The 54,874-nt window shown below is 60.3% G+C and carries 59 protein-coding genes (1 of these 59 cut by a window edge); 37 read left to right on the forward strand and 22 right to left on the reverse strand.

Features of this window, described 5'->3' with window-relative positions; genetic code table 11:
- A protein-coding gene (locus HBR94_RS01635) for an NADP(H)-dependent aldo-keto reductase (protein ID WP_169959768.1) crosses the window boundary here: on the reverse strand, positions 1-404 show its beginning. Its footprint begins 637 nt before the window's first position; the window shows 404 of its 1,041 coding nt (coding positions 1-404); it begins with the start codon at positions 402-404; the stop codon falls past the left edge of the window.
- Positions 405-652: 248 nt separating this feature from the next.
- On the opposite strand from HBR94_RS01635, the gene rplM reads away from it, so the two are divergent.
- From rplM to HBR94_RS01675, 8 genes are all read left to right on the forward strand, one after another.
- Entirely contained in the window at positions 653-1,081 is a 429-nt protein-coding gene (gene rplM, locus HBR94_RS01640) for a 50S ribosomal protein L13 (RefSeq protein WP_029291908.1), read from the forward strand.
- A gap of 14 nt (positions 1,082-1,095) precedes the next feature.
- Complete coding sequence (gene rpsI / locus HBR94_RS01645) at positions 1,096-1,488, forward strand: 30S ribosomal protein S9 (RefSeq protein WP_003171743.1); 393 nt, start codon at positions 1,096-1,098, stop codon at positions 1,486-1,488.
- Between the two features lie 267 nt (positions 1,489-1,755).
- A complete protein-coding gene (gene petA / locus HBR94_RS01650; RefSeq protein ID WP_032860120.1) occupies positions 1,756-2,349 on the forward strand; it encodes a ubiquinol-cytochrome c reductase iron-sulfur subunit in 594 nt (197 codons plus the stop codon).
- Positions 2,349-3,560: a cytochrome bc complex cytochrome b subunit gene (locus tag HBR94_RS01655; RefSeq protein ID WP_003188526.1), complete on the forward strand. Its 1,212-nt coding sequence runs from the start codon at positions 2,349-2,351 to the stop codon at positions 3,558-3,560. The genes petA and HBR94_RS01655 overlap by 1 nt, the downstream gene beginning before the upstream one ends.
- Positions 3,560-4,339 (forward strand): cytochrome c1, encoded by a 780-nt coding sequence (locus HBR94_RS01660; RefSeq protein ID WP_057438069.1) that lies wholly within the window; start codon positions 3,560-3,562, stop codon positions 4,337-4,339. Before HBR94_RS01655 ends, HBR94_RS01660 begins: the two co-directional genes overlap by 1 nt.
- Positions 4,340-4,489: 150 nt before the next feature.
- The gene (locus HBR94_RS01665; RefSeq protein ID WP_027604841.1) at positions 4,490-5,107 is read left to right on the forward strand and encodes a glutathione S-transferase N-terminal domain-containing protein; all 618 of its coding nucleotides are present in this window, start codon (positions 4,490-4,492) and stop codon (positions 5,105-5,107) included.
- A 17-nt stretch (positions 5,108-5,124) separates the two neighbouring features.
- Positions 5,125-5,538 (forward strand): ClpXP protease specificity-enhancing factor, encoded by a 414-nt coding sequence (locus tag HBR94_RS01670; RefSeq protein WP_057438071.1) that lies wholly within the window; start codon positions 5,125-5,127, stop codon positions 5,536-5,538.
- Positions 5,539-5,696: 158 nt separating this feature from the next.
- The gene (locus HBR94_RS01675) at positions 5,697-6,446 is read left to right on the forward strand and encodes a FadR/GntR family transcriptional regulator (RefSeq protein WP_057958438.1); all 750 of its coding nucleotides are present in this window, start codon (positions 5,697-5,699) and stop codon (positions 6,444-6,446) included.
- Positions 6,447-6,469: 23 nt separating this feature from the next.
- On the opposite strand, the gene HBR94_RS01680 is transcribed toward HBR94_RS01675, so the two are convergent.
- Both HBR94_RS01680 and HBR94_RS01685 read right to left on the reverse strand, forming a co-directional pair.
- Positions 6,470-6,664 carry a hypothetical protein gene (locus HBR94_RS01680; protein WP_170044049.1) on the reverse strand — a complete coding sequence of 65 codons (195 nt, stop codon included), beginning with the start codon at positions 6,662-6,664 and terminating at the stop codon, positions 6,470-6,472.
- 189 nt (positions 6,665-6,853) lie between these two features.
- On the reverse strand, positions 6,854-8,011 hold the full coding sequence (locus HBR94_RS01685) for a phospholipase (protein WP_170044050.1): 1,158 nt from the start codon (positions 8,009-8,011) through the stop codon (positions 6,854-6,856).
- Between the two features lie 227 nt (positions 8,012-8,238).
- Between HBR94_RS01685 and kdgD the strand changes: the two genes are divergently transcribed.
- The 5 genes from kdgD to HBR94_RS01710 all read left to right on the forward strand — a co-directional run bounded on the left by kdgD (position 8,239) and on the right by HBR94_RS01710 (position 14,737).
- Positions 8,239-9,150, forward strand: a complete 912-nt coding sequence (gene kdgD, locus HBR94_RS01690; protein WP_057438078.1) for a 5-dehydro-4-deoxyglucarate dehydratase — start codon at positions 8,239-8,241, stop codon at positions 9,148-9,150.
- A 54-nt stretch (positions 9,151-9,204) separates the two neighbouring features.
- Positions 9,205-10,650, forward strand: a complete 1,446-nt coding sequence (locus HBR94_RS01695; protein ID WP_057958440.1) for an aldehyde dehydrogenase family protein — start codon at positions 9,205-9,207, stop codon at positions 10,648-10,650.
- Between the two features lie 103 nt (positions 10,651-10,753).
- On the forward strand, positions 10,754-12,118 hold the full coding sequence (locus HBR94_RS01700) for an MFS transporter (RefSeq protein ID WP_029291889.1): 1,365 nt from the start codon (positions 10,754-10,756) through the stop codon (positions 12,116-12,118).
- A 12-nt stretch (positions 12,119-12,130) separates the two neighbouring features.
- The gene (gene garD, locus HBR94_RS01705) at positions 12,131-13,684 is read left to right on the forward strand and encodes a galactarate dehydratase (protein ID WP_169989520.1); all 1,554 of its coding nucleotides are present in this window, start codon (positions 12,131-12,133) and stop codon (positions 13,682-13,684) included.
- A gap of 111 nt (positions 13,685-13,795) precedes the next feature.
- The gene (locus HBR94_RS01710; RefSeq protein WP_057438376.1) at positions 13,796-14,737 is read left to right on the forward strand and encodes an AEC family transporter; all 942 of its coding nucleotides are present in this window, start codon (positions 13,796-13,798) and stop codon (positions 14,735-14,737) included.
- A gap of 69 nt (positions 14,738-14,806) precedes the next feature.
- Here the strand turns inward: HBR94_RS01710 and HBR94_RS01715 are convergent, their stop codons facing one another.
- The 6 genes from HBR94_RS01715 to gatC form a co-directional block, all read right to left on the reverse strand.
- Positions 14,807-15,190: a carboxymuconolactone decarboxylase family protein gene (locus HBR94_RS01715; protein ID WP_057958446.1), complete on the reverse strand. Its 384-nt coding sequence runs from the start codon at positions 15,188-15,190 to the stop codon at positions 14,807-14,809.
- Positions 15,187-16,245 carry a calcium/sodium antiporter gene (locus tag HBR94_RS01720; protein WP_178112772.1) on the reverse strand — a complete coding sequence of 353 codons (1,059 nt, stop codon included), beginning with the start codon at positions 16,243-16,245 and terminating at the stop codon, positions 15,187-15,189. Before HBR94_RS01720 ends, HBR94_RS01715 begins: the two co-directional genes overlap by 4 nt.
- 50 nt (positions 16,246-16,295) lie before the next feature.
- Positions 16,296-16,667: a septal ring lytic transglycosylase RlpA family protein gene (locus tag HBR94_RS01725; RefSeq protein WP_057958448.1), complete on the reverse strand. Its 372-nt coding sequence runs from the start codon at positions 16,665-16,667 to the stop codon at positions 16,296-16,298.
- Between the two features lie 120 nt (positions 16,668-16,787).
- Positions 16,788-18,233, reverse strand: coding sequence for an Asp-tRNA(Asn)/Glu-tRNA(Gln) amidotransferase subunit GatB (gene gatB, locus HBR94_RS01730; protein WP_057438093.1), 1,446 nt, complete (start codon positions 18,231-18,233; stop codon positions 16,788-16,790).
- A 10-nt stretch (positions 18,234-18,243) separates the two neighbouring features.
- The gene (gene gatA / locus HBR94_RS01735; RefSeq protein WP_057438095.1) at positions 18,244-19,695 is read right to left on the reverse strand and encodes an Asp-tRNA(Asn)/Glu-tRNA(Gln) amidotransferase subunit GatA; all 1,452 of its coding nucleotides are present in this window, start codon (positions 19,693-19,695) and stop codon (positions 18,244-18,246) included.
- A 16-nt stretch (positions 19,696-19,711) separates the two neighbouring features.
- A complete protein-coding gene (gene gatC / locus HBR94_RS01740) occupies positions 19,712-19,999 on the reverse strand; it encodes an Asp-tRNA(Asn)/Glu-tRNA(Gln) amidotransferase subunit GatC (protein ID WP_003216077.1) in 288 nt (95 codons plus the stop codon).
- A gap of 210 nt (positions 20,000-20,209) precedes the next feature.
- Between gatC and mreB the strand changes: the two genes are divergently transcribed.
- The 8 genes from mreB (at position 20,210) to tldD (ending at position 31,359) form a co-directional block, all read left to right on the forward strand.
- Positions 20,210-21,247 (forward strand): rod shape-determining protein MreB, encoded by a 1,038-nt coding sequence (gene mreB / locus HBR94_RS01745; RefSeq protein WP_002555108.1) that lies wholly within the window; start codon positions 20,210-20,212, stop codon positions 21,245-21,247.
- A gap of 138 nt (positions 21,248-21,385) precedes the next feature.
- Positions 21,386-22,450 carry a rod shape-determining protein MreC gene (gene mreC, locus HBR94_RS01750; protein WP_115128997.1) on the forward strand — a complete coding sequence of 355 codons (1,065 nt, stop codon included), beginning with the start codon at positions 21,386-21,388 and terminating at the stop codon, positions 22,448-22,450.
- Entirely contained in the window at positions 22,450-22,938 is a 489-nt protein-coding gene (gene mreD, locus HBR94_RS01755) for a rod shape-determining protein MreD (protein ID WP_057438103.1), read from the forward strand. The genes mreC and mreD overlap by 1 nt, the downstream gene beginning before the upstream one ends.
- A 50-nt stretch (positions 22,939-22,988) precedes the next feature.
- Positions 22,989-23,585 carry a nucleoside triphosphate pyrophosphatase gene (locus HBR94_RS01760; RefSeq protein WP_170044051.1) on the forward strand — a complete coding sequence of 199 codons (597 nt, stop codon included), beginning with the start codon at positions 22,989-22,991 and terminating at the stop codon, positions 23,583-23,585.
- Between the two features lie 69 nt (positions 23,586-23,654).
- Entirely contained in the window at positions 23,655-25,112 is a 1,458-nt protein-coding gene (gene rng / locus HBR94_RS01765) for a ribonuclease G (protein WP_115128995.1), read from the forward strand.
- 75 nt (positions 25,113-25,187) lie between these two features.
- Positions 25,188-29,003 carry a YhdP family protein gene (locus HBR94_RS01770; RefSeq protein WP_170044052.1) on the forward strand — a complete coding sequence of 1,272 codons (3,816 nt, stop codon included), beginning with the start codon at positions 25,188-25,190 and terminating at the stop codon, positions 29,001-29,003.
- Positions 29,004-29,051: 48 nt separating this feature from the next.
- Positions 29,052-29,900 carry a carbon-nitrogen hydrolase family protein gene (locus HBR94_RS01775; protein WP_115128993.1) on the forward strand — a complete coding sequence of 283 codons (849 nt, stop codon included), beginning with the start codon at positions 29,052-29,054 and terminating at the stop codon, positions 29,898-29,900.
- Positions 29,901-29,916: 16 nt separating this feature from the next.
- On the forward strand, positions 29,917-31,359 hold the full coding sequence (gene tldD / locus HBR94_RS01780) for a metalloprotease TldD (protein WP_057438378.1): 1,443 nt from the start codon (positions 29,917-29,919) through the stop codon (positions 31,357-31,359).
- 45 nt (positions 31,360-31,404) lie between these two features.
- Here the strand turns inward: tldD and yjgA are convergent, their stop codons facing one another.
- Positions 31,405-31,926 (reverse strand): ribosome biogenesis factor YjgA, encoded by a 522-nt coding sequence (yjgA, locus tag HBR94_RS01785; RefSeq protein WP_029291815.1) that lies wholly within the window; start codon positions 31,924-31,926, stop codon positions 31,405-31,407.
- A gap of 108 nt (positions 31,927-32,034) precedes the next feature.
- Here yjgA and pmbA point away from each other — a divergent pair, with 108 nt between their 5' ends.
- The 6 genes from pmbA to HBR94_RS01815 all read left to right on the forward strand — a co-directional run bounded on the left by pmbA (position 32,035) and on the right by HBR94_RS01815 (position 37,306).
- A complete protein-coding gene (gene pmbA, locus HBR94_RS01790) occupies positions 32,035-33,381 on the forward strand; it encodes a metalloprotease PmbA (protein WP_170044053.1) in 1,347 nt (448 codons plus the stop codon).
- A 151-nt stretch (positions 33,382-33,532) separates the two neighbouring features.
- Entirely contained in the window at positions 33,533-33,928 is a 396-nt protein-coding gene (locus HBR94_RS01795; protein ID WP_057438105.1) for a hypothetical protein, read from the forward strand.
- Positions 33,921-35,297 (forward strand): class II fumarate hydratase, encoded by a 1,377-nt coding sequence (locus HBR94_RS01800; RefSeq protein WP_120734140.1) that lies wholly within the window; start codon positions 33,921-33,923, stop codon positions 35,295-35,297. Before HBR94_RS01795 ends, HBR94_RS01800 begins: the two co-directional genes overlap by 8 nt.
- Positions 35,298-35,324: 27 nt before the next feature.
- Positions 35,325-35,768, forward strand: coding sequence for a hypothetical protein (locus HBR94_RS01805; RefSeq protein WP_057958459.1), 444 nt, complete (start codon positions 35,325-35,327; stop codon positions 35,766-35,768).
- A gap of 1 nt (position 35,769) precedes the next feature.
- Complete coding sequence (locus HBR94_RS01810; protein ID WP_057958460.1) at positions 35,770-36,381, forward strand: superoxide dismutase; 612 nt, start codon at positions 35,770-35,772, stop codon at positions 36,379-36,381.
- A 31-nt stretch (positions 36,382-36,412) separates the two neighbouring features.
- Entirely contained in the window at positions 36,413-37,306 is an 894-nt protein-coding gene (locus HBR94_RS01815; protein WP_115128989.1) for a ZIP family metal transporter, read from the forward strand.
- Positions 37,307-37,506: 200 nt separating this feature from the next.
- Here HBR94_RS01815 and HBR94_RS01820 read toward each other — a convergent pair whose 3' ends face one another.
- The 10 genes from HBR94_RS01820 to HBR94_RS01865 form a co-directional block, all read right to left on the reverse strand.
- The gene (locus HBR94_RS01820; protein ID WP_057438107.1) at positions 37,507-37,779 is read right to left on the reverse strand and encodes an HPr family phosphocarrier protein; all 273 of its coding nucleotides are present in this window, start codon (positions 37,777-37,779) and stop codon (positions 37,507-37,509) included.
- A gap of 16 nt (positions 37,780-37,795) precedes the next feature.
- Positions 37,796-38,653: an RNase adapter RapZ gene (gene rapZ / locus HBR94_RS01825; protein WP_057438109.1), complete on the reverse strand. Its 858-nt coding sequence runs from the start codon at positions 38,651-38,653 to the stop codon at positions 37,796-37,798.
- A gap of 2 nt (positions 38,654-38,655) precedes the next feature.
- Positions 38,656-39,120 carry a PTS IIA-like nitrogen regulatory protein PtsN gene (gene ptsN, locus HBR94_RS01830; RefSeq protein WP_029291796.1) on the reverse strand — a complete coding sequence of 155 codons (465 nt, stop codon included), beginning with the start codon at positions 39,118-39,120 and terminating at the stop codon, positions 38,656-38,658.
- 12 nt (positions 39,121-39,132) lie between these two features.
- Positions 39,133-39,438, reverse strand: coding sequence for a ribosome-associated translation inhibitor RaiA (gene raiA, locus HBR94_RS01835; protein WP_032860085.1), 306 nt, complete (start codon positions 39,436-39,438; stop codon positions 39,133-39,135).
- A gap of 75 nt (positions 39,439-39,513) precedes the next feature.
- Positions 39,514-41,007: an RNA polymerase factor sigma-54 gene (locus tag HBR94_RS01840; protein WP_057445159.1), complete on the reverse strand. Its 1,494-nt coding sequence runs from the start codon at positions 41,005-41,007 to the stop codon at positions 39,514-39,516.
- Between the two features lie 184 nt (positions 41,008-41,191).
- On the reverse strand, positions 41,192-41,917 hold the full coding sequence (lptB, locus tag HBR94_RS01845; protein WP_029291791.1) for an LPS export ABC transporter ATP-binding protein: 726 nt from the start codon (positions 41,915-41,917) through the stop codon (positions 41,192-41,194).
- The gene (gene lptA / locus HBR94_RS01850; protein WP_057438111.1) at positions 41,917-42,450 is read right to left on the reverse strand and encodes a lipopolysaccharide transport periplasmic protein LptA; all 534 of its coding nucleotides are present in this window, start codon (positions 42,448-42,450) and stop codon (positions 41,917-41,919) included. Before lptA ends, lptB begins: the two co-directional genes overlap by 1 nt.
- On the reverse strand, positions 42,437-43,009 hold the full coding sequence (lptC, locus tag HBR94_RS01855) for an LPS export ABC transporter periplasmic protein LptC (RefSeq protein ID WP_170044054.1): 573 nt from the start codon (positions 43,007-43,009) through the stop codon (positions 42,437-42,439). Before lptC ends, lptA begins: the two co-directional genes overlap by 14 nt.
- Before the next feature lie 8 nt (positions 43,010-43,017).
- A complete protein-coding gene (locus HBR94_RS01860) occupies positions 43,018-43,542 on the reverse strand; it encodes an HAD family hydrolase (RefSeq protein ID WP_029291786.1) in 525 nt (174 codons plus the stop codon).
- On the reverse strand, positions 43,543-44,517 hold the full coding sequence (locus HBR94_RS01865; RefSeq protein ID WP_115128986.1) for a KpsF/GutQ family sugar-phosphate isomerase: 975 nt from the start codon (positions 44,515-44,517) through the stop codon (positions 43,543-43,545).
- Between the two features lie 287 nt (positions 44,518-44,804).
- Between HBR94_RS01865 and HBR94_RS01870 the strand changes: the two genes are divergently transcribed.
- From HBR94_RS01870 to hisC, 10 genes are all read left to right on the forward strand, one after another.
- Positions 44,805-45,614, forward strand: a complete 810-nt coding sequence (locus HBR94_RS01870; protein WP_038443322.1) for an ATP-binding cassette domain-containing protein — start codon at positions 44,805-44,807, stop codon at positions 45,612-45,614.
- The gene (gene mlaE / locus HBR94_RS01875; RefSeq protein WP_029291779.1) at positions 45,614-46,411 is read left to right on the forward strand and encodes a lipid asymmetry maintenance ABC transporter permease subunit MlaE; all 798 of its coding nucleotides are present in this window, start codon (positions 45,614-45,616) and stop codon (positions 46,409-46,411) included. Before HBR94_RS01870 ends, mlaE begins: the two co-directional genes overlap by 1 nt.
- Entirely contained in the window at positions 46,411-46,878 is a 468-nt protein-coding gene (gene mlaD, locus HBR94_RS01880) for an outer membrane lipid asymmetry maintenance protein MlaD (protein ID WP_057438115.1), read from the forward strand. The genes mlaE and mlaD overlap by 1 nt, the downstream gene beginning before the upstream one ends.
- A gap of 11 nt (positions 46,879-46,889) precedes the next feature.
- The gene (locus HBR94_RS01885) at positions 46,890-47,543 is read left to right on the forward strand and encodes an ABC transporter substrate-binding protein (RefSeq protein WP_057438117.1); all 654 of its coding nucleotides are present in this window, start codon (positions 46,890-46,892) and stop codon (positions 47,541-47,543) included.
- On the forward strand, positions 47,540-47,845 hold the full coding sequence (locus tag HBR94_RS01890) for an STAS domain-containing protein (protein WP_057958465.1): 306 nt from the start codon (positions 47,540-47,542) through the stop codon (positions 47,843-47,845). Before HBR94_RS01885 ends, HBR94_RS01890 begins: the two co-directional genes overlap by 4 nt.
- Positions 47,846-47,959: 114 nt before the next feature.
- Positions 47,960-48,199 carry a BolA family protein gene (locus HBR94_RS01895; protein ID WP_010567702.1) on the forward strand — a complete coding sequence of 80 codons (240 nt, stop codon included), beginning with the start codon at positions 47,960-47,962 and terminating at the stop codon, positions 48,197-48,199.
- Positions 48,200-48,222: 23 nt separating this feature from the next.
- Positions 48,223-49,488 (forward strand): UDP-N-acetylglucosamine 1-carboxyvinyltransferase, encoded by a 1,266-nt coding sequence (murA, locus tag HBR94_RS01900; protein WP_057438121.1) that lies wholly within the window; start codon positions 48,223-48,225, stop codon positions 49,486-49,488.
- Between the two features lie 156 nt (positions 49,489-49,644).
- A complete protein-coding gene (hisG, locus tag HBR94_RS01905) occupies positions 49,645-50,280 on the forward strand; it encodes an ATP phosphoribosyltransferase (RefSeq protein WP_003188599.1) in 636 nt (211 codons plus the stop codon).
- Between the two features lie 127 nt (positions 50,281-50,407).
- On the forward strand, positions 50,408-51,724 hold the full coding sequence (hisD, locus tag HBR94_RS01910; protein WP_170044055.1) for a histidinol dehydrogenase: 1,317 nt from the start codon (positions 50,408-50,410) through the stop codon (positions 51,722-51,724).
- 3 nt (positions 51,725-51,727) lie between these two features.
- Complete coding sequence (gene hisC / locus HBR94_RS01915) at positions 51,728-52,780, forward strand: histidinol-phosphate transaminase (RefSeq protein WP_057438123.1); 1,053 nt, start codon at positions 51,728-51,730, stop codon at positions 52,778-52,780.
- Positions 52,781-52,910: 130 nt separating this feature from the next.
- Here hisC and HBR94_RS01920 read toward each other — a convergent pair whose 3' ends face one another.
- Together HBR94_RS01920 and upp are read right to left on the reverse strand one after the other, a co-directional pair.
- The gene (locus HBR94_RS01920; protein WP_170044056.1) at positions 52,911-54,185 is read right to left on the reverse strand and encodes a uracil-xanthine permease family protein; all 1,275 of its coding nucleotides are present in this window, start codon (positions 54,183-54,185) and stop codon (positions 52,911-52,913) included.
- Positions 54,186-54,187: 2 nt separating this feature from the next.
- Positions 54,188-54,826, reverse strand: coding sequence for a uracil phosphoribosyltransferase (upp, locus tag HBR94_RS01925; protein ID WP_029291751.1), 639 nt, complete (start codon positions 54,824-54,826; stop codon positions 54,188-54,190).
- Positions 54,827-54,874: the final 48 nt, after the last annotated feature.

The following is a 54,874-nucleotide window of genomic DNA, read 5'->3' on the forward strand; positions in this document are numbered from 1 at the left end:
TCCGGCCAGTGCAGTTGGTACAGGTCGATCCAGTCGGTCTGCAGGCGCTTGAGGCTGGCGTCCAGGGCGTCGACGATGTGCTTGCGGTTGTGCTTGAGCTGGCCGTCGCGGATGTAGTCGATGGTGTTGCCGGGGCCGGCGATCTTGCTGGCGAGGATCCAGTCGGCGCGGTCGCCCCGACTCTTGAAGTAGTTGCCGATGTAGCGTTCGGTGGTGGCGTAGGTGTCAGCCTTGGGGGGGACCGGGTACATTTCTGCGGTATCGAGGAAGTTGATCCCCGCACCTTTGGCTCTTTCAATCTGGGCGAAGGCCTCTGCCTCGGTGTTTTGCTCGCCCCAGGTCATGGTCCCGAGGCAGATCGCGCTCACGTTCAGATCGGTCCGGCCCAGCTGTCGATAATCCATCGGGTGCTCCTTCGGGGAAAACAATCATAAAAGCAGGTTGAATTTTTTTTCGCAATCTGCATAATTGCCCACCTCTTTCTGCAGTGGAAGTGATGCGCCGCCTGCCGAAGAATCTTGCCGTTGAACGGACGCGCTGACCCGAGCCCCCGATAGCGTCTGTATCCGGCTGCCTTTGACTTGTCAAAGTACGCACTATTCAGTAAGATCCGCCGTCTAATTTACAGGGCGGCCCCTGAGGCTATTAAAGAATGACAACTTTTACTGCAAAACCGGAAACAGTTCAGCGCGACTGGTTTGTCGTCGACGCCGCTGGTCAGACCCTGGGTCGTCTGGCCACTGAAGTCGCCAGCCGTCTGCGTGGCAAGCACAAGCCTGAGTACACCCCTCACGTTGATACCGGTGACTACATCGTAATCATCAACGCTGAGCAGGTTCGTGTAACCGGCAACAAAGCAAGCGACAAAATGTACTACCGTCACTCCGGTTTCCCAGGCGGTATCAAGTCTTCGAACTTCGAAGGCCTGATTGCCAAGAAGCCTGAAGCCCCGATCGAGATCGCGGTTAAAGGTATGCTGCCGAAGGGCCCACTGGGTCGCGACATGTATCGCAAGCTGAAAGTCTATGCGGGCGCTGCTCACCCTCATGCTGCTCAGCAGCCCCAAGAACTGAAGTTTTAACGGAATAGTTCATTATGTCGGCGACTCAAAATTACGGCACTGGCCGTCGCAAAACCGCAACCGCACGCGTTTTCCTGCGTCCGGGCACTGGTAACATCTCGATCAACAACCGCACTCTGGACAACTTCTTCGGCCGCGAAACTGCCCGCATGGTAGTTCGTCAGCCGCTGGAACTGACCGAGACCGTTGAAAAGTTCGACATCTACGTCACCGTTATCGGTGGCGGTGTAAGTGGTCAAGCTGGCGCAATCCGCCACGGTATCACTCGCGCTCTGATGCAGTACGACGAAACCCTGCGCGGCGCTCTGCGCAAAGCTGGCTTCGTGACTCGCGATGCCCGTGAAGTTGAACGTAAGAAAGTCGGTCTGCGTAAAGCGCGTAAGCGTCCGCAGTACTCGAAGCGTTAATTCGCTTTACGTTCCACAAAAACGCCCAGCCTCCTCGCGGAGCTGGGCGTTTTTTATTGCCCGCTTTTTATGCAGGTTTTTTCTGTGTGACAACTTGCCACATCCGTAGACCCCCTATACTACAAGGCTTGGGGCTTAGGCTCCGGGTAATTACCTTGTCAGAGGTGGGGCTTTTCATTACCATTCGGCAAAATTTTTATAAGTTCAGATTTAATACTTAGTAGACGCCTGATTTAACAGGCCAAAAAGCTGATGGGAGAGGACTGAATGAGCAATGACGGCGTGAATGCAGGCCGGCGTCGCTTCTTGGTAGCAGCCACATCCGTTGTGGGTGCTGCAGGAGCGGTGGGGGCTGCGGTCCCGTTCGTGGGGTCATGGTTTCCCAGTGCCAAGGCGAAAGCCGCAGGTGCACCGGTGAAGGTGAATGTCAGCAAGATCGAGCCAGGCCAGCAGATGATTGCTGAGTGGCGCGGCCAGCCAGTATTCATCGTTCGTCGTACCGAGGAAATCCTGGGGAATCTGAAGAAAATCGAGGGCCAGTTGTCTGACCCCGAATCCAAGAATTCCGAACAACCCGCCTACGCCCAAAACGAAGCGCGTTCGATCAAGCCAGAGATTCTGCTGCTGGTCGGTCTTTGCACGCACCTGGGCTGCTCGCCGACCTTCCGCCCGGAAGTCGCGCCTGTGGATCTGGGCAAGGACTGGGTTGGCGGCTATTTCTGCCCTTGCCACGGTTCCCACTACGACCTGGCCGGTCGCGTCTACAAATCCCAGCCTGCTCCGTTGAACCTGCCGGTTCCGCCGCACAACTACGAATCTGACGACGTTATTGTCATTGGTGTCGATAAGGAGAGCGCGTAATGAGCAAGTTCATGGATTGGGTGGATGCGCGCTTCCCCGCCACCAAAATGTGGGAAGACCATCTCAGCAAGTATTACGCGCCGAAGAACTTCAACTTCTTCTATTTCTTTGGCTCCCTGGCATTGCTGGTACTGGTCAATCAGATCGTGACCGGTGTCTGGCTGACCATGAGCTACACCCCGTCGGCGGAAGAAGCGTTTGCCTCCGTCGAATACATCATGCGCGACGTCGAGTACGGCTCGATCCTGCGTCTGTTGCACTCCACTGGCGCTTCGGCGTTCTTCATCGTGGTCTATCTGCACATGTTCCGTGGCTTGCTCTACGGCTCGTACCAGAAGCCGCGTGAGCTGGTGTGGGTGTTTGGCATGCTGATCTACCTGGCACTGATGGCAGAGGCCTTCATGGGCTACCTGCTGCCTTGGGGCCAGATGTCCTACTGGGGTGCCCAGGTGATCATCTCGCTGTTTGGCGCGATCCCGGTCATCGGCAACGACCTGACCCAGTGGATCCGTGGTGACTACCTGATTTCGGGCATCACCCTGAACCGCTTCTTTGCCTTGCATGTGGTGGCCTTGCCGATCGTGATTCTCGGTCTGGTGGTGCTGCACATCCTGGCGCTGCACGAAGTGGGTTCGAACAACCCGGACGGCGTGGACATCAAGAAGCACAAGGACGAGAACGGCATTCCGCTGGACGGCATTCCTTTCCACCCTTACTACACCGTGAAAGATATCGTCGGCGTGGTGGTGTTCCTGTTTGTCTTCTGCTCGATTGTGTTCTTCTTCCCGGAAATGGGCGGCTATTTCCTCGAAAAGCCTAACTTCGAACAGGCGAACGCATTCAAGACTCCGGAACACATTGCCCCGGTCTGGTACTTCACGCCGTTCTACGCCATTTTGCGGGCGATCCCCGACAAGCTCATGGGCGTTATCGCCATGGGTGCGGCCATTGCGGTGCTGTTCGTGTTGCCTTGGCTCGACCGTAGCCCGGTCAAGTCCATGCGCTACAAGGGCTGGCTGAGCAAAATCTGGCTGTGGGTGTTCTGCATCTCGTTCGTGATCCTGGGCGTGCTGGGCGTACTGGCGCCGACCCCTGAGCGGACGTTGTTGTCGCAGGTCTGCACCTTCCTGTACTTCGCCTACTTCATTCTGATGCCGTTCTACACCCGGCTCGAGAAGACAAAACCGGTTCCGGAAAGGGTGACTGGCTGATGAAAAAATTATTCGCTGCATTGATTCTTGCTGCCCTGCCGGCACTGTCCTTCGCGGCCGGGTCTGGCGTGGCACTGGAAAAAGTCGACATTGACGTTTCTGACAAGGCTGCCATGCAAGACGGCGCCCGTACGTTCGCCAACTACTGCATGGGCTGCCACAGCGCCAAGTTCCAGCGTTACGAGCGCGTGGCCGATGACCTGGGCATCCCTCATGAGCTGATGCTCAAGAACCTGGTGTTCACCGGTGCCAAGATTGGCGACCACATGAACATCGGCATGCAACCGGCCGACGCCAAGGCCTGGTTCGGGGCTGCACCGCCCGACCTGACCCTGGTAGCACGCGTACGTGGTACCGACTGGCTGTATGGCTACCTGAAATCGTTCTACGAAGACCCTACGCGCCCATGGGGCGTGAACAACAAGGTCTTCCCGAACGTGGGTATGCCTAACGTGCTGGTCGGCCTGCAAGGCCGTCAGGTGGTCGGATGCAAGCAGGTTCAAGTCGTGGAAAACGGCAAGAAGCAATATGACCCGCTGACCGGCACGCCGTTGACCCACGAAGCCTGTGACCAACTGACCATCGTGCCCAAGAGCGGCGCGCTGAACGAGGAGCAGTTCGACGAGAAGGTCAAGAACCTGGTGACCTTCCTGGCTTACTCCGCCAACCCGGTCAAACTGGAGCATCAACGCATCGGTACCTATGTGTTGCTGTACCTGGCTTTCTTCTTCGTATTCGCTTATTTGCTCAAGCGTGAATACTGGAAGGATGTGCATTGATCCAACCTTAGGCAATTGCTGTTAATCTTGCGCGCCCAGCGACGTCTCTGAACGGGTAACGCTCTGGTTGATCCAGGTGTTACAGGAGATGCTTTCTGGGCGCGCTCGTTTTTGAGCTTTCGATAATTTCAACAAGCGAGGAGGACCGCCATGGGCGTGACCAACCGGTTGGCCTGTTACTCCGACCCCGCCGACCACTATTCCCACCGAGTACGCATCGTGCTCGCAGAGAAGGGTGTCAGCGCCGAGATCATCAGTGTGGAGGTGGGACGTCACCCGCCGAAACTGATCGAAGTGAACCCTTACGGCAGCTTGCCCACCCTGGTCGATCGTGACCTGGCGTTGTGGGAGTCAACCGTGGTGATGGAATATCTGGATGAGCGTTACCCCCATCCACCTTTGCTGCCGGTGTATCCGGTGGCGCGTGCCAACAGCCGCCTGCTGATCCATCGGATCCAGCGTGACTGGTGTGGGCTGGTGGATCTGATTCTGGATACACGCAGCAAAGAAGCGGCCCGTGTGCAGGCGCGTAAGGAATTGCGCGAGAGCCTGACCGGCGTTTCTCCATTGTTCGCCGACAAACCTTTTTTCCTCAGTGAGGAACAAAGCCTGGTGGATTGCTGCCTATTACCCATACTCTGGCGTTTGCCGATTCTGGGCATTGAACTGCCGCGGCCTGCCAAGCCGCTGCTTGATTACATGGAGCGCCAGTTTGCGCGTGAGGCTTTCCAGGCAAGTCTGTCTGGCGTCGAACGTGATATGCGCTAAGGCTTAAGGAGCCGTTGATGAACTCCAGTCGACCTTACCTGGTCCGCGCGCTCTACGAGTGGATTGTGGACAACGATTGCACCCCGCATATGCTGGTCAATTCCGAGTTTCCTGCGGTGCAGGTGCCACAAGGTTTTGCCAGTGACGGACAGATTGTCCTGAACGTTTCGCCCAGTGCCGTGCGTCAACTGCACATGGACAATGAAGCGGTCAGCTTTGAAGGGCGTTTTGGTGGGGTACCCCATACGCTCTATGTGCCCATCGGCGCGATCCTGGGCATTTATGCCCGGGAGAATGGCCAGGGCATGGTGTTTGATCTGGAGTCGTCCCTTGAAGACGACGAAGCGATTGAAATTGAAGATGATCTGCCGCCACCTGATTCCGAGCCACCGCGCCCTAGCGGCCGGCCGAGCTTGAAAGTGGTGAAGTGACAAAACATGCGCCTTCGGGCATGTGTTGAAAATGCCCCGGCTTAGGCTGGGGCATTTTTTTGCGCGCGATAAACCTTGGGCAAATCATGCAGGGCGGTGATCGTACAACTCGCTTGGGCTATGATGCCCTTTTGAATCATCGAGATAGTTGCCTGCCCATGGAAAACCTCAGCACAGCCCCGCGTCTTCCCCGCAAGCGCCGTAGCCTTGCCCAGGAACTGGTCACGGTGTTGTCCGAACAGATCCGCGATGGCCAGCTCAAGCGTGGCGACAAACTGCCCACCGAGTCAGCCATCATGGAAGCCCATGGGGTCAGCCGCACGGTGGTGCGCGAGGCAATCTCGCGGCTGCAGGCAGCCGGGCAGGTGGAAACCCGGCATGGCATCGGCACCTTTGTGCTGGATACGCCGAGCCCCAGCGGGTTCCGCATTGATCCGGCGACCGTGGTCACGCTGCGTGATGTACTGGCGATCCTCGAATTGCGCATCAGCCTGGAAGTGGAGTCTGCTGGTCTCGCGGCCCAGCGTCGCAGTGACGAGCAGTTGGCAGCGATGCGCGCGGCCCTCGATGCCCTGAATGAAAGTGCAGCGCACGCCAGTGATGCGGTAGCGTCGGACTTCCAGTTCCACTTGCAGATTGCCCTGTCCACCGGCAACCGTTACTTCACCGATATCATGACCCACCTGGGCACCAGCATTATTCCACGGACCCGCCTGAATTCTGCGCGCCTGGCCCATGACGACCAGCAGCACTACATGAGCCGCCTGAGCCGTGAGCACGAAGAGATTTATGAGGCGATCGCCCGTCAGGATTCAGATGCGGCGCGGGCGGCGATGAGATTGCATTTGACCAATAGTCGAGAGCGGCTGCGCCAGGCTCATGAAGAAGCGCAGGCGCAGCGGGGGTAATTCGGTGATTGCTAGGGAGGCATTTACGCCAGGAAAAAGTCGATTTGCTTAACGTCGCCATCTTTGATTTGGAAGTTTTTGCCTATGATCAATTCAGGCGGATCACCATCAAGTTGAACGGTATCTCCGATATTGGGTAGCTGCACAGCATCGATATTCTGTGTCGCTGCTTTGAATTTATTGGATTTGGATGTAAATGTGCATTTTCTAGTAGCCATGGCATGCCTCACTATTTCTCGATTACTGAAGGGCCTCCAGGGTGACTGCACCTCTTGCGGCTGAGGTTGCCCGGTGGTGGCGTTCAATCTAGGGGCGACGGGTACATCGCTGATACTGTCAGAGTTCACAGTGACGACGAACGGTCCCCTGTATACGAGTCATCCGTACACAGGGGCGCTGTGGCTACATCAAGGCAGCGGGTTATTTGGCTTGTAGTCCTTAAGCAACAGATACGTACTCCACCCCCACCAATCATTGGTCCACTGCTTGTCATTCAAGTTGTTGACGTCCTTGCGCCGCAACACCTTGTCGCCTTCGGCCTTGAACAGCGGCGAAAAGTTATTCGCTGGATTGTTCGCCGCGTTCAAGTCCGGCACATGCAGTGGTGCCTTGAATGTGGCCGGGGAGGGCGCGATACCGCTGATGTACGCGTCGAAGATCTCATCGGCCGAAGCCTGTACCGCACGCTTGACCTGAGTGCGGTTGGCGGCGTCATTGCTATCGAAGTAGCGTTTGTCGCCATAGGCATGCCACTCGTCGCCCAGGGCATTGCGTACATTGAGCCCGAACTTGCTGTCTTCATCGTGCATAAAGCGGCTGATCAACGACCCCAGTTCACCCGGTGTCACCACGGCCGCCAGTTGTTTGCGTGGGACGCGCAGGTGCCCTGCGGAAAACAGGTCGGTCAAAAAGTGATCAGCAAAGCTGTTCATGGCGTAAGCCAGTTCCAATTGCTGGCTACTGCCGCTTTGGTGAGCCACCACCGCTTGTTGCAGGGCGGCAGAATGCCCGGCCAGGTAGGCAGACAGCGCCCACTCGCCGAAATGGTCGGCATTATCGGCCGCCAGCTTCAAGTAGCGCCCCAGGGGAACCATGGCTGAAACCACGCTGCCGCCGCCGGTGATACGGTTCCACTCTTCAGACAACGTATCTCCTAGTGCGTCGTAGGCCTCATGGGGTTGCTTGCCATCCTGAATGGCCTGCTTCACTGCGTTGATCTCTTTTTGCATGACCGCGAGGATTTTGCCCGCTTCCTCCCGTGACGCCGGCAAAGTCGCCAGCGAGTTAAACGCGGCGGTGAAGCGCTGCACACGCTCGGTGGGTGACGCACCGTCACTGATGGGCTGGCCGGGAATTCCGTAGAAGTCACCGCCCAGGGAGATGATCTGACCATAGGTCAGGGCCAGGCCGTTGGGTAGTTGAAGCTTGACTTGCGCGCCCGGAATAGAGGGCGCGCCCTGCACGAAGCGCAGCTGGGTGTCATCGCCAATGGCGGTGTGCTCGCCGCCTTCAAAGCGCAGGGAGGGGAGGGTTTTGCGGGTAATGACCGATTCAAGTTCTGACATGTTAGCTCCTTGCTATGTCGTAGGAATCTTCCTTGATAACTGTATGTATATACAGTTACTGCGAGAATAGAGGAATAATTTCCTACGTCAAGGCGCTCGCTACTAATGACCTCGAAATACCGGCAAGCCGACAAAAGAAGATTGACGAACATTTTTATAGTTGTACGATGACGTACCACATAAATAATAACGTTCCAGTCTTCGTCTTTGCCCAGGGTGTTCAAATAATGAATCCACAAGAACTGAAGTCCATCCTCTCCCACGGTCTGCTGTCTTTCCCGGTCACCGATTTCAATGCCCAGGGTGAGTTCCACCCGGCGGGCTATATCAAGCGCTTGGAGTGGCTGGCCCCGTATGGCGCCTCTGCGTTGTTTGCGGCGGGCGGCACCGGTGAGTTTTTCTCCCTGGCAGCCAGTGAATACGCCCAAGTGGTGAAAACCGCAGTCGATACCTGCGCTACCAGCGTGCCGATCCTCGCCGGTGTCGGCGGCTCCACCCGCCAGGCCATCGAGTACGCCCAGGAAGCCGAGCGCCTGGGAGCCAAGGGCCTGCTGCTGTTGCCGCACTACCTGACCGAAGCCAGCCAGGATGGCGTCGCCGCCCATGTCGAGGCGGTGTGCAAGTCGGTAAAAATCGGTGTGGTGGTCTACAACCGCAACGTCTGCCGCCTGACCGCGCCGCTGCTGGAGCGCCTGGCCGAACGTTGCCCGAACCTGATCGGCTACAAGGATGGCTTGGGTGATATCGAGCTGATGGTGTCGATCCGCCGTCGTCTCGGTGATCGTTTCAGCTACCTGGGCGGCTTGCCGACTGCAGAGGTTTACGCCGCTGCCTACAAGGCCCTGGGCGTGCCGGTGTACTCCTCGGCAGTCTTCAACTTTATTCCCAAGACCGCGATGGACTTCTACCACGCGATTGCCCGGGAAGATCACGCCACCGTCAACAAGATCATCGACGACTTCTTCCTGCCTTACCTGGACCTGCGTAACCGCAAGGCCGGCTATGCCGTGAGCATCGTCAAGGCGGGCGCAAAAATCGCCGGCTATGACGCAGGCCCGGTACGTACCCCGCTGACCGATCTGCTGCCAGAAGAATACGAAGCCCTGGCCGCGCTGATCGACAAGCAAGGTGCGCAGTAACCCATTAATAAAGCCGCTGAGTGATCAGCGGCTTTTTGCGTAAGGAGAAGAGGCGTGTCCCAAGCCAAGCGTTTTGACAACTACATCGGCGGCCAATGGGTGGCCGGTGCGGACTACTCAAGCAATATCAACCCGTCGGATCTGTCGGATGTCATCGGCGATTTCGCCACGGCCGACCTGGCCCAGGTCAACGCCGCCATCGACGCGGCCCGCGCGGCGTTCCCGGCGTGGTCGACCTCCGGCATCCAGGCCCGGCATGACGCCCTGGATAAAGTCGGCAGCGAGATCCTCGCCCGCCGTGAAGAACTCGGTACGCTGCTGGCCCGCGAAGAGGGCAAGACCCTGCCGGAAGCCATCGGCGAAGTGACCCGTGCCGGTAATATCTTCAAGTTTTTTGCCGGCGAGTGCCTGCGCCTGTCCGGTGATTACCTGCCGTCGGTGCGCCCTGGGGTCAATGTCGAAGTCACCCGCGAAGCCTTGGGCGTGGTGGGCCTGATTACCCCGTGGAACTTCCCGATTGCCATCCCCGCCTGGAAAATCGCCCCGGCCCTGGCCTACGGCAACTGCGTGGTGCTCAAGCCGGCAGACCTGGTGCCCGGCTGTGCCTGGGCCCTGGCCGAAATCATCTCCCGCGCCGGCTTCCCCAGTGGTGTGTTCAACCTGGTGATGGGCAGCGGCCGCGTCGTCGGCGATGCGCTGGTCAACAGCCCGCAGGTCGATGGCATCAGCTTTACCGGCTCCGTGGGCGTGGGCCGACAGATCGCAGTCAGTTGCGTGTCGCGCCAGGCCAAGGTGCAGTTGGAGATGGGCGGCAAAAACCCGCAGATCATTCTCGACGATGCCGACCTCAAGCAGGCCGTCGAGTTGTCGGTGCAGAGCGCGTTCTACTCCACCGGCCAGCGTTGCACGGCGTCCAGTCGCTTTATCGTCACGGCGGGGATCCACGACCGATTCGTCGCGGCCATGGCCGAGCGCATGCAGTCGATCAAGGTCGGCCATGCCCTGCACGCTGGCACCGATATCGGTCCGGTGGTGTCTCAGGCCCAACTGGACCAGGACCTGAAATACATTGACATCGGCCAGGGCGAGGGTGCGCGGCTGGTCAGCGGTGGTGGCTTGGTGACGTGTGACACCGAAGGTTACTTCCTGGCGCCGACTCTGTTCGCCGACAGCCAGGCCGCCATGCGCATCAGCCGTGAAGAAATCTTCGGCCCGGTGGCCAATGTAGTGCGCGTGGCGGACTACGAAGCGGCACTGGCCATGGCCAACGACACCGAATTCGGTTTGTCGGCAGGCATTGCCACCACCTCGCTCAAGTATGCCAACCACTTCAAGCGCCACTCCCAGGCAGGGATGGTGATGGTCAACCTGCCGACGGCGGGTGTGGATTATCACGTTCCCTTTGGTGGGCGTAAGGGCTCATCCTACGGTTCGCGTGAGCAAGGTCGCTATGCGCAAGAGTTCTACACCGTGGTGAAAACCAGCTACATCGGCTCGTAAACGCAATACGTGTGGGAGCCGGCAATCCAGCTCCCACAAAAAAGCAGTGCGCAGCACCAAAACCATTACCCGCAAAAAAAATAATTAGTGGGAGTACATCTACATGCAAGCGACCAAGCCGACGCACGTCCGTTATTTGATCTTGCTCATGCTGTTCCTGGTGACCACGATCAACTACGCCGACCGCGCCACCATCGCCATCGCAGGTTCCAGCCTGCAAAAAGACCTCGGCATCGACGCGGTCACCCTCGGTTATATCTTCTCTGCGTTCGGTTGGGCCTATGTGGCCGGGCAAATCCCCGGCGGCTGGCTGCTCGACCGTTTCGGCTCGAAAAAAGTCTATGCCCTGAGCATCTTCACCTGGTCGCTGTTCACCGTGCTGCAAGGCTATGTCGGTGAGTTCGGGGTCTCCACCGCCGTGGTGGCGCTGTTTATGCTGCGATTCTTGGTGGGCCTGGCAGAGGCGCCATCCTTCCCCGGTAACGCACGGATTGTCGCGGCCTGGTTCCCCACTGCCGAACGCGGTACGGCTTCGGCGATCTTCAACTCGGCGCAGTACTTCGCCACCGTGTTGTTTGCACCGCTGATGGGCTGGATCGTCTACAGCTTCGGCTGGCAGCACGTGTTTATCGTGATGGGGGTGATCGGCATCGTGTTCTCGCTGATCTGGCTGAAAGTAATCTACAGCCCGCGCCAGCACCCGCTGATCAACGAAGCCGAGTTCAACCACATCGCTGCCAACGGGGCGATGGTCGATATGGATCAGGACAAGGCCAAGGGTAAGAAAACCGACGGGCCGAAGTGGGATTACATCCGCCAGTTGCTGACCAACCGCATGATGCTCGGGGTCTACCTGGGCCAGTACTGCATCAACGGTATTACTTACTTCTTTCTCACCTGGTTCCCGGTGTACCTGGTGCAGGACCGTGGCATGACCATCCTCAAGGCCGGTTTTATTGCCTCGCTGCCGGCGATCTGCGGTTTTATCGGCGGCGTGCTGGGCGGGGTGATTTCCGATTACCTGCTGCGCAAGGGCCACTCCCTGACCTTCGCTCGCAAGGCGCCGATCATTGCCGGTTTGTTGGTCTCCAGTAGCATCATTGCCTGCAACTACGTGGATGTGGAATGGATGGTGGTCGGCTTTATGGCCCTGGCCTTCTTCGGCAAAGGCGTTGGCGCACTGGGTTGGGCGGTGGTGTCTGACACCTCGCCGAAACAAATCGCCGGCCTCAGCGGCGGCTTGTTCAACACCTTCGGCAACCTGGCTTCCATCACCACGCCCATCGTGATTGGCTACATCATCAGCACCACCGGTTCGTTCAAGTGGGCCCTGGTGTTCGTTGGCGCCAATGCGCTGGTGGCGGTATTCAGCTACCTGGTGATCGTCGGCCCGATCAAGCGCGTGGTGCTCAACGAGCCACCGAGCAAAGGCCCCGAGTTGACTAACCTTTCCCAAGCGCAATCCTGAAGGGGCCGTGTGATGCAGTTGATTGAACATGCCGACTCGCCGCGCTCCATTCGTCTGCACGAGCGCGACAACGTAGTAATCGTGGTCAATGACCAGGGCGTGCCGGCGGGCACCGAGTTCCCGGACGGCCTGGTGACCGTGGAGTTCATCCCCCAGAGCCACAAGGTGACCCTGGAAGATATCCCGCAAGGTGGTCAGATCATTCGCTATGGCCAAACCATCGGTTACGCCTTGCAGCCGATACCGCGCGGCAGTTGGGTCCAGGAAGATCAACTGCGCATGCCTACCGCACCGCCGCTGGACAGCCTGCCGCTGTCCACCGAGGTCCCCGAGGCCCAGGCGCCATTGGAAGGCTTTACTTTCGAAGGCTATCGCAATGCCGACGGCACCGTCGGTACGCGCAATATCCTTGGCATCACCACCACTGTGCAGTGTGTGACCGGCGTGCTGGACCATGCGGTCAAGCGCATCAAGGACGAGTTACTCCCCAAGTACCCGAATGTCGATGACGTAGTGGCACTGACCCACAGCTACGGCTGTGGCGTGGCCATTACCGCCACCGACGCCTATATCCCGATCCGCACTGTGCGCAACCTGGCACGCAACCCGAACCTGGGGGGCGAAGCGCTGGTGATCAGCCTGGGCTGCGAGAAATTGCAGGCCGGGCAAGTGATGCACGACAACGACAGCTCGGTGGACCTCAGCGAGCCGTGGCTGTACCGCCTGCAGGACGCCAGCCACGGCTTCAGTGAAATGATCGAGCAGATCATGGCGCTGGCCGAAGTCCGCCTGAAGAAACTCGACCTGCGCCGGCGGGAAACCGTACCGGCCTCGGAGCTGATCCTCGGCATGCAATGCGGCGGCAGCGACGCGTTTTCCGGGATCACCGCCAACCCGGCGCTGGGTTACGCCTCGGACTTATTGCTGCGGGCCGGGGCGACGGTGATGTTTTCCGAAGTCACTGAAGTGCGCGATGCCATTTACCTGCTGACCTCCCGTGCCGAGAGCCAAGACGTTGCCCGGGAACTGGTACGGGAAATGGACTGGTACGACCGCTATCTGGCCAAGGGCGAGGCCGACCGCAGCGCCAACACCACGCCGGGCAACAAGAAGGGCGGGTTGTCGAACATCGTCGAGAAGTCCCTGGGCTCCATCGTCAAATCCGGCAGCAGCGCGATCAACGGCGTACTGGGGCCGGGCGAGCGCTTCAAGGGCAAAGGCCTGATCTTTTGCGCGACACCGGCCAGCGATTTTGTCTGCGGCACCTTGCAACTGGCGGCGGGGATGAACCTGCACGTCTTCACCACCGGTCGCGGCACGCCTTACGGGCTGGCGATGGCGCCGGTGGTGAAGGTCTCGACCCGCACGGAACTGGCCCAGCGCTGGCCAGACCTGATCGATATCGACGCCGGACGCATCGCCACCGGCCGTGCGACCATCGAGGAGCTGGGCTGGGAGTTGTTCCACTTCTACCTGGATGTAGCCAGTGGCAAGAAGCAGACCTGGGCCGAGCGGCATAAATTGCACAATGACATTACGTTGTTCAATCCGGCGCCGATCACCTGAGACCGTGTCGCATCATCGCGGGCTTGCTCGCGATGGCGACCTGCCGGGCGCAATGGTGCTGGATGTTTTATGATTAGCCACCTACTGACCCTCACCAAGGTTCTCCCTGGCATGCTGGCTATCTTCCTGCAAACCCTGACCATCACCGCGCCGGTGTTTGCCATGCTGTTCCTGGGCGTCCTGCTCAAGCGCATCAACTGGATCAACGACGACTTTATCCACACTGCGTCGGCCTTGGTGTTTAACGTCACCATGCCGGCGTTGCTGTTTCTGGGGATTCTGCATGCCGACCTGCATTCGGCGCTCAAGCCAGAACTGCTGATCTATTTCTCGGTTGCGACGTTGGTCGGCTTCGCCCTGGCCTGGGGTTGGGCGATTTTCCGTTGCCCGCGTGAGGACCGGGGTATTTATGCCCAAGGTGCATTTCGTGGTAACAACGGGGTGATTGGCCTGGCACTGGCGGCCAGTATGTACGGCGACTACGGGATTTCCCTTGGCGCGATCCTCGCCGCCCTGGTGATCCTGTTCTACAACACCCTGTCGACCATAGTGCTGGCGGTCTACAGTCCGGTGATCAAGTCCGATCCGTGGAGCATCTGCAAAAGCGTGTTGGCCAATCCATTGATTATCAGCGTGATTGCGGCCACACCCTTCGCGTATTTCCAGATTGGCTTGCCCGGCTGGCTGGAAAAGTCCGGGCAATACCTGGCAGATACAACATTGCCATTGGCGTTGATCTGTATCGGCGGCACGTTGTCCATGGCGGCCCTGCGGAAAAGCGGCAGCATTGCCCTGAGCGCCAGCCTGATGAAGATGATCTGGCTGCCCCTGGTGGCGACTGCCGGCGCGTGGCTGTACGGGTTCCGCGGGCCGGAACTGGGGATCCTGTTCTTGTATTTCGGCGCGCCGACGGCCGCCGCCAGTTTTGTCATGGCTCGCGCGGCCCAGGGCAACCACGAGTTGGCGGCAGCGATCATTGTGATCACCACCTTGATGGCGGCGGTGACCACTAATATCGGGATCTTCGTGTTGCAGGCGGGTGGCTGGATCTGAAATGTTCTGGTGAAGGTGTGCACAATCAAAATTGTGGGAGCGGGCTTGCCCGCGATAGCGATCTGACAGTCACTGCGGGCCTGACTGATACGCCTCAATCACTTCCTGCGCCGCCCGAAACGCATCAATCGCCGCCGGCACGCCGGCATACACCGCGCAATGCAGCAGCGCCTCGCGAATTTCTTCAACAGTACAGCCATTATTCAGTGCGCCGCGCACATGGCCCTTGAGTTCCTGCGGGCACTTCAAGGCGGTCAATGCCGCGAGTGTAATCAGGCTGCGGGTCTTCAGTGGCAGGCCTTCACGGTTCCACACCCCGCCCCAGGCATGTTCGTTGACGAAGTCCTGCAGTGGCTGGGTGAATTCGGTGGCATTGCCCAGCGCGCGGTCGACAAACACATCACCCATGACCTGGCGACGCATTTGCTCGCCGGATTTCGGTTGATCGGTCATTGCGATTCCCTCTTGTGGTGTTGGCGGCGCCAGGCTCGCAGCGAGGTGAACAACAGGAAAGCCACCAGCGCTGGCAGGACGTAGTACAGCATCAGTTGTTCGAGTTTATTGGCCAGCGGCATGCCGGTGGTGAACGACAGCACATGCAGCCCATACGCCAGATACAACCCCAGCAGCAGCAAGCCTTCGGCGCGGGTAATGCGGTAGCCGGTGTAAAACACCGGCAAGCACAACACCACGACGCCGAGCATTACCGGCAGGTCGAAATCCAGGGCATTGGGCGATACCGACAAGGGCGACGGCGCCACCAGCGCGGTAAATCCCAGTACCCCCAACAGGTTGAACAGGTTGCTGCCGATCACGTTGCCCACCGCAATCTCCCGCTCGCCGCGTATGGCGGCGATCAGGGATGTGGCGAGGCACGGCAGGGAGGTACTGACGGCAACAATGGTCAGGCCGATTACCCGCTCGGACAGGCCCAGGTCGCCGGCCACTTCCACAGCCGCCCCGAGTACCAGATGCCCGGCGAACACCAGCAGCACGAGCCCACCGATCATCCACAGCAAACTGCTCAACCACGGCGCCTGCACCACGGTGTCGCGGGTCCGTGGGCGGCGCGAATGGCGGGTCTGGTACAGCAACAGGGCGAGGTAGGCGAGTAGGGCGACCAGCAAGGTCAGGCCGTCAAGCGGGGTCAGGGCTTCATCGCTGGCGAGAATAAACAGCAGCAGGCTGGCGCCGATCATCACCGGGATATCCAGGCGCACCAGTTGGCGCGACACGCGCAAGGGAATGATCAGCGCCGACAGGCCCAGGGTGACGAGGATATTGAAGATGCTGCTGCCGATCACACTGCCCACGGCAATATCGGTATTGCCGGCCAGGGTGGCCTGCAGGCTGACGGCGATTTGCGGCGCGCTGCTGCCAAAGGCCACGATGCTCAAGCCAATGATCAGCGGCCTGACCTTGAGGCTGGCGGCCAGGCGCACGGCGGCGCGTACCAGCATTTCGGCGCCGGCAATCAGCAGCAGCAGGCCGCTGATCAGTTCAATCAGGCTGATGGGCGAGAGGGCGCTTAATCCGAAAATGGTCAGGGCTCCGACAGTCAGTTGCTCAGGGCTTGTACGCGCACGCGCGCGGTTCCGCTGCGCAGCATACCCAACTGTTCGGCGGCCTGGCGTGAAAGATCAATCAGTCGGCCACGGGTGTGTGGGCCGCGATCATTGATGCGTACCACCACGGATCTATCGTTGGACAGGTTGGTGACCTGCACCCGCGTGCCGAATGGCAGGCGTCGGTGGGCGGCGGTCATTGCGTGTTGGTTGAAGGGTTCACCGCTGGCGGTTTTCTTGCCGTGGTGCTTGGCGCCGTAGTAGGACGCGGTGCCGGTTTCGTCGTAACCGTTGGGGTCGATCAGGCCACTGGCGCAGCCGGTGAGCAGGGAGAACAGGGCGCAGAGGCCGAGTAGACGCTTCATTATCAAAATATCCCCATCACAAATGTGGGAGCGGCGGTGCGACGATTCGAATCGTCGCACCGCCGCTCCCACATGGGGTCCGAGTCGCAAGTAAAATCCCGCTCGGACCATTCATTGCTATCAGCCTTCGAGCTTGCTCTTGAGCAATTCGTTCACCTGTTGCGGGTTGGCCTTGCCTTTGGAGGCTTTCATCGCCTGGCCCACAAAGAAGCCGAACATCTTGCCGCGCTTGGCTTCATCCGCCGCACGGTATTGCTCGACCTGCTCGGCGTTGGCCGCCAGCATTTCATCCAGCACGGCCGAGATGGCGCCGCTGTCGGTGACTTGCTTGAGGCCGCGCTTCTCGATGATCTCGTCGGCGTTGCCTTCACCGCTGGCCATGGCCTCGAATACGGTCTTGGCGATTTTGCCGGAGATGGTGTTGTCCTTGATGCGCAGCAACATGCCGCCCAGTTGTTCGGCCGAGACCGGGGCTTCGTCGATTTCCAGGCCCTGTTTGTTCAACAGGCTGCCCAGCTCGACCATGACCCAGTTGGCGGCCAGCTTGGCGTCACCGGCAATGCTCACGACTTTTTCGAAGTAGTCGGCTTGCTCGCGGCTCGAAGCCAGCACACTGGCGTCATACACCGACAGACCGAACTGCGCCTGGAAGCGCTCGCGTTTTTGCGGTGGCAATTCCGGCAGGGTGGCGCGCACGTCATTGAGGAACGAATCCTCGAGCACCACTGGCAACAGGTCCGGATCGGGGAAGTAACGGTAGTCGTTGGCTTCCTCTTTGCTGCGCATGGCACGGGTTTCGTCTTTGTTCGGGTCGTACAGGCGGGTCTGCTGGATCACTTTGCCGCCGTCTTCGATCAGCTCGATCTGGCGACGGACTTCGGTGTTGATCGCCTTCTCGATGAAACGGAACGAGTTGACGTTCTTGATCTCGCAGCGGGTGCCGTACTCGACCTGGCCTTTTGGCCGCACCGACACGTTGCAGTCGCAACGCAGGGAGCCTTCGGCCATGTTGCCGTCGCAGATGCCCAGGTAGCGCACCAGCGCGTGGATGGTCTTGACGTAGGCCACGGCTTCCTTGGCACTGCGCATGTCCGGCTCGGACACGATCTCCAGCAGCGGCGTGCCGGCGCGGTTCAGGTCGATGCCGGTGGCGCCATTGAATTCTTCATGCAGGCTCTTGCCGGCATCTTCTTCCAGGTGCGCACGGGTCACGCCGACGCGTTTGATCGTGCCGTCTTCCAGAGGGATATCCAGGTAGCCCTTGCCGACGATCGGCAATTCCATCTGGCTGATCTGGTAGCCCTTGGGCAGGTCCGGGTAGAAGTAGTTCTTGCGCGCAAACACGTTGTGCTGGCCGATCTCGGCGTCAATCGCCAGGCCGAACATCACCGCCATGCGCACCGCTTCCTGGTTCAGTACTGGCAGTACGCCAGGCATGCCCAGGTCTACCAGGCTGGCCTGGGTGTTGGGCTCGGAGCCGAACGTGGTGGCGCTACCGGAGAAAATCTTCGATTGGGTGGCGAGCTGGGTATGAATCTCCAGCCCGATCACAACTTCCCATTGCATAGTGTTCTCCTCAGAAGCCGGTTGGGGTGCGAGTGTGCCAGTCAGTGTGCAACTGGTACTGGTGCGCCACATTGAGCAAGCGGCTTTCCTGGAAATACGGGGCGAGTAGTTGCACGCCCACTGGCAAACCGTCGACAAAGCCTGCAGGCATGGACAAGCCCGGCAGGCCGGCGAGGTTGGCGGTGATGGTGTACAGGTCTTCCAGGTATTCGGCGATCGGGTCGCCGGTCTTGGCGCCGATCTTCCAGGCCGGGTTTGGCGTGGTTGGGCCGAGGATCACGTCGACTTCATTAAAGGCTGCCATGAAGTCGTTCTTGATCAGGCGACGGATCTTTTGCGCCTTGAGGTAGTACGCGTCGTAGTAACCGGCCGACAGGGCGTAGGCACCGACCATGATCCGGCGTTGTACTTCCACGCCGAAACCTTCGCCACGGGAGCGCTTGTACAGGTCGGTGAGGTCTTTCGGGTCTTCACAGCGGTAGCCGAAACGCACGCCGTCGAAGCGCGACAGGTTCGACGAGGCCTCTGCCGGGGCGATCACGTAGTACGCCGGAATTGCGTGCTGGTTGTTCGGCAGGCTGATTTCCTTGATCACCGCGCCGAGCTTTTCCAGCTCCTTGACGCTGTTATGCACCAGCTCGGCGATACGCGGGTCGAGGCCGGCGCTGAAATACTCTTTCGGCACGCCGATGCGCAGGCCTTGGATCGAGGTATTGAGGCTGGCGCTGTAGTCCGGCACCGGCTCATCAATGCTGGTGGAGTCCTTCGCATCGAACCCGGCCATGCCTTGTAACAATATTGCGCAGTCTTCGGCAGTGCGGGCCAAAGGGCCGCCCTGGTCGAGGCTGGACGCGTAGGCAATCATGCCCCAGCGGGAAACACGACCGTAGGTCGGTTTCAGGCCGGTGAGGTTGGTGAACGCGGCAGGCTGGCGGATCGAGCCGCCGGTATCGGTGGCTGTGGCGGCCGGAAGCAGGCGGGCGGCCACGGCTGCAGCCGAACCACCGGACGAACCGCCGGGCACGTGCTCCAGGTTCCACGGGTTTTTCACCGCGCCGTAGTAGCTCGATTCGTTGGCCGAGCCCATGGCGAATTCGTCCATGTTGGTCTTGCCCAGGGTCACGGCCCCGGCTTCGGCCAGCTTGGCGACCACGGTCGCATCGTAGGGCGCCTTGAAGTTGTCGAGCATCTTCGAGCCGCAGCTGGTGCGGATGCCCTGGGTGCAGAACAGGTCCTTGTGACCGATTGGCGCACCCAGCAGCGCGCCGCCTTCACCGTTGGCGCGACGGGCGTCAGCGGCCTTGGCCTGGCTAAGGGCCAGCTCTTCGGTGAGGCTGATGAAGCTGTTGACCTTCGGGTCCAGCGCGGTGATACGCGCCAGCAGGGCCTTGGTCAGCTCTTCGGAAGAAAACTTTTTGTCGGCGAGACCGCGGGCGATCTCGGCCAGAGTCAATTGATGCATTGCAGGCTCTTTCCCTTTAGTCGATGACTTTCGGAACCAGGTACAGGCCGTTTTCGACCGCTGGTGCGATGGACTGGTAGGCCTCGCGATTATTGCGTTCGGTCACGACGTCTGCGCGCAGGCGCTGGCTGGCTTCCAGTGGGTGGGCCAGGGGTTCGATGCCATCGGTATTCACCGCTTGCATCTGGTCGACCAGCCCGAGAATGCTGTTCAGGGCTGCGGTGGTCTGTGGAAGATCGGCTTCATTGAGGCCCAGGCAGGCCAAATGAGCGATTTTTTCCACGTCGGAGCGTTCAAGCGCCATGGGATTCTCCAGTGGAAAACAGAACGGAAGCTATCCGTGTGTTAGATTGTCGGAACACTACCGCATTTCTACGGTCATAAGGCCGCGATTGTGGGGTTAGGTGCACAGAAAGTCGGCCAATTTAGCACATTGGCGCCTTGCCCAAAATCCCTGTCGTTGTTAGAGTTTGCCGCACTTTTTTACCCACGCGTTGCCTAGGGTCCCTTTCCCATGTTCAAGAAACTGCGTGGCATGTTTTCCAGCGATCTTTCCATCGACCTGGGCACTGCCAACACCCTTATTTACGTGCGCGAGCGCGGTATCGTCCTGAATGAGCCATCGGTTGTGGCCATTCGGACCCATGGTAATCAGAAAAGTGTCGTTGCCGTGGGCACCGAGGCCAAGCGCATGCTCGGCCGTACACCTGGCAACATTGCCGCCATTCGTCCGATGAAAGACGGCGTGATCGCCGACTTCAGTGTCTGCGAGAAGATGCTGCAGTACTTCATCAACAAGGTTCATGAAAACAGTTTCCTGCAGCCCAGCCCTCGTGTGCTGATCTGCGTACCGTGCAAATCCACCCAGGTGGAGCGTCGTGCCATCCGTGAATCGGCCCTTGGTGCCGGTGCCCGCGAAGTGTTCCTGATCGAAGAGCCAATGGCCGCTGCCATCGGTGCCGGCCTGCCGGTTGAAGAAGCGCGCGGTTCGATGGTGGTGGATATCGGTGGCGGTACCACTGAAATCGCCCTGATCTCCCTCAATGGCGTGGTGTATGCCGAATCCGTACGGGTTGGCGGCGACCGCTTCGACGAAGCGATCATCACGTATGTGCGTCGTAACTACGGCAGCCTGATCGGCGAATCCACCGCCGAGCGCATCAAGCAGGAAATCGGCACCGCCTACCCGGGTGGCGAAGTGCGCGAAGTCGATGTTCGCGGTCGCAACCTGGCCGAGGGCGTGCCACGTGCCTTTACCCTGAACTCCAATGAAGTGCTGGAAGCTCTGCAAGAGTCACTGGCCACCATCGTTCAGGCGGTCAAGAGCGCGCTGGAGCAGTCGCCGCCGGAACTGGCTTCCGATATCGCCGAGCGTGGCCTGGTGCTGACCGGTGGTGGCGCCTTGCTGCGTGACCTCGACAAGCTGCTGGCCCAGGAAACCGGCCTGCCGGTGATCGTCGCCGAAGACCCGCTGACCTGCGTTGCCCGTGGCGGTGGTCGTGCACTGGAAATGATGGATAAACACACCATGGACCTGCTCTCCAGCGAATAAGATCGTTGGTTGCGCCATGTTTCACTAACAGGCAGCACTTTGCAGTGCTGCCTGTTGGCGTTTATCTTCTTCAATCTGCATCCAGGCCGGTTTGATGCCGTATGAATAAAGAGAATATCTGCCCGGGAGTAGCGGCCTATTAAACCGCTCTTCACTAAAGGCCCCTCATTGGGCGTGCGCTTGTTGGTGCTGGTCGTGCTATCGGTCGCGCTGATGGTGGTCGATGCCCGCTTCACACTGCTCAAGCCAGTGCGTAGCCAGATGTCGCTGGTATTGATGCAGTCCTACTGGATCACCGACCTGCCGCAACGGCTATGGCAAGGTGTGGCCAGCCAGTTTGGCAGCCGCACAGAACTGGTGGCCGAGAACGAAAAGCTCAAGACCGAAAACCTGCTGCTGCAGGGGCGCATGCAAAAGCTGGCGGCCCTGACCGAGCAGAACGTCCGGCTGCGCGAGTTGCTCAATTCTTCCGCGTTGGTCAACGAAAAGGTCGAAGTGGCCGAGTTGATCGGCATGGACCCCAACCCCTTCACCCATCGCATCATCATCAACAAGGGCGAGCGCGATGGCGTGGTCCTTGGCCAGCCGGTGCTCGATGCCCGTGGCCTGATGGGCCAGGTGGTGGAGTTGATGCCCTATACCTCCCGCGTGCTGCTGCTCACCGACACCACCCACAGCATTCCGGTGCAGGTCAATCGCAATGGCCTGCGGGCGATTGCCAGCGGTACCGGCAACCCGGAACGCCTGGAATTGCGGCATGTGGCCGACACCGCTGACATCAAGGAAGGCGACCTGCTGGTCAGCTCCGGCCTCGGCCAGCGATTCCCGGCGGGCTATCCGGTGGCGACGGTCAAGGAAGTGATCCACGATTCCGGCCAGCCATTCGCGATTGTCCGTGCCGTGCCGACGGCCGCGCTGAACCGTAGCCGCTACCTGTTGCTGGTGTTCAGTGACACGCGCACGCCGGAAGAGCGCGCCAACGAGGCTGCCCAGGCCCAGGAAGCGCAGGACCGGCAGGACGGCACCACCACGCCGATCATCCCGGCCACCGTACCCAAGCCTGCGACACCGGCAGCGCCAGTGGCGACACCGGCTGCACCCGCCGCGCCCGCTTCGGCAACACCTGCCCGGCCGGTCAGGCCTGCGGCGTCCACGCCTGCTGCTGCACCTGCGCCGGCAACCACTCGACAGGGGGCGCAATAATGGCCGGTACACATTCACGCAATGGCTGGATGGTCTGGTTGACCTTCGCCATCGGTATGTTGCTCAGCGTTTCGCCGATGCCGCAATTCATGGAAATCCTGCGCCCGCTGTGGCTGGCCTTGCTGCTGGCCTTCTGGGCCCTGGCCTTGCCGCACAAAGTCGGCATGGTCACCGCGATGTGCCTGGGGCTGGCTGAAGACGTGATGTATGGCACCTTGCTCGGCCAGAACGCCTTGATTCTCACGCTGATCACCTTCCTGGTGCTGTCGCTGCAGCAACGCCTGCGCATGTTTCCGATGTGGCAGCAATGCCTGGTGATCCTGGTGATCTTCGGTCTGGCCCAATTGGTGCAACTGTGGCTTAGCGCCTTGACCGGTAACCGCCAGCCGACCCTCGCGCTGGTCTTGCCGGCGCTGGTCAGCGCGCTATTGTGGCCATGGGTCAGCTTCGGTCTGCGTGGGTTGTGTCGCCGCTATAAAATCAATTGAGTGGGGCGCGAAGCTCTGCCTGGTTATCGAACCCGCAGGGAGAGTTTGCAATGCAATCGCTTTATCTGGCCTCCGGCTCTCCTCGGCGGCGTGAACTGCTGACCCAGATTGGCGTGCCGTTCACCGTGGTCAACGCCGCTATTGATGAAACACCCCTGGGCGACGAGTCGTCTGCGTCCTACGTCGAGCGCCTGGCCCGTGGCAAAGCCGCTGCAGGCCTGGCGACATTAGCCGATACCGCAAATGCCTGCGTGCTAGGGGCCGATACTGCCGTCATCCTGGATGGCCGGATCCTCGGTAAGCCCGTGGACCAGGCCGATGCCCTGGCCATGCTGCTGGCCCTTTCTGATCGTGAGCACGAAGTCCTCACCGCCATTGCGCTGCTTGATGGCCAGCGTTGCGAAACGCGCCTGGTCAGCAGTCGCGTGCGTTTTCGCCAGGTTTCCACACAAGAAGCAACGACTTACTGGCACAGCGGTGAACCCCAGGACAAGGCGGGCGGCTATGCTATCCAAGGGTTGGCGGCGGTATTTGTCGCCGGGCTCAATGGCAGCTACTCGGCAGTCGTTGGCCTGCCGGTCTGCGAAACAGCAGAACTGCTGGGCCATTTCGGCATACCCTGTTGGCAACACCTTTCCGTGCGCTGAACGCTCTACTCCAGCGCCACCTTTAAGCGATCGGCCACTATTGTGAAAACGCCTGAACGAGACCCAGCCATGAGTGAAGAGATTCTGATCAATATCACGCCGATGGAATCGCGCGTGGCGGTGGTAGAAAACGGTGTTTTGCAGGAAGTGCACGTCGAGCGCACCCAGAAGCGCGGGATCGTTGGCAATATCTATAAAGGTAAGGTTGTGCGGGTGTTGCCGGGCATGCAGGCAGCCTTTGTCGATATCGGCCTGGACCGTGCTGCATTTATCCATGCCTCGGAAATCTCCCTGCGCGAAGGCCCTGCGGTCGAGAGCATCAGCGCCCTGGTGCACGAAGGGCAGAGCCTGGTGGTGCAAGTCACCAAAGACCCGATTGGTTCCAAGGGCGCGCGCCTGACCACGCAATTGTCAATTCCTTCGCGTTACCTGGTGTACATGCCGCGCACCGCCCACGTCGGTATTTCCCTGAAAATCGAAGACGAAGGTGAGCGTGAGCGCCTGAAAAAGGTGGTCAGCGATTGCGTGGCGGCCGAAGGTATCAAAGAGGCGGGCGGCTTTATCCTGCGCACCGCCGCCGAAGGTGCCGGTGCCGATGAAATCCTCATGGACATCCGCTACCTGCGGCGCCTGTGGGACCAGATCGCGGCCCAGATCAAGACCGTCGGCGCGCCGAGTGTCATCTACGAAGACCTGGGCCTGGCCCTGCGAACCCTGCGTGATCTGGTCAGCCCGAAGATCGAGAAAATTCGCATCGACTCGCGGGAAACCTTCCAGCGCACCACGCAATTTGTCGCCGAATTGATGCCGGAAATCGCCGATCGCCTGGAACACTACCCCGGCGAACGGCCGATTTTCGACCTGTATGGCGTCGAGGACGAAATCCAGAAGGCCCTGGAGCGCAAGGTGCCGCTCAAGTCCGGTGGCTACCTGGTGGTCGACCCGGCCGAAGCCATGAGCACCATTGACGTCAACACCGGCGCCTTCGTCGGCCATCGCAACCTTGAAGAAACCATCTTCAAGACCAACCTCGAAGCCGCCACCGCCATTGCCCGTCAACTGCGCCTGCGCAATCTGGGCGGGATCATCATCATCGACTTCATCGACATGGAAGATGAAGAACACCAGCGCCAGGTGTTGCGCACCCTTGAAAAGCAGCTGGAGCGCGATCACGCCAAGACCAACATCATCGGGATCACCGAGTTGGGCCTGGTACAGATGACCCGCAAGCGCACCCGCGAAAGCCTTGAGCAAGTGCTGTGCGAGCCGTGCAGCAGTTGCCAGGGCCGCGGCAAGTTGAAGACCCCGGAAACGGTTTGCTACGAGATTTTCCGGGAAATTCTACGAGAGGCACGCGCTTACCAGGCCGAGGGTTATAGAGTCCTGGCCAATCAGAAGGTGGTTGATCGGTTGCTCGACGAAGAGTCGGGCAACGTTGCGGAACTGGAGGGCTTCATTGGCCGTACCATCCGTTTCCAGGTCGAAACCATGTATTCCCAGGAACAATACGACGTGGTGCTGCTCTGATTCGCATCCGTCCTGTTCAACGAGACCGCCAGACCTTGATCTGCCGTCCGACTATTACCTTGAGGGTCGCCTGACATGGAGCGTCTACAACGCTTTTTTGCCGCATTGACCCGTTGGGGCCTTGGCCTGTGTGCATTGCTGTTGGTACTGGCGGCGGTCTACGTCAGCCTGGGCCGTGAATTGACGCCATTGGTGGCGGAGTACCGTGCCGAAGTCGAGGCCAAGGCGCAGGCGGCGGTCGACATGCCCCTGAGCATTGGCAGCCTGGAAGGGCGCTGGAGCGGTTTTGCCCCGGTCTTGCTGGCCCATGACGTGATGGTCGGCGAGGGCAGCAGTGCCTTGCGCCTGGACCAGGTGCAAGTGGTGCCCGATCTCTGGGCCAGCCTGCTGGCGTGGGATGTGCGCATTGCCCACTTGGAAGTCAGCGGGTTGCAGCTCAGTGTCAAGGAGGACCAGGACGGCCGTTGGGCGCTGCAAGGCCTGCCGGTGCAGGACGACCAGCCCCTGGACCCGGAACAACTGCTCACGCGCATGCAAGCGGTGGCGAAGATCTCGCTGCTCGACAGCCAGGTCACTTTGCAACCGTTTGAACAAGCGCCGCTGACCTTGACCTATGTGGGCCTGAGCCTGCAAACCGGTGCCACCCGCCAGCGCCTGGATGCACGCCTGACCTTGCCCGATGGGCAGCCGTTGGCCCTCAGCCTGCGCACGCGGATCCGCGCTAGCCAGTGGCGCGATGGTGAAGTCCAGGCCTACCTGAGCCTGCCCCAGAGCAATTGGGCGCAATGGATTCCGGCGAAGTTGACCCGGGACTGGAAACTCAATGAGCTGAAAGCCGGCGGCGAACTCTGGCTGACCTGGGCCGGCGGAACGCTGCAAAGCGCCGCCGCGCGGCTCAATGCGCCGCAAGTGAAGGTGCGGTATGCCCAGCGCAAACCTGTGAGCATCCACAACCTGGGCCTGACGGCCTACCTGCAACGCAGTGACCGCGGCCTTAAGGTGGTCTTCGACTCGCTGGCCATGAACCTGGGCGACACCCGTTGGGAGTCGCACCTGCAATTGCAGCAAACCCTGGCCACCGACAAGGCCCAGGAAACCTGGAACCTGCAGGCCGATCGCCTGGACCTGACGCCGATCACCCCCTTGCTCAACGCCCTGGCGCCATTGCCCGAGGGTTTTGCCAAGACCGTCGAAGCGTTGAAAGCCACGGGCGTGCTGCGCAATGTCCTGGTGGATTATCGTCCCCAGGAGACGGGCGATCAGCGCGTCAGCTTTGCCGCCAACCTCGAGCGGGTGGGCTTTGATGCGTATTTCGGCGCACCGGCGGCCCGCAATGTCTCCGGCAGTATCAGCGGCGACCTGGGCCAGGGCGAGCTGCGCATGGACAGCAAGGACTTTGCCTTGCACCTGTATCCGATTTTCGCCAAGCCCTGGCAGTACATCCAGGCCAACGCGCGCCTGACGTGGAAGCTGGATAAACAAGGCTTCACGCTGATCGCTCCGTATATCAAGGTGCTGGGGGAAGAGGGCAAGGTCGCGGCGGACTTCCTGATTCGTCTGCATTTCGATCATAGCCAGGAAGACTACATGGACCTGCGGGTCGGCATGGTCGAGGGCGATGGACGCTTTACTCCCAAATACCTGCCGGCCGTGTTGAGCCCGGCCCTGGATGAATGGCTGCGTACGGCCATTCTCAAGGGCGCGGTCGATGAAGGCTTCTTCCAGTATCAAGGCTCGTTGAACCACGATGCGGTGACGGCGGCGCGCAATATCAGCCTGTTCTTCAAGGTGCATGACGCCGAGCTGGCGTTCCAGCCTGGCTGGCCCCATGTGAGCAAGGTGACCGGTGAAGTGTTTGTCGAAGAAACCGGTGTGCGCATCCTGGCCAGCAAGGGGCAATTGCTCGACACCAAGGTCAAGGATATCTACGTCAACATTCCCCATGCGCTTCCTGGCCATGACAGTCATCTGTTGCTGACGGGCGGGTTTGCAGGTGGGCTGGGTGATGGCCTGAAGATCCTGCAGGAAGCCCCCATCGGCACGGCGTCGACGTTTGCCGGCTGGAAAGGCGAGGGCGACCTGCAAGGTTCACTCGACCTGGACATCCCCCTGGCCAAAGGCACCGAGCCGAAAATCGTGGTGGACTTCAAGACTGACAAGGCGCACCTGCAACTGGCCGAGCCTACCCTGGACCTGAATCAGCTCAAGGGCGAATTCCGCTTCGACAGCACCAAGGGGCTGAGTGGCCAGAACATCAGTGCCCAGGCCTTTGACCGGCCGATCACGGCGCAGATTGCTGCTGGTGGCAAGCCGGGCAATCTCAGCACGCGGATCACCGCCAAGGGCCAGGTGACGGTCAAGCGCCTCACCGACTGGCTGAAAGTCGGCCAGCCGCTGCCGGTGTCCGGGGATATCCCGTATCAACTGCAACTGGACCTGGACGGTGCCGACAGCCAGTTGCGGGTCAGTTCCAACCTCAAGGGCGTGGCGGTGGATTTGCCTGCGCCGTTTGGCATGTCCGCCAGTCAGGGCCGCGACAGTGTGTTCCGCATGACCTTGCAGGGCGCAGAGCGACGCTACTGGTTTGATTACGGCGAGCTGGCGAACTTTACTTTTGCAGCCCCGGCGAACAACTTTGCCCAGGGCCGTGGCGAACTGTTCCTCGGGGATGGCGATGCCTTGCTGCCCGGTGGCAAGGGCCTGCGGATTCGCGGGGTGCTGTCGGAGCTGGATATAGATCCGTGGAAGAAACTGGTGGACCGCTACGCCGGCAATGATCCGGGTGGCAATGCCAAGCAGCTGTTGAGCAGTGCCGATTTCAAGATCGGCAAGCTGACAGGCTTTGGTACTCAATTCGACCAGGTCAGCCTGCAACTGGAGCGCAAGCCCGCCGCCTGGGGCCTGCAGCTCGACAGCCAGCAAGCCAAGGGGACTGTTGGCCTGCCGGATGCCAAGGGCGCGCCTATCGCCATCAATCTGCAATACGTGAAGCTGCCGGCGGTTGACCCTACGGTACAGGCTGACGAGAGCGCACCTGATCCCCTGGCGAACATTGATCCCAAGGACATTCCGGCGCTGGATATTTCCATTGGCCAGTTGTTGCAGGGGCCCGACTTGATCGGCGCCTGGTCCTTGAAGGTGCGCCCGACGGCCAAGGGCATGGCTTTCAACAACCTCGACCTGGGCCTCAAGGGCATGCGGCTCAAGGGGGCCGGTGGGTGGGAAGGCGCGCCGGGCGCCAGCAGCAGTTGGTACAAGGGGCGCCTGGACGGCAAGAATATCGCCGATGTGCTCAAAGGCTGGGGCTTCGCGCCCACCGTGACCAGCCAGGACTTCCATCTGGACGTTGACGGGCGCTGGCCGGGTTCGCCTGCGTGGGTTGGGCCCAAGCGGTTTTCCGGGAGCCTGGATGCATCGTTCCGCAAGGGCCAGTTTGTCGAGGTCGAGGGCGGTGCCCAGGCGTTGCGGGTGTTTGGCCTGCTGAACTTCAACTCGATTGGCCGGCGTTTGCGCCTGGACTTCTCGGACTTGCTCGGCAAGGGCCTGAGCTACGACCGGGTCAAGGGCCTGCTGGCCGCCAGCAATGGAGTGTTTGTGACCCGTGAGCCGATTGTTCTCACCGGGCCGTCGAGCAACCTGGAGCTTAACGGCACCCTGGACCTGGTGGCTGACCGTGTCGATGCCAAGTTGCTGGTGACCCTGCCGGTGACCAACAACCTGCCGATTGCCGCGTTGATCGTTGGGGCGCCGGCCATTGGCGGCGCACTGTTCCTGATCGACAAACTGATTGGCGATCGGGTCTCGCGTTTCGCCAGCGTCCAGTACAAGGTGGAAGGGCCATGGAAAGATCCAAAAATCACCTTCGACAAGCCATTTGAAAAACCGCAGTAAGCCCCTGTGGAGTAGCATGGCCCCATGCTTTTTATGGAGTGTCGGCCCATGTCCTTTGCGGTAATCCAGATGGTCAGCCAGAGCGATGTTCTGGCCAACCTGGCCCAGGCCCGGCGGTTGCTGGAGCAGGCGGCGGCAAGGGGCGCGCAACTGGCGGTGCTGCCGGAAAACTTCGCCGCCATGGGCCGCCGTGACGTGGCCGCTATCGGCCACGCCGAAGCGGTGGGCGAGGGGCCGATCCTGCCGTGGTTGAAACTGGCCGCCCGTGACCTCAACTTATGGATAGTGGCCGGTACCTTGCCGTTGCCCCCGCTCGGGCAGCCCGACGCCAAGTCCAACGCGTGCTCGCTGTTGATCGACGCGCAGGGACAGATTGTGGCGCGCTACGACAAGCTGCATCTGTTCGACGTGGACGTGGCGGATGCGCGCGGTCGTTATCGCGAATCTGACGACTATGCTTACGGTAACCAGGTAGTGGTGGCCGATACGCCGGTTGGACGCCTGGGGCTGACGGTCTGTTATGACCTGCGCTTCCCCGAGCTGTACAGCGAATTGCGTGCGGCGGGCGCCGAGTTGATTACTGCGCCTTCGGCCTTTACGGCGGTAACGGGGGCTGCGCACTGGGATGTGCTGATCCGGGCCCGAGCCATAGAAACCCAGTGCTATCTGCTGGCGGCCGCCCAGGGCGGGGTGCATCCGGGGCCACGGGAAACATTCGGCCATGGGGCAATTATCGACCCATGGGGGCGCGTACTGGCGCAACAAGATCAAGGCGAAGCGGTGTTGTTGGCCGAACGCGATAGCAGCGAACAAGCGTCGATACGGGCGCGCATGCCGGTGGCAGGCCACCGGCGCTTTTTCTCGCAGGGCGCACAGCGACCTGCTTCAGAACGATGAATTTAAGGCCGAACCTATGAGCGAGTTGTTGTCCTCAGTCAGTGAACACCTCCTGGCGCCCGGTGGCGTGACCATCGAAAGTCTGCAAACCGTACTGGGTGACCTGGCCGGGCCGGGTATTGATGCTGCAGACCTGTATTTCCAGGGGCAGATTTCCGAGTCATGGTCCCTGGAAGACGGGATCGTCAAGGACGGCAGCTTCAACCTTGACCAAGGGGTTGGGGTGCGCGCGCAGTCCGGTGAGAAGACCGGCTTTGCCTATAGCAATGCCATCACCCTCGAAGCCTTGGGCCTGGCGGCCCGCGCGGCGCGTTCGATTTCCCGCGCTGGGCAGAACGGCACCGTGCAGGCGTTCAGTACCCAGGACGTGGCCCAGTTGTACGGCCCGGATAATCCACTGGAAGTAATGACCCGTGCCGAAAAGGTCGAGTTGCTCAAGCGTGTGGATGCTGCAACCCGGGCCCTCGACCCGCGTATCCAGCAAGTGAGCGTGAGCATGGCCGGGGTCTGGGAGCGCATCCTGGTGGCGTCCACCGATGGCAGCCTGGCGGCGGATGTGCGCCCGCTGGTGCGCTTTAATGTCAGTGTGATCGTCGAGCAGAACGGGCGTCGCGAGCGCGGCGGCCACGGTGGCGGTGGGCGTACGGATTATCGCTATTTCCTCACCGACGACCGCGCCATGGGCTACGCCCGCGAGGCGTTGCGCCAGGCGCTGGTCAACCTGGAAGCCATTCCGGCGCCAGCGGGTACGCTGCCGGTGGTCCTGGGTTCGGGCTGGTCCGGGGTTTTGCTGCATGAAGCGGTGGGGCATGGCCTGGAAGGTGACTTCAACCGCAAGGGCAGCTCCGCCTACAGCGGGCGCATGGGCGAAATGGTCGCCTCCAAGCTCTGCACCATTGTCGACGACGGCACATTGGCCGGTCGCCGTGGTTCCCTGAGCGTCGACGACGAAGGTACGCCGACCGAGTGCACCACGTTGATCGAAAATGGCGTGCTCAAGGGCTATATGCAAGACAAGCTCAACGCGCGCCTGATGGGCGTGGCGCGTACCGGCAACGGCCGTCGCGAGTCCTACGCGCATTTGCCGATGCCGCGCATGACCAACACCTACATGCTCGCTGGCGAAAGCGACCCGGCAGAGATCATTGCCTCGGTGAAGCGTGGGATCTATTGCGCCAATCTTGGTGGCGGCCAGGTGGATATCACCAGCGGCAAGTTCGTGTTCTCTACCAGCGAAGCCTATCTGATCGAAGACGGCAAGATCACCGCGCCGGTCAAGGGTGCAACCCTGATTGGCAACGGCCCGGAAGCCATGAGCAAGGTGTCGATGGTCGGTAACGACCTGGCGCTGGACAGCGGTGTGGGGATGTGTGGCAAGGATGGGCAGTCGGTGCCGGTGGGTGTCGGCCAGCCAACCCTGAAAATTGATGCGATCACCGTGGGTGGCACGGGGTCGTAAGGCGTGGAGCTTCGGGTGGCGATGACCGCCACCCGGGGAAGAGGATCAGCGCAGGCCGCGTTGAGTCTCGTCCAGCTCACGGATGTACTTGAAGATTTTACGGCTGGTGGCCGGCGCCTTGTTCTGTGCCAGTTCGTGCTGGGCCTGACGGATCAGGGAGCGCAGTTGCTGGCGGTCGGCGTCCGGATAGTCCAGGACGAACTTCTCCAATACAGCGTCGTCACCGCCGATCAGGCGGTCACGCCAACGTTCCAGGTTATGGAAACGTTCGTTGTATTGGCGGGTGGAAGCATCGAGTTGATCGAGCAAAGTCAGAATGGCGTCAGTGTCCTGGTCGCGCATCAGCTTGCCGATAAACATGATGTGCCGTTTACGCGCGATATTCGCGGTGTGCTTGGGTGCATCCGCCAAGGCCCGGCGCATTTCGTCGGTCAGTGGCAGTTTGGCAATCAAGTCCGGCTTGAGTGTTGTAAGGCGCTCGCCGAGATCAACCAGAGCATGCAGCTCGCGTTTGACCTGGGTTTTGCTTTTCTCCCCATCGAGGGAGTCGTCGTAAGAATCAACCATGGTGGCAGTCCGCAAAGAAACGCCGCCATGATAACCAGTCGGGGGCCGCTTGTCCGGCCCGGTCGCTCGATGGCCTTAACCGAAAGCAGAATTTGAGTGGAGAGAACCATGAGTGCAGCCCAAAGCGTCGGTCCACAAGCGTTACCGGCACTGCAGGAACAAGTTGAGCAGATCATCGCCGAGGCCAAGCGCCAGGGCGCCAGTGCCTGTGAAGTGGCGGTGTCGCTGGAGCAGGGCCTGTCGACTTCGGTACGCCAGCGGGAAGTGGAAACCGTTGAGTTCAACCGCGACCAGGGTTTTGGCATCACCTTGTATGTGGGGCAGCGCAAAGGCTCGGCCAGCACTTCGGCCAGCGGCCCGGAAGCGATTCGCGAGACGGTTGCCGCCGCACTGGCGATTGCCAGGCACACCTCCGAAGACGAGGCCTCGGGTTTGGCGGATGCGGCCTTGATGGCGCGGGATCTCAAGGATTTCGACCTGTTTCACGCCTGGGATATCACTCCCGAGCAGGCCATCGAAAAGGCCCTGGCCTGCGAAGCCGCGGCGTTTGATGCCGACAGCCGGATCAAGAATGCCGATGGCACCACCCTGAGCACCCACCAGGGTTGCCGGGTGTATGGCAACAGCCACGGGTTTATCGGCGGCTATGCGTCGACGCGCCATAGCTTGAGCTGCGTGATGATCGCCGAGGCCGATGGCCAGATGCAGCGTGACTACTGGTATGACGTGAGTCGCCAGGGTGAGCTGTTGGCGGACCCGGTGAGCATCGGCCAGCGCGCCGCGCAACGGGCGGCGAGCCGCCTGGGTGCGCGCCCGGTGCCGACGTGCGAAGTGCCGGTGTTGTTTTCGGCGGAACTGGCGGGTGGTCTGTTCGGCAGCTTTCTCGGGGCGATTTCCGGGGGTAATCTGTACCGCAAATCGTCGTTCCTTGAAGGCGCGCTGGGGCAGAAGCTGTTTCCTGAGTGGCTGACCCTGGACGAACGCCCGCACCTGATGCGCGCCATGGGCAGCTCGGCCTTTGATGGCGACGGCCTGGCAACCTACGCCAAGCCGTTTGTCGAGAACGGTGAGCTGGTGTCCTACGTGCTTGGCACCTACGCCGGGCGCAAGCTCGGTCTGCCGAGTACCGCCAACTCCGGTGGGGTTCACAACCTGTTCGTGACCCATGGTGACGAAGACCAGGCGGCGCTCCTGCGGCGCATGGGCCGTGGTTTGCTGGTGACCGAGCTGATGGGGCATGGCTTGAACATGGTGACGGGCGATTATTCCCGAGGCGCGGCGGGGTTCTGGGTGGAGAATGGCGAAATCCAGTTCGCGGTCCAGGAAGTGACCATCGCCGGCAATATGCGCGACATGTTCAAGCAGATCGTCGCCGTGGGTAACGATCTGGAATTGCGCAGCAATATTCGCACCGGCTCGGTGCTGATCGAACGCATGACCGTCGCCGGCAGCTAAGCCGCAACCCGTTACACAACAGCGCCACCCCCAGGGTGGCGCTTTTTTTTGCCTGGAATATCACAAGGCCGACAAAGGTATCGGTTCAATAGCTTGTTTTGATTCTCAATATCATTTAATAATAAATATCATTATCGAGTGAGCATGGGTCATGAGTTCTGTCCTGCACGAGGATCCCTACCTGGAAAGCTGGCGCTGGATGAGTCGTCAGATTCGCTGCGGGCTCAACCCTGACGAGCCGCGCCTGATCGAACACTACCTCAGCGAAGGCCGCTATCTGGCCTGTTGCACGGCCACGCACCCGTGGACCATCGCCGAAACCTCGTTCCGCCTGCTGCTCGACACTGCCACCGATATCGCCTTGCCCTGGCATTGGCGCTCCACATGCCTGGACCAGGCCTGGCGCCCGCTGCGCGACCTGGAAAACCTGTCTCACTGTGCCTGCCGCCTCAAGCGCTGGCAGACCTTTGCCTGGCAATTGGCGACTTGCGAACTGCAACCTTCGATTTCTCACTCCGACTTGGTGCAAGGATCTTCCGATGAGTAACACCCGTATCGAACGCGACAGCATGGGCGAACTACAGGTACCGGCCGACGCGTTGTATGGCGCGCAAACCCAGCGTGCGGTGGATAACTTCCCGATCAGCCGCCAGCGCATGCCGACCCAGTTCATCCGCGCCCTGATCCTGGCCAAGGCCGCCGCCGCCAAGGCCAACGTCGATCTCAAGCAGATCAGCGCAAGCCAGGGCAAAGCCATCGTCGACGCCGCCCAAGGCTTGCTGGAAGGCGACTTCATGCAGCACTTCCCGGTGGATATTTTCCAGACCGGCTCCGGCACCAGCTCCAACATGAACGCCAACGAAGTGATTGCGACCCTGGCCAGCCGCCTGCTGGGCGAGCCGGTCAACCCCAATGACCACGTCAATTGCGGGCAAAGCAGCAACGACATCATCCCGACCACCATTCACGTCAGCGCCGCGCTGGTGCTGCATGAACAGACGTTGCCGGCGTTGCTGCATCTGGTTGCGGTGATCGAGCGCAAGGCGGTGGAAGTTCATCCGTTCATCAAGACCGGGCGTACTCACCTGATGGACGCCATGCCGGTGCGCATGAGCCAGGTGCTTGAAGGATGGGCGCAGCAACTCAAGGCCAATATCGCGCACTTGCAGGGCTTGCTGCCAAGCCTGCAGGCCCTGGCTCAGGGCGGTACGGCCGTTGGCACTGGGATCAACGCGCATCCTGAGTTTGCTGCGCGTTTCAGTCAGCAGTTGAGCAGCCTGACCCAGGTGCAGTTCACTCCGGGCAAGAACCTGTTTGCTCTGATCGGCTCCCAGGACACCGCCGTTGCCGTCTCCGGCCAACTCAAAGCGATTGCCGTGTCGCTGATGAAAATCGCCAACGACTTGCGCTGGATGAACTCCGGCCCCCTTGCCGGTCTCGGTGAAATCGAACTCGAAGGCCTGCAGCCGGGCTCGTCGATCATGCCGGGCAAGGTCAACCCGGTGATTCCAGAGGCTACGGCCATGGTCGCGGCCCAGGTGATCGGCAATGACAGCGTGATCACCATCGCCGGTCAGTCCGGCAACTTCGAACTCAACGTGATGCTGCCGATCATCGCCCAGAACCTGCTCAGCAGCCTGGAACTGTTGGCCAACTCCAGCCGTCTGCTGGCAGACAAGGCCATCGCCAGCTTCAAGGTCAACGAACCCAAGCTCAAGGAAGCGCTGTCGCGTAACCCGATCCTGGTTACCGCACTCAACCCGATCATTGGTTACCAAAAGGCCGCTGAAATCGCCAAGAAAGCCTATCAACAAGGCCGGCCGGTGATTGATGTGGCGCTTGAGCACACCGACTTGCCCCGCAGCCAACTGGAAATCCTCCTGGATCCGGAAAAGCTCACGGCGGGTGGCGTGTAATCACCGACCCTGCTTTGGAGGCTCACCATGGAGCATTGGAAACGCACGATCGAACGGGCCAATCACTGCTTTATGCAGGGCGAACTGGTGGATGCCCGCGAGCATTACCTGCAAGCCCTGGCCCTGGCCCAAGTGTTGTTCGAGCGCTGGGGTGATGCCGACGAAGCCGTAGCCGCTTGCGTCATTTCCCATCACAACCTGGCGGACCTGCACCTGCGCCTGAACCAGCCGGAAGAAAGCGCGGAATACCTCTGCGCCATTCACCAGCGCTTGCTGCAGACCATGCAGGACACCCGGCTGCCTCAGCCTCTGCGCGAGGCGGCCTTGCGCCAGAGCAGCAAGACCTACGTCGAACTGTTGAATTTCATCAGCGATCACGGTGAATACCCCCGTACCCATCGCTTGCTAGGCAGCCATACGGCGTCGACGGATGCGCCGACCCGCAACAGCCCTTTTTATGGAGCACATTGATATGTCCTACACCCTGCCTGCCTTGCCTTACGCCTACGATGCCCTGGAGCCGCATATTGATGCGCAAACCATGGAAATCCACTACACCAAGCACCACCAGACCTACATCAATAACCTCAATGCGGCGGTCGAAGGTACTGAGTTTGCTGGCTGGCCCATCGAGAAACTGGTCTCCAGCGTCCAGCAACTGCCGGAAAAGCTGCGCGCAGCGGTGATTAACCAGGGGGGCGGGCATGCCAACCACTCATTGTTCTGGGCAGTCATGTCGCCCAAGGGCGGCGGCAAGCCCGAAGGTGCCCTGGGCCAGGCGATTGATGAGCAGCTGGGTGGCTTTGACGCCTTCAAGGAGGCCTTTACCAAAGCTGCGCTGACCCGCTTCGGCAGTGGCTGGGCCTGGTTGAGCGTGACCCCGCAAAAGACCCTGGTAGTCGAGAGCAGTGGCAACCAGGACAGCCCGTTGATGAATGGCAATACGCCGATCCTCGGTCTGGACGTGTGGGAACACGCCTACTACCTGCTTTATCAGAACCGCCGTCCTGAATACATCAACGCCTTCTACAGTGTTATCAACTGGCCGGAAGTCGCTGAGCGCTACCAGGCGGCCCTCGCTTAATGACCTTTCATAACAAGACTTAAGGCCGACTATGGGCACTGAAACACTGGCGATCAGCAGCGTACGAATGTTTCGTTATGCGTTTGGCTCGCTGCTGCTGTTGGCGGGAACGGCATTGCTGGTGGCCCACGGGCTGGCCTGGCTGAACCTGGAGCCGCGGATCCTGCGCGCACTGCAAGGTGGCGCAATCTGCGCCCTGGGTACGGCGTTGGGTGCGGTGCCGGTGCTGGTGATCCGGCGGATGCCGTTGGCGGTCAGCGATACGTTGCTGGGCTTCGGTGCTGGAGTGATGCTGGCGGCGACCGCGTTTTCGCTGGTCGTGCCAGGGATTGCCGCCGCCGAAAACCTGGGGCTCACTCCCTGGGCGTCCAGCGGCCTGGTCAGCTTCGGCATCATGCTCGGTGCCTTCGGCCTGTTTCTGGTGGACCGCAAGGTCTCCGGTGCCAGCCCGGAGATGCTGGTCGGTACGCCCGATAAACCGGTAATCCCGCCGCGTATCTGGCTGTTTGTGTTCGCGATCATTGCCCACAATATTCCCGAAGGCATGGCGGTAGGCGTTTCGGCGGGTGGCGGTATGCCCGATGCCGACAGCCTGGCCATGGGCATCGCCTTACAGGATGTGCCGGAAGGCCTGGTGATTGCGCTGGTGCTGGCTGGGGCGGGGATGTCGCGGGTCAAGGCATTCCTGATTGGGGCGGCATCCGGCCTGGTAGAGCCGGTGTTTGCCGTGCTCTGCGCCTGGCTGGTCAGTCTGGCCGAGATGCTGCTGCCTCTGGGTTTGGCCCTTGCGGCCGGGGCGATGTTATTGGTGGTGACTCACGAAGTAATCCCCGAGTCGCGACGCAATGGCCATGACAAACTTGCCAGCCTGGGGTTGTGCATCGGGTTTTGCCTGATGATGGCCATGGATACAGCGCTGGGCTGATGCCTAACGCAAAAAGCAATGTGGCAGCTGGCTAGTGTGGGAGCTGGCTTGCTTGCGATGCAGACACCTCGGCATAAAAAATGTGGGAGCGGGCTTGCCCGCGATAGCGGTGTATCAGTCAAGTATGTATCGACTGACTCCCAGCTATCGCGGGCAAGCCCACTCCCACATTGATTTGTGCTGCATTCAGGAAAGAAGGGCTATTCGCCTTCATCGAAGTAGTTGTTGATCAACTTCACCAGCGCATCCAGCGCTTCCTGTTCCTGCTCACCCTCGGTCTTCAGATGAATCGTCGTGCCCTTGCCTGCGGCGAGCATCATCATGGCCATGATGCTTTTGCCATCGACCATGGATTCTGGCGTACGCCCGGCACGCACCTGGCAAGGAAACTGGCCCGCAACTCCGACGAACTTGGCCGACGCGCGGGCATGCAAGCCCAGTTTGTTGATGATTTCAATTTCCAGAGCGGGCATCGCGAAGGTGTTCCTTTCAGCTGAGGTCGCGGTGGCGAACCTGGACATTCTTGAGGGTTTGCTGCAAGACCTGGCCCAGGCGCTCGGTCAGGTAGACGGAGCGGTGATGCCCGCCAGTGCAGCCGATAGCGATGGTGACATAGGCCCGGTTGCTGGCGGCAAAGCGCGGTAGCCACTTGAGCAGGTAGCTGGAGATATCCTGGAACATCTCCTCGACATCCGGTTGCGCCGCCAGGTAATCGGCAACCGGTTGGTCCAGCCCGGACTGATCGCGCAGCTCCGGCTTCCAGTAAGGATTGGGCAGACAACGCACGTCAAATACGAGGTCGGCGTCTACCGGCATGCCCCGCTTGAAGCCAAAGGACTCAACAAGGAACGCGGTGCCGGGTTCCGGCTGGTTCAGCAGGCGCAGCTTGATGGCGTCACGCAGTTGGTAAAGGTTCAGGCTGGTGGTGTTGATCTTGAGGTCGGCCAGGTCAATGATCGGCCCCAGCAGCTTGGTCTCGTCCTCGATGGCTTCGGCCAACGAGCGGTGCGGGCTGCTCAGCGGGTGGCGGCGACGGGTTTCCGAAAAGCGCTTGAGCAGCGTTTCTTCGTCGGCATCCAGGTACAGCACGTCGCAATGGATATGCTTGGCGCGTACCTCTTCGAGCAATTCCGGGAAGCGCGTGAGGTGGCTGGGCAGGTTGCGTGCGTCAATGGACACCGCCACCAGCGGTTGTGCCAGCTCGGTATGGATCAAGGCGCGTTCTGCCAGCTCGGGCAGCAGGCCGGCCGGCAAGTTGTCGATGCAATAGAAGCCGCTGTCCTCAAGTACGTTGAGGGCTGTACTTTTACCTGAGCCGGAACGCCCGCTGACGATGATCAAACGCATGATTACTGCCCGCTTTGCTCATCCAGGACAACCTGATACAGCGCTTCATTGGTGCTGGCGCTACGCAGTTTCTTACGTACTTCTTCACGATCGAGCATGCTGGCGATCTGCCGGAGCAGCTCCAGATGCGCATCGGTGGCCGCTTCCGGGACCAGCAGGACGAACAGCAGGTCAACCGGGGCGCCGTCGATGGCGTCGAAATCAGTGGGGGCGTCCAGGTGCAACAGGGCGCTCACCGGTGTTTCACAGCCTTTTAGGCGGCAATGAGGAATAGCGATGCCGTTGCCAAAACCGGTCGAACCGAGTTTTTCACGGGCAATCAGAGCCTCGTATACATCTTGCATCACCAGCTCAGGCACTTCGCGGCTGATCAGGTTGGCAATCTGTTCGAGGGCTTTCTTTTTACTGCCACCCGGCGCGTTCACGAGTGAACGGCCGGGGGTCAGGATGGTTTCAAGTCGAATCATGGGTGGGGAGTGTTAGCGGCCTGTGCCTTGAAGAAGGCTCTGCTGCTTTTCCTTATGCTTTTTGATTTGGCGATCCAGCTTGTCGGTCAGGTCGTCAATGGCGGCATACATGTCTGAATGCTCTGCATTGGCGACTACTTCCCCGCCGGGTATACGCAAGGTGGCTTCGATTTTCTGCTTCAGCTTTTCGACAGACATGATGACTTGCACATTGGTGATCTTGTCGAAATGCCCCTCAATTCGTTTGAGTTTCTCGCTGATGTAGGCGCGCAGCGGTTCGGTCACTTCCAGTTGGTGTCCACTGATGTTGACTTGCATACAGCTTCTCCTTCGTTGCCAGTGCATAAAGCGGCGGGTAGGAGTACCCGCCACTGGAACGCTATGGCCCGCCCGTCACATCAATCGCTTACGCTCGCTGGAAGGCGCGATCCCAAGGGACTCGCGGTACTTGGCGACGGTTCGACGGGCGACCTGAATGCCTTGTGCCTCCAGTAAACCAGCGATCTTGCTGTCACTCAACGGCTTTTTCTGATTTTCCGCCGCAACGAGTTTTTTGATGATCGCGCGGATCGCCGTGGACGAGCATTCACCGCCTTCGGAGGTGCTGACGTGGCTGGAGAAAAAGTATTTCAGCTCATATATACCCCGTGGGGTATGCATGAATTTTTGGGTGGTGACCCGGGAAATGGTCGATTCGTGCATGCCCACTGCTTCGGCAATGTCATGCAGCACCAACGGTTTCATCGCCTCGTCGCCATATTCCAGGAAGCCGCGCTGATGCTCGACGATCTGGGTGGCCACTTTCATCAGGGTCTCGTTGCGGCTTTGCAGGCTCTTGATGAACCAGCGAGCCTCCTGCAACTGATTGCGCATGAAGGTGTTGTCGGCGCTGGTGTCGGCCCGGCGTACGAAACCTGCGTATTGCGGGTTGACCCGCAGGCGCGGCACTGATTCCTGGTTCAGCTCCACCAGCCAGCGCTCGTTGTCCTTGCGCACGATCACGTCGGGGACGACATACTCGGCTTCGCTGGACTCGATCTGCGAGCCGGGACGCGGGTTGAGGCTCTGTACCAGTTCGATGATCTGGCGCAGGTCATCTTCCTTGAGCTTCATCCGACGCATCAGCTGGCTGTAGTCGCGGCTGCCCAGCAGGTCGATATAGTCGGTGACCAGGCGTTGGGCTTCGGCCAGCCACGGTGTCTTGGCGGGCAGTTGGCGCAGTTGCAGCAACAGGCACTCGCTGAGGTTGCGCGCGCCGATGCCGGCGGGCTCGAACTGCTGGATGCGGTGCAGGACCGCCTCGATTTCGTCCAGCTCGATGTCCAGTTCCGGGTCGAAAGCCTCGAGGATTTCTTCGAGGGTCTCGTCCAGGTAGCCCTGATTGTTGATGCAGTCGATCAGGGTCACCGCGATCAAGCGATCGGTGTCGGACATCGGGGCAAGGTTCAGTTGCCACAGCAAGTGGCTCTGCAGGCTTTCGCCGACGGAGGTGCGGGTGGTGAAGTCCCACTCGTCATCGTCGTTGCTGGGCAGGCTGCTGGCGCTGGTCTGGTAGACATCTTCCCAGGCCGTATCCACCGGCAGTTCATTGGGAATGCGTTCGTTCCATTCGCCTTCTTCCAGGTTATCCACCGTGGGTGCGGTTTCCTGGTAGGAGGGTTCCTGGACGTCGGGATTGGGTTTTTGCTCTATGTTGTCGGCCAGTGGGTCGGCATTATCGAAGTCGTCGCCTTCTTCCTGGCGTTCGAGCATCGGGTTGGACTCCAGGGCCTCCTGGATTTCCTGTTGCAGGTCCAGGGTCGACAATTGGAGCAGGCGGATGGCCTGTTGCAGCTGCGGTGTCATCGTCAGCTGCTGGCCCATTCTCAGGACTAGCGATGGTTTCATGGCAGGGGCTTAACACCTTATTCGCCGGCGCAATGCGCCATCCACGACAGGGCGCGTGAGCGCCAAACATAAGCAAATTATATGCCTGATATCGGGTGCTTTGCCTAGAGCGCGGTAACAATAAAAACAATAAGGTTTTTATTGACTCCCGCGCCTGATGGCGAATGTCCTGACACCCCAGTGTTTACAGGCGGAACTCGTGCCCCAGATACACTTCCTTGACCAGTTCGTTGGCCAGGATGGTGGCGGAGTCGCCTTCGGCAATCAGTTGGCCGTCGTTGACGATATACGCGGTTTCGCAGATATCCAGGGTCTCACGCACGTTGTGGTCGGTGATCAGCACGCCGATCCCCTTGGCCTTGAGGTGATGGATGATCTGCTTGATGTCGCCTACCGAAATCGGGTCGACACCGGCGAAGGGTTCGTCCAGCAGGATGAACTTCGGTGCGGTGGCCAGGGCGCGGGCGATTTCCACGCGGCGCCGCTCGCCGCCGGACAGGCTCATGCCGAGGTTGTCGCGAATATGGTTGATGTGGAACTCCTGCAGCAGGCTTTCCAGCTCCTGGCGGCGTCCGTCGCGATCCAGTTCCTTGCGGGTTTCCAGGATCGCCATGATGTTGTCGGACACTGACAGTTTGCGGAAGATCGACGCCTCCTGGGGGAGATAGCCGATACCGGCCCGCGCACGGCCGTGCATGGGCTGGTGGCTGACGTCCAGGTCGTCGATCAATACACGGCCCTGGTCCGCCTGGACCAGGCCGACGATCATGTAGAAGCAGGTGGTCTTGCCGGCACCATTGGGGCCAAGCAGGCCGACGATCTGGCCGCTGTCGATCGACAGGCTGACGTCGCGCACGACCTGACGGCTTTTATAGGCCTTGGCCAGATGCTGGGCTTTCAGGGTTGCCATTACTGGGCCTTCTTCTTCGGCTGGATAACCATGTCGATGCGCGGACGTGGCGCAGTGACCTTGGTGCCATTGGCGCGGCCGGCAGTGGCGACTTGCTTGACGGTGTCATAGACGATTTTCTCGCCTTCGGTCGAGTTGCCGTCGCTGCTGATCACTTTGGCGCGGTCAGTCAGTACGATGCGGTTCTGCGGCGCGTGATACTGGATGGTCACGCCGTAGCCTTTGATCGGACCTGGATCGGCGGCGTTTTGCTTCTGTTCGAAGTAGGCAAGGTTGCCCACCGAAGTCACGACGTCGATGTCGCCCGCCGGGGTACGGGTCAGGGTCACGGTGTTACCGGTAATCTTCATCGAACCTTGGGTGATGATGACGTCGCCCTTGTAGGTCGCGACACCTTGCTTGTCATCCAGTTGCGCATCGTCAGCCTGAATGTGGATCGGTTGCTGGCTATCGTTCGGCAGAGCCCAGGCGCTCACGCTTCCCAGTGCTGCGCCCAGACCGAGCAAAATAGGGAGGGTTTTAACGAGCCTCATACTGTCCTCTTACGTTCGATAGCAGGTGTATCCTGCTTTCTTTCAAATACGCTTTCATTCCCTTGCCAGTCGATACACCGCCAGCGCCGTCGATTCTAACGTCTTGCTCGGTCTGCGCATATTGCTTCTGTGGGAATACGGTCATGCGACTGCTGGTAATGATGGTGTCGCGCTTCTGGGCGTCGGTGCGCGCAACGCGCACCGAGTCGATCAGTTCCACTTCGGTGCCGTCCGGGTTGACCTCGCCACGCTTGCTGGTGACGTGCCACGGGAACTCGGTGCCGCGATACAGGTTCAGGTCCGGATTGGTCAGCAATGTGACCTCGGAAGCCTTCAGGTGTTCGACCTTGTCCGACGTCATTTCGTATTGCACCTTGCCGTCAGGCAGGAACTGCACGCTGTAGGCGTTGGTGGCGTAATAGTCGATGGCGCTCTGGTCGACCTGCGCAACAGGCTGGTCGAGGAAGCGCTCCGGGCTGATATTCCAGTAGCCCACCGCGAGGAACAGCGCGGCGATGGCTCCGAATATCAGGAAGTTGCGAATCTTTTTACTCAGCATAGAGGGCTCTATAGGTAGGCGGCGTGGGCCGCTTCAAGGCTGCCCTGGGCACGCAGGATCAGTTCGCAGAACTCGCGGGCGGCGCCTTCGCCGCCGCGGGCCTGGGTAATGCCGTGGGCGTGTTCGCGAACAAACGACGCGGCATTGGCTACAGCCATGCCCAGGCCGACGCGGCGAATCACCGGCAAGTCAGGCAAATCATCGCCCAGATAGGCGACCTGCTCATAGCTTAGGTTGAGTTTGCCAAGAAGCTCGTCCAGAACCACGAGTTTATCCTCACGGCCCTGGTAGAGGTAAGGAATCCCCAGGTTTTGTGCGCGGCGCTCCACGACCGGGGTCTTGCGACCACTGATGATCGCGGTTTGTACGCCAGAGGCCATCAGCATCTTGATGCCCTGGCCGTCCAGGGTATTGAACGTCTTGAATTCGCTGCCGTCTTCGAGGAAGTACAGACGACCGTCGGTCAGCACGCCATCCACGTCGAAAATCGCCAGTTTGATGGCCTTGCCCCGTTGCAACAGGTCGGTGTTCATTTACATCACTCCCGCGCGCAGCAAATCGTGCATGTTCAGGGCGCCAATCGGGTGATCGGCATCATCGACCACCACCAGGGCGCCGATCTTGTGGTCTTCCATGATCTTCAGGGCTTCAGCCGCGAGCATTTCGGCGCGGGCGGTCTTGCCGTGAGGGGTCATGACTTGATCAATGGTGGCGGTATGGATATCAATGGTGCGGTCCAGGGTGCGACGCAGGTCACCGTCGGTGAAGACCCCGGCCAGGCGCCCGTCGGCCTCGAGGATCACGGTCATGCCCAGGCCCTTGCGGGTCATTTCCATCAAGGCATCCTTGAGCAGGGTGCCACGTTGTACCTGTGGCAGCTCGTCACCCGCATGCATCACGTTTTCCACTTTCAGCAGCAGGCGACGGCCGAGGGCGCCACCGGGGTGGGAAAAGGCGAAGTCTTCGGCGGTAAAACCACGGGCTTCCAGCAGGGCCACGGCCAGCGCGTCGCCCATGACCAGGGCGGCGGTGGTGGAGGAGGTGGGCGCCAGGTTAAGCGGGCAGGCCTCATGGGCTACATGTACGTTCAGGTTCACTTCGGCGGCCTTGGCCAGCGTCGAGTCCGGGTTGCCGGTCATGCTGATCAGCTTGATGCCCAGGCGCTTGATCAGGGGCAGCAGGGTCACGATTTCGTTGGTGGTGCCGGAGTTGGACAGGGCGAGGATCACGTCATCGCGGGTGATCATGCCCATGTCACCATGGCTGGCTTCGGCCGGGTGCACGAAAAACGCCGTGGTGCCGGTACTGGCCAGGGTGGCGGCAATCTTGTTGCCGACATGGCCTGACTTGCCCATGCCGACCACGACAACCCGGCCTTTACTGGCCAGGATCATCTCGCAGGCGCGTACGAAATCTGCGTCGATATGGGCCAGCAAGCCTTCTACGGCTTCAAGCTCGAGGCGGATGGTGCGTTGTGCGGATTGAATAAGGTCGCTGGATTGGCTCATGTCTGAAATCGTATAGCCTGACGAAAAGTCGGCGATTATAGCGGTAATGATCAATTCCCTCACGCAAGTTCGTCAGGCGTTGTTCTACTTAAGAGTGAGATCGCTCTCAAATGCGCAATTACCTGTCCTCTTTCTGAACAAGCACAGCTCCGGCCTTGGGCGCTTTATGTCAGCAGTGATATAGTTCGCCGCCAGTTCGGTCCGCGCAGCGCACATGTGTCTAACTGTCGCAAGCAGTTGTCCCAAGCATGGTGTCTGAGTGAGAAGCTGCATCCCAAGGAGTTTAGATGAGTGCCGATAACGCCTACGCGGTCGAGCTGAAGGGTCTTTCCTTCAAGCGCGGTACGCGCAGCATCTTCAATAATGTCGATATTCGCATTCCCCGCGGCAAGGTGACGGGCATCATGGGCCCTTCCGGCTGCGGCAAGACGACCCTGCTGCGCCTGATGGGCATGCAACTGCGGCCTACCGCCGGGGAAGTCTGGGTCAATGGCCAGAACCTGCCGACCCTGTCGCGCAGCGATCTGTTCGATGCGCGCAAGCACATGGGTGTGCTGTTCCAGAGCGGTGCACTGTTCACCGACCTCGACGTTTTCGAAAACGTCGCGTTCCCGTTGCGGGTGCATACCCAACTGTCGGAAGAAATGATCCGTGACATTGTGTTGTTGAAGCTGCAGGCCGTAGGGCTTCGCGGTGCCATCGACCTGATGCCGGATGAGCTTTCTGGTGGTATGAAGCGGCGCGTGGCTCTGGCGCGGGCGATTGCCCTCGACCCGCAGATCCTCATGTATGACGAGCCGTTCGTCGGCCAGGACCCTATCGCCATGGGCGTATTGGTGCGCCTGATCCGCCTGCTCAATGACGCGCTGGGTATCACCAGCATCGTGGTTTCCCATGACTTGGCCGAAACCGCGAGCATTGCCGACTACCTCTATGTCGTCGGCGATGGCCAGGTATTGGGGCAGGGCACGCCTGAAGAACTGATGAACGCCGATAACCCGCGTATTCGCCAATTCATGACCGGCGACCCTGATGGCCCGGTGCCTTTTCATTTTCCGGCAGCGGATTACCGCGCAGATCTTCTGGGGAAGCGCTGATGCGCAAGACATCTTTAATCGAGAAGGTGCGCCTTTTCGGTCGTTCCGGCATCGACATTGTCGAAGTGCTCGGGCGTTCGACGATTTTCCTGTTTCACGCCTTGCTTGGCCGCGGTGGTATCGGCGGTGGTTTTGGCTTGCTGCTCAAGCAGCTGCACTCGGTGGGCGTGATGTCCCTGGTGATCATCGTGGTTTCCGGGGTGTTCATCGGCATGGTGCTGGCGCTGCAGGGCTTCAATATCCTGTCCAGCTACGGTTCCGAGCAGGCGGTGGGGCAGATGGTTGCACTGACGCTGCTGCGTGAGCTGGGGCCGGTGGTCACCGCCTTGCTGTTTGCCGGTCGCGCCGGCTCTGCGTTGACCGCCGAGATCGGCAACATGAAGGCCACCGAGCAACTGTCCAGCCTGGAAATGATCGGCGTGGACCCGCTCAAGTACATTGTTGCCCCGCGCCTGTGGGCCGGCTTCATCTCCCTGCCACTGCTGGCAATGATTTTCAGCGTGGTCGGGATCTGGGGCGGTTCGTGGGTGGCGGTGGACTGGCTGGGGGTCTACGACGGCTCCTACTGGGCCAACATGCAAAACAGCGTGACCTTCAGCGGTGACGTGCTCAATGGCATTATCAAGAGCATCGTCTTCGCCTTCGTTGTGACTTGGATCGCCGTATTCCAGGGCTATGACTGTGAACCCACTTCAGAAGGGATCAGTCGAGCCACTACCAAGACCGTTGTGTACGCCTCGCTGGCGGTACTGGGCCTTGACTTCATTTTGACCGCCTTGATGTTTGGAGATTTCTGATGCAAAACCGCACTGTGGAAATCGGTGTAGGCCTTTTCTTGTTGGCTGGCATCCTGGCTTTGCTGTTGCTCGCCCTGCGAGTCAGCGGCTTGTCGGCCAGCTCGGGCGCCGATACCTATAAACTTTACGCCTACTTCGACAATATCGCCGGTTTGACGGTCAGATCCAAAGTGACCATGGCCGGTGTGACCATCGGCAAGGTCACAGCAATCGATCTGGACCGCGACAGCTTCACCGGCCGCGTGACCCTGCAACTGGACAAGAAGGTAGATAACCTGCCGACTGACTCCACAGCGTCCATCCTCACGGCCGGTCTGCTGGGCGAGAAGTACATCGGTATCAGCGTGGGCGGGGAAGAAGCCTTGCTCAAGGATGGTTCGACCATTCATGACACACAGTCGTCGTTGGTATTAGAGGACCTGATCGGTAAATTCCTGCTTAATACGGTTAGTAAAGACGCCAAATGAGGAGTTTGTTCATGATCTCAACCTTGCGACGTGGCCTGTTGGTGCTGTTGGCAGCCTTGCCATTGATGGCTAACGCCGTGGCGGCACCTTCGGCGCACGACATTATTGATAGAACCACCAAAGAGCTGCTGGCTGACCTTGCCGCGAACAAGGAGCAGTACAAGCAGAGCCCGAGCGCGTTCTACGATGCCCTCAACGGTATCGTGGGCCCGGTGGTCGACGCTGACGGCATCTCGCGCAGCATCATGACCGTCAAGTATTCGCGTAAAGCTACGCCTGCGCAGATGCAGCGCTTCCAGGAAAACTTCAAGCGCAGCCTGATGCAGTTCTACGGCAACGCCCTGCTGGAATACAACAACCAGGGTATCGTCGTTTCCCCGGCCAAGGATGAGTCTGGCAACCGCACCAGCGTGGATATGCAGGTCAAGGGCAACAATGGCTCGATCTATCCGGTTTCCTACACCCTTGAGAAAATCAACGGTGAGTGGAAAGTGCGCAACGTGATCATCAACGGCATCAACATCGGCAAGCTGTTCCGTGATCAGTTCGCCGATGCCATGCAGCGCAATGGCAACAACCTGGACAAGACCATTGATGGCTGGGCCGGCGAAGTGGCCAAGGCCAAGGAAGTGACCGAAGAAGCTGCAGAGAAGCAGGCCCCATGACTGAGTCGGCTGTTCGTCAAGGCCAGGCCGGCGAGCTGCTCCTCAGTGGCGTGCTCGACTACAGCACCGGGCCGGCCCTGCGTAAGCAGGGCCAGGCACTGATCAATGCCAGCACTGCGCCGGCATTGGTCCTCGATTGCTCGGCGGTGGTGAAGTCCAGCAGTGTTGGCTTGTCATTGCTCTTGTGTTTCCTACGTGACGCCGCGGCGGTCAACAAACCTGTCAGTATTCGCGCATTACCCGAGGATATGCGTGAAATTGCCCAGGTTTGCGGTCTGGCCGAGCTGTTGGCGCATCCTTAATACACATTATTGAAGAAGCCCCCCGTCAGAGTCCTGCTATGCGGGGTTCGCAGGCGCGGGGCTTTTTTGTATGATGTGCGACCCGCGCGCACTGGGCGCCGATAGAGGTTGAGCATGCAGGCCCTAGAAGTTAAAAGCTTCCTTGAAGGAAAGCTGCCGAATACTGAGGTTGCAGTTGAAGGCGAAGGCTGCAATTTCCAGCTGAACGTGATTAGCGATGAACTGGCGGCATTGAGCCCGGTCAAGCGTCAGCAGCAGATCTATGCCCATTTGAACCCGTGGATCACCGATGGCAGCATCCATGCGGTCACTATGAAATTTTTCAGCCGCGCGGCCTGGGCCGAGCGCACCTGAGCCCCCAAGGCGTCGAGATTCTTATGGATAAATTGATTATTACCGGCGGTGCCCGTCTTGATGGCGAAATCCGTATCTCCGGGGCTAAAAACTCGGCCTTGCCGATCCTGGCCGCCACCTTGCTGTGCGATGGCCCGGTTACCGTAGCCAACCTGCCGCACCTGCACGACATCACCACCATGATCGAGCTGTTCGGTCGCATGGGCATTGAGCCGGTGATCGACGAGAAGCTGTCGGTCGAAATCGACCCGCGCACCATCAAGACCCTGATCGCACCGTACGAACTGGTGAAAACCATGCGTGCCTCGATCCTGGTACTGGGTCCGATGGTTGCCCGTTTCGGCGAAGCCGAAGTGGCACTGCCTGGCGGTTGCGCCATTGGTTCGCGTCCGGTGGACCTGCACATCCGTGGTCTTGAAGCCATGGGTGCGACCATCGACGTCGAAGGTGGCTACATCAAGGCCAAGGCGCCGGAAGGCGGCCTGCGTGGTGCAAACTTCTTCTTTGATACCGTCAGCGTGACCGGTACCGAGAACATCATGATGGCCGCTGCCCTGGCCAATGGCCGCAGCGTCCTGCAAAACGCCGCGCGCGAGCCGGAAGTGGTCGACCTGGCCAACTTCCTGATCGCCATGGGTGCCAACATCACTGGCGCCGGCACCGACACCATCACCATCGACGGTGTGAAACGCCTGCACTCGGCCACCTACAAAGTGATGCCGGACCGTATCGAGACCGGTACCTACCTGGTTGCGGCTGCCGTGACCGGTGGTCGCGTCAAGGTCAAGGACACCGATCCGACCATCCTTGAAGCGGTCCTGGAAAAGCTGCGCGAAGCCGGTGCCGAAATCACCACCGGCGAAGACTGGATCGAGCTGGACATGCACGGCAAGCGGCCAAAAGCCGTCAACGTGCGTACCGCTCCGTACCCGGCGTTCCCGACCGACATGCAGGCGCAGTTCATTTCCCTGAACGCGATTGCCGAAGGCACTGGTGCGGTCATCGAGACCATCTTCGAAAACCGCTTCATGCACGTGTACGAACTGCACCGCATGGGCGCCAAGATCCAGGTCGAAGGCAACACTGCCATCGTCACCGGTATCGAGCAGCTCAAGGGCGCGCCAGTGATGGCCACCGACCTGCGGGCTTCGGCCAGCCTGGTGATTTCGGCGTTGTGCGCTGACGGTGACACCCTGATCGATCGCATCTACCACATAGATCGTGGCTACGAGTGCATCGAAGAAAAACTGCAGATGCTTGGCGCGAAAATCCGCCGCGTACCGGGCTAACCCCCACTGCTCGGGCGCAGGGAAGCGCCCGCCCGAGGTGTGCACAGGCACGCCTCGGCTGAATTTGTTTCAAATCGAGGCTGTAATGGCCTCGATCTGTGTCTGGCGCCATTTGCGACCGGACAGCAATAGCCTGATGAAGGATTGACGTTTCCCATGTTGACCATCGCACTGTCCAAGGGCCGCATCCTTGACGATACTTTGCCGCTTCTGGCTGAAGCGGGCATCGTGCCGACCGAGAATCCGGACAAGAGCCGCAAGCTGATCATCCCCACGACCCAGGACGACGTTCGCCTGTTGATCGTGCGTGCTACCGACGTGCCGACCTACGTTGAACATGGCGCCGCCGACCTCGGTGTCGCCGGTAAAGACGTGCTGATGGAATACGGCGGCCAGGGCCTGTACGAGCCGCTGGACCTGCGTATCGCCCTGTGCAAGCTGATGACCGCCGGCCGTGTCGGTGACGTCGAGCCAAAAGGCCGCCTGCGGGTGGCCACCAAGTTCGTCAACGTCGCCAAGCGTTATTACGCCGAGCAAGGCCGTCAGGTCGATATCATCAAGCTCTATGGCTCGATGGAGCTGGCGCCGCTGATCGGCCTGGCCGACAAGATCATCGACGTGGTCGACACCGGCAACACCCTGCGCGCCAATGGCCTGGAACCCCAGGACTTTATCGCTGACATCAGCTCTCGCCTGATCGTCAACAAAGCTTCGATGAAAATGCAACACGCCCGGATCCAGGCGTTGATCGACACCCTGCGCAAGGCAGTGGAGTCTCGACACCGCGGTTGACTCACCTGCGCGGCCCTAGGTCGCGCCCGTCTATCCGCCTCATAGCCAGAATTCTCAGGTGCCCAAGCGGAAACGACTGCTAGTTTAGGGCGCCTGAGTTTTTGCCAATTCTATTGAGGCCCTCGCTATGACCACGTCCACTGCAATTGCCCGACTCAACGCTGCCGACCCGGATTTCGCCCATCATCTGGATCATCTGCTGAGCTGGGAAAGTGTGTCCGACGATTCGGTCAACCAGCGGGTGCTCGACATCATCAAGGCCGTGCGCGAGCGCGGCGATGCGGCGCTGGTGGACTTTACCCGCCAGTTCGACGGCCTGGACGTCAAGTCCATGGCCGACCTGATCCTGCCCCGCGAACGCCTGGAACTGGCCCTGACGCGCATCACCGCGCCGCAGCGCGAAGCCCTGGAAGTCGCAGCGGCGCGGGTGCGCAGCTACCACGAAAAACAGAAACAGGACTCCTGGAGCTACACCGAACCCGATGGCACGGTGCTGGGCCAGAAAGTCACACCGCTGGACCGCGCCGGCCTGTACGTGCCGGGCGGCAAGGCTTCATACCCGTCGTCGGTGCTGATGAATGCCATTCCCGCCAAAGTGGCGGGCGTGACCGAGGTGGTCATGGTGGTCCCGACCCCGCGCGGTGAAATCAACGAGCTGGTGCTGGCCGCTGCCTGCATCGCCGGCGTTGACCGCGTGTTCACCATCGGGGGGGCCCAGGCCGTCGCCGCGTTGGCCTATGGCACCGAAAGCGTGCCGAAAGTCGACAAGGTGGTCGGCCCCGGCAACATCTACGTTGCCACTGCCAAGCGCCATGTGTTTGGCCAGGTCGGTATCGACATGATCGCTGGCCCCTCGGAAATCCTCGTGGTGTGTGACGGCCAGACCGATCCTGACTGGATTGCCATGGACCTGTTCTCCCAGGCCGAGCACGACGAAGACGCCCAGGCGATCCTGGTCAGCCCCGACGCCGAGTTCCTCGACAAGGTGGCGGCGAGCATCAATAAGCTGCTGCCGACCATGGAGCGTGCCGAGATTATCGAGAAGTCGATCAATGGCCGGGGTGCGTTGATCCTGGTGCGTGACATGGAGCAGGCCATCGAAGTGGCGAACCGCATCGCCCCCGAGCATTTGGAACTGTCGGTGGCCGACCCACAGGCCTGGCTGCCGTCGATTCGTCACGCCGGTGCGATCTTCATGGGCCGCCACACCAGCGAAGCCCTGGGCGACTACTGTGCGGGCCCCAACCACGTGTTGCCGACCTCCGGCACTGCGCGATTCTCGTCGCCGCTGGGGGTGTATGACTTCCAGAAGCGCTCGTCGATCATCTTTTGCTCGCCACAAGGTGCTTCCGAGCTGGGCAAGACCGCCTCGGTGCTGGCCCGTGGCGAATCGTTGAGCGCGCACGCCCGCAGCGCCGAATACCGCATCGTCAAGGGAGAGTAAGACATGAGCAAATTCTGGAGCCCTTTCGTCAAGGACCTCGTGCCTTACGTGCCCGGCGAGCAGCCGAAGCTGACCAAGCTGGTCAAGCTCAACACCAATGAAAACCCCTACGGCCCGTCGCCCAAGGCGCTGGCAGCGATGCAGGCCGAGTTGAACGACAACCTGCGTTTGTACCCCGACCCCAACAGCGACCTGCTCAAGCAGGCCGTGGCCAAGTACTACGGGGTGGATGGGAGCAAGGTATTCCTCGGTAACGGTTCCGACGAAGTCCTGGCGCATATCTTCCACGGTCTGTTCCAGCACGACCTGCCACTGCTGTTCCCGGATATCAGCTACAGCTTCTACCCGGTGTACTGCGGGCTGTATGGCATCACCTCGGCCCCGGTGCCGCTGGATGAGCAGTTCCAGATCCGCGTGGCGGACTACGCCAAGCCTAATGGCGGGATCATCTTCCCCAACCCGAACGCGCCGACCGGCTGCGTGATGGCGCTGGACGCGGTGGAGCAGCTCCTCAAGGCCAGCCCGGATTCGGTGGTGGTGGTCGATGAAGCCTATATCGACTTCGGCGGCGAAACCGCCATCAGTCTGGTGGACCGCTACCCCAACCTGCTGGTGACCCAGACCCTCTCCAAATCGCGCTCACTGGCCGGTTTGCGGGTAGGCCTGGCGGTGGGCCACCCGGACCTGATCGAGGCGCTGGAGCGGGTCAAGAACAGCTTCAACTCCTATCCACTGGATCGCCTGGCGATTGTCGGCGCGGCGGCGGCCTTCGAAGACCGTGAATACTTCGAGAAGACCTGCCAACTGGTGATCGATAGCCGCGAGACGCTTGTGGCGCAGTTGCGAGAGAAGGGCTTTGAGGTGTTGCCGTCAGCGGCCAACTTCATCTTTGCCCGCCACCCACGGCACGACGCGGCCGGCCTGGCGGCCAAGTTGCGGGAGCAAGGGGTGATTGTGCGGCACTTCAAGCAGGAGCGGATTGCCCAGTTCCTGCGGATCAGCATCGGGACACCTGAGCAGAACCAGGCGTTGATTGATGGTTTGGGTGATCTTTAAGGCTTGAATCTATATGGGCTGGACGGGCCTCATCGCGAGCAAGCCCGGCTCCCACATGGAAATGCATTCCAATGTGGGAGCCGGGCTTGCCCGCGATGAGGCCATCAGCTACACCGACACTCCGTAGCCTTTAGAGCAACGGCTCGTCCGGCTTCTTGTGCTTCCAGCTATCATTGCCCGGCAGCAGCAGGTTCAAACCAATCGCTACTACGGCGCACAGGGCGATGCCCTTCAGGCCGAAATCATCGGGACCGGTACCGGTGCCGATCAGCACACCGCCAATCCCGAACACCAGGGTCACCGACACAATCACCAGATTGCGCGCCTCCCCCAGGTCGATCTTGTGACGGATCAGGGTGTTCATCCCCACCGCGGCAATCGAGCCGAACAACAGGCACAGAATCCCGCCCATCACCGGCACCGGAATGCTCTGCAGCAGCGCGCCGAACTTACCGACAAAGGCCAGGGTGATGGCAAATACCGCCGCCCAGGTCATGATTTTCGGGTTGTAGTTCTTGGTCAGCATCACCGCGCCGGTCACTTCGGCGTAAGTGGTGTTGGGCGGGCCGCCGAACAGGCCAGCCGTGGTGGTGGCGATACCGTCGCCCAACAGCGTGCGATGCAGGCCGGGCTTTTTCAGGTAGTCACGACCGGTCACGCTACCCACGGCAATCACGCCGCCGATGTGTTCAATGGCTGGGGCCAGGGCCACCGGGACGATGAACAGAATCGCCTGCCAGTTGAATTCCGGCGCGGTGAAGTGGGGCAGGGCAAACCACGGTGCGGCGGCGATCTTCGCGGTGTCGACCACGCCGAAGTAGAACGACATGCCAAAACCCACCAGCACCCCGGCAATGATCGGCACCAGGCGGAAAATGCCCTTGCCGAACACGGCCACGATCAGCGTGGTCAGCAGCGCCGGCATCGAGATCAGCATTGCCGTCTGGTAAGGGATCAACTCGGCACCGTCACCCGACTTGCCCATTGCCATGTTCGCGGCAATCGGCGCCATGGCCAGGCCGATGGAGATGATCACCGGCCCGATCACCACGGGCGGCAGCAGCCGGTCGATAAAACCGGTGCCCTTGATCTTCACGGCGAGGCCGAGGAAGGTGTAGACGAAACCCGCCGCCATCACCCCGCCCATGGTCGCCGCGAGGCCGAACTGGCCCTTGGCGAGAATGATCGGGGTGATAAACGCAAAGCTCGATGCCAGGAACACCGGCACTTGGCGCCCGGTGACAATCTGGAACAACAACGTGCCAAGGCCTGCGGTAAACAGTGCAACGTTTGGATCAAGACCTGTGATCAGCGGCATCAACACCAGCGCGCCAAATGCTACGAAGAGCATTTGTGCGCCAGACAGGATCTGGCGCCAAAGCGGGTCGTTGAATTCATCCTGCATGTTCACGCGTCCTTCTGCTTGGTGCCGAAGATCTTGTCGCCAGCATCGCCCAGGCCCGGAATGATGTAGCCGTGCTCGTTCAGGCGCTCATCAATGGACGCGGTGTAGATCACTACATCCGGGTGAGCTTTTTCTACGGCGGCGATACCTTCGGGTGCCGCTACCAGCACCATGGCGCGGATATCCTTGCAACCGGCTTTCTTCAGCAGGTCGATGGTAGCGACCATGGAGCTACCGGTGGCCAGCATCGGGTCGATGATCATCGCCAGGCGCTCGTCGATCTCGGGGACGAGTTTTTCCAGGTAGGTGTGGGCCTGCAGGGTTTCTTCGTTGCGGGCTACGCCCACAGCGCTGACCTTGGCGCCCGGGATCAGGCTCAGCACGCCTTCAAGCATGCCGATACCGGCGCGCAGGATCGGCACCACGGTAATTTTCTTGCCAGCGATTTTCTCGACCTGGACGGGACCGCACCAACCGGGGATCTCGTAGTTTTCCAGGGGTAAATCTTTGGTGGCTTCGTAGGTGAGCAACGCTCCGACTTCCTGAGCAAGCTCGCGGAAGTTCTTCGTGCTAATGTCGGCGCGGCGCATAAGGCCGAGCTTGTGTCGGATCAGCGGGTGGCGGATCTCACGGATGGGCATGGGGAAAGGCTCCGGCGGCGGGCAAAAAAACCGGCCTAGATTAATCTA

Origin of the sequence: Pseudomonas sp. WS 5412, from assembly GCF_012985615.1 — a bacterium.
GTDB classification, from domain to species: Bacteria; Pseudomonadota; Gammaproteobacteria; order Pseudomonadales; family Pseudomonadaceae; genus Aquipseudomonas; species Aquipseudomonas shahriarae.

Excerpts from the sequence above, each read along its gene's own strand:
- HBR94_RS01670 (WP_057438071.1), top strand. The coding sequence starts at position 5,125 with ATGAACTCCAGTCGACCTTACCTGGTCCGCGCGCTCTACGAGTGGATT.
- HBR94_RS01655 (WP_003188526.1), top strand. The coding sequence starts at position 2,349 with ATGAGCAAGTTCATGGATTGGGTGGATGCGCGCTTCCCCGCCACCAAA.
- HBR94_RS01820 (WP_057438107.1), bottom strand. The coding sequence starts at position 37,779 with ATGCCCGCTCTGGAAATTGAAATCATCAACAAACTGGGCTTGCATGCC.
- mlaD (WP_057438115.1), top strand. The coding sequence starts at position 46,411 with ATGCAAAACCGCACTGTGGAAATCGGTGTAGGCCTTTTCTTGTTGGCT.
- ptsN (WP_029291796.1), bottom strand. The coding sequence starts at position 39,120 with ATGATTCGACTTGAAACCATCCTGACCCCCGGCCGTTCACTCGTGAAC.
- HBR94_RS01685 (WP_170044050.1), bottom strand. The coding sequence starts at position 8,011 with ATGTCAGAACTTGAATCGGTCATTACCCGCAAAACCCTCCCCTCCCTG.
- garD (WP_169989520.1), top strand. The coding sequence starts at position 12,131 with ATGCAGTTGATTGAACATGCCGACTCGCCGCGCTCCATTCGTCTGCAC.
- HBR94_RS01710 (WP_057438376.1), top strand. The coding sequence starts at position 13,796 with ATGCTGGCTATCTTCCTGCAAACCCTGACCATCACCGCGCCGGTGTTT.
- HBR94_RS01675 (WP_057958438.1), top strand. The coding sequence starts at position 5,697 with ATGGAAAACCTCAGCACAGCCCCGCGTCTTCCCCGCAAGCGCCGTAGC.
- HBR94_RS01775 (WP_115128993.1), top strand. The coding sequence starts at position 29,052 with ATGTCCTTTGCGGTAATCCAGATGGTCAGCCAGAGCGATGTTCTGGCC.
- lptC (WP_170044054.1), bottom strand. The coding sequence starts at position 43,009 with ATGCTGAGTAAAAAGATTCGCAACTTCCTGATATTCGGAGCCATCGCC.
- upp (WP_029291751.1), bottom strand. The coding sequence starts at position 54,826 with ATGCCCATCCGTGAGATCCGCCACCCGCTGATCCGACACAAGCTCGGC.
- HBR94_RS01770 (WP_170044052.1), top strand. The coding sequence starts at position 25,188 with ATGGAGCGTCTACAACGCTTTTTTGCCGCATTGACCCGTTGGGGCCTT.
- HBR94_RS01860 (WP_029291786.1), bottom strand. The coding sequence starts at position 43,542 with ATGAACACCGACCTGTTGCAACGGGGCAAGGCCATCAAACTGGCGATT.
- rplM (WP_029291908.1), top strand. The coding sequence starts at position 653 with ATGACAACTTTTACTGCAAAACCGGAAACAGTTCAGCGCGACTGGTTT.
- rpsI (WP_003171743.1), top strand. The coding sequence starts at position 1,096 with ATGTCGGCGACTCAAAATTACGGCACTGGCCGTCGCAAAACCGCAACC.
- petA (WP_032860120.1), top strand. The coding sequence starts at position 1,756 with ATGAGCAATGACGGCGTGAATGCAGGCCGGCGTCGCTTCTTGGTAGCA.
- hisC (WP_057438123.1), top strand. The coding sequence starts at position 51,728 with ATGAGCAAATTCTGGAGCCCTTTCGTCAAGGACCTCGTGCCTTACGTG.
- HBR94_RS01885 (WP_057438117.1), top strand. The coding sequence starts at position 46,890 with ATGATCTCAACCTTGCGACGTGGCCTGTTGGTGCTGTTGGCAGCCTTG.
- HBR94_RS01870 (WP_038443322.1), top strand. The coding sequence starts at position 44,805 with ATGAGTGCCGATAACGCCTACGCGGTCGAGCTGAAGGGTCTTTCCTTC.
- murA (WP_057438121.1), top strand. The coding sequence starts at position 48,223 with ATGGATAAATTGATTATTACCGGCGGTGCCCGTCTTGATGGCGAAATC.
- HBR94_RS01760 (WP_170044051.1), top strand. The coding sequence starts at position 22,989 with ATGCAATCGCTTTATCTGGCCTCCGGCTCTCCTCGGCGGCGTGAACTG.
- raiA (WP_032860085.1), bottom strand. The coding sequence starts at position 39,438 with ATGCAAGTCAACATCAGTGGACACCAACTGGAAGTGACCGAACCGCTG.
- HBR94_RS01660 (WP_057438069.1), top strand. The coding sequence starts at position 3,560 with ATGAAAAAATTATTCGCTGCATTGATTCTTGCTGCCCTGCCGGCACTG.
- hisG (WP_003188599.1), top strand. The coding sequence starts at position 49,645 with ATGTTGACCATCGCACTGTCCAAGGGCCGCATCCTTGACGATACTTTG.
- HBR94_RS01815 (WP_115128989.1), top strand. The coding sequence starts at position 36,413 with ATGGGCACTGAAACACTGGCGATCAGCAGCGTACGAATGTTTCGTTAT.
- rng (WP_115128995.1), top strand. The coding sequence starts at position 23,655 with ATGAGTGAAGAGATTCTGATCAATATCACGCCGATGGAATCGCGCGTG.
- gatC (WP_003216077.1), bottom strand. The coding sequence starts at position 19,999 with ATGGCGCTTGAACGCTCCGACGTGGAAAAAATCGCTCATTTGGCCTGC.
- HBR94_RS01865 (WP_115128986.1), bottom strand. The coding sequence starts at position 44,517 with ATGAGCCAATCCAGCGACCTTATTCAATCCGCACAACGCACCATCCGC.
- kdgD (WP_057438078.1), top strand. The coding sequence starts at position 8,239 with ATGAATCCACAAGAACTGAAGTCCATCCTCTCCCACGGTCTGCTGTCT.
- hisD (WP_170044055.1), top strand. The coding sequence starts at position 50,408 with ATGACCACGTCCACTGCAATTGCCCGACTCAACGCTGCCGACCCGGAT.
- HBR94_RS01810 (WP_057958460.1), top strand. The coding sequence starts at position 35,770 with ATGTCCTACACCCTGCCTGCCTTGCCTTACGCCTACGATGCCCTGGAG.
- HBR94_RS01680 (WP_170044049.1), bottom strand. The coding sequence starts at position 6,664 with ATGGCTACTAGAAAATGCACATTTACATCCAAATCCAATAAATTCAAA.
- HBR94_RS01665 (WP_027604841.1), top strand. The coding sequence starts at position 4,490 with ATGGGCGTGACCAACCGGTTGGCCTGTTACTCCGACCCCGCCGACCAC.
- gatA (WP_057438095.1), bottom strand. The coding sequence starts at position 19,695 with ATGCATCAATTGACTCTGGCCGAGATCGCCCGCGGTCTCGCCGACAAA.
- HBR94_RS01715 (WP_057958446.1), bottom strand. The coding sequence starts at position 15,190 with ATGACCGATCAACCGAAATCCGGCGAGCAAATGCGTCGCCAGGTCATG.
- gatB (WP_057438093.1), bottom strand. The coding sequence starts at position 18,233 with ATGCAATGGGAAGTTGTGATCGGGCTGGAGATTCATACCCAGCTCGCC.
- HBR94_RS01805 (WP_057958459.1), top strand. The coding sequence starts at position 35,325 with ATGGAGCATTGGAAACGCACGATCGAACGGGCCAATCACTGCTTTATG.
- HBR94_RS01800 (WP_120734140.1), top strand. The coding sequence starts at position 33,921 with ATGAGTAACACCCGTATCGAACGCGACAGCATGGGCGAACTACAGGTA.
- HBR94_RS01920 (WP_170044056.1), bottom strand. The coding sequence starts at position 54,185 with ATGCAGGATGAATTCAACGACCCGCTTTGGCGCCAGATCCTGTCTGGC.
- rapZ (WP_057438109.1), bottom strand. The coding sequence starts at position 38,653 with ATGCGTTTGATCATCGTCAGCGGGCGTTCCGGCTCAGGTAAAAGTACA.
- HBR94_RS01890 (WP_057958465.1), top strand. The coding sequence starts at position 47,540 with ATGACTGAGTCGGCTGTTCGTCAAGGCCAGGCCGGCGAGCTGCTCCTC.
- tldD (WP_057438378.1), top strand. The coding sequence starts at position 29,917 with ATGAGCGAGTTGTTGTCCTCAGTCAGTGAACACCTCCTGGCGCCCGGT.
- HBR94_RS01725 (WP_057958448.1), bottom strand. The coding sequence starts at position 16,667 with ATGAAGCGTCTACTCGGCCTCTGCGCCCTGTTCTCCCTGCTCACCGGC.
- HBR94_RS01840 (WP_057445159.1), bottom strand. The coding sequence starts at position 41,007 with ATGAAACCATCGCTAGTCCTGAGAATGGGCCAGCAGCTGACGATGACA.
- lptA (WP_057438111.1), bottom strand. The coding sequence starts at position 42,450 with ATGAGGCTCGTTAAAACCCTCCCTATTTTGCTCGGTCTGGGCGCAGCA.
- HBR94_RS01795 (WP_057438105.1), top strand. The coding sequence starts at position 33,533 with ATGAGTTCTGTCCTGCACGAGGATCCCTACCTGGAAAGCTGGCGCTGG.
- mreD (WP_057438103.1), top strand. The coding sequence starts at position 22,450 with ATGGCCGGTACACATTCACGCAATGGCTGGATGGTCTGGTTGACCTTC.
- lptB (WP_029291791.1), bottom strand. The coding sequence starts at position 41,917 with ATGGCAACCCTGAAAGCCCAGCATCTGGCCAAGGCCTATAAAAGCCGT.
- HBR94_RS01895 (WP_010567702.1), top strand. The coding sequence starts at position 47,960 with ATGCAGGCCCTAGAAGTTAAAAGCTTCCTTGAAGGAAAGCTGCCGAAT.
- mlaE (WP_029291779.1), top strand. The coding sequence starts at position 45,614 with ATGCGCAAGACATCTTTAATCGAGAAGGTGCGCCTTTTCGGTCGTTCC.
- yjgA (WP_029291815.1), bottom strand. The coding sequence starts at position 31,926 with ATGGTTGATTCTTACGACGACTCCCTCGATGGGGAGAAAAGCAAAACC.
- pmbA (WP_170044053.1), top strand. The coding sequence starts at position 32,035 with ATGAGTGCAGCCCAAAGCGTCGGTCCACAAGCGTTACCGGCACTGCAG.
- mreB (WP_002555108.1), top strand. The coding sequence starts at position 20,210 with ATGTTCAAGAAACTGCGTGGCATGTTTTCCAGCGATCTTTCCATCGAC.
- HBR94_RS01700 (WP_029291889.1), top strand. The coding sequence starts at position 10,754 with ATGCAAGCGACCAAGCCGACGCACGTCCGTTATTTGATCTTGCTCATG.